Origin of the sequence: Variovorax sp. J22G73 (assembly GCF_030317035.1) — a bacterium.
Classification (GTDB): domain Bacteria; phylum Pseudomonadota; class Gammaproteobacteria; order Burkholderiales; family Burkholderiaceae_C; genus Variovorax.
In genome coordinates this window covers 454115-509460 of record NZ_JASZYK010000001.1, presented here as the reverse complement: position 1 = coordinate 509460, position 55346 = coordinate 454115, and the positions used below count along the sequence as shown (strand labels likewise).

The 55346-nt window shown below is 68.3% G+C and carries 52 protein-coding genes, 1 tRNA gene and 1 pseudogene (2 of these 54 running past the window's edge); 22 read left to right on the top strand and 32 right to left on the bottom strand.

The annotated features are described in order from the left end of the window. On the bottom strand, positions 1–173 hold the 5' portion of the coding sequence (locus QTI51_RS02280; RefSeq protein ID WP_116908347.1) for a nucleoside 2-deoxyribosyltransferase. Its footprint begins 388 nt before the window's first position; 173 of the gene's 561 nt are visible here — the first part of the coding sequence; it begins with the start codon at positions 171–173; the stop codon falls past the left edge of the window. Between the two features lie 334 nt (positions 174–507). Between QTI51_RS02280 and QTI51_RS02275 the strand changes: the two genes are divergently transcribed. Further along, positions 508–1266: an SDR family oxidoreductase gene (locus QTI51_RS02275; protein WP_116908348.1), complete on the top strand. Its 759-nt coding sequence runs from the start codon at positions 508–510 to the stop codon at positions 1264–1266. A 3-nt stretch (positions 1267–1269) separates the two neighbouring features. Here QTI51_RS02275 and cynS read toward each other — a convergent pair whose 3' ends face one another. Together cynS and QTI51_RS02265 are read right to left on the bottom strand one after the other, a co-directional pair. Then, positions 1270–1713, bottom strand: coding sequence for a cyanase (gene cynS, locus QTI51_RS02270; RefSeq protein ID WP_286513013.1), 444 nt, complete (start codon positions 1711–1713; stop codon positions 1270–1272). Between the two features lie 92 nt (positions 1714–1805). After that, a complete protein-coding gene (locus QTI51_RS02265) occupies positions 1806–2228 on the bottom strand; it encodes a nuclear transport factor 2 family protein (protein ID WP_116908350.1) in 423 nt (140 codons plus the stop codon). Between the two features lie 117 nt (positions 2229–2345). Between QTI51_RS02265 and QTI51_RS02260 the strand changes: the two genes are divergently transcribed. The 5 genes from QTI51_RS02260 (at position 2346) to QTI51_RS02240 (ending at position 7460) form a co-directional block, all read left to right on the top strand. Further along, positions 2346–2978 carry a TetR/AcrR family transcriptional regulator gene (locus QTI51_RS02260; RefSeq protein ID WP_116908351.1) on the top strand — a complete coding sequence of 211 codons (633 nt, stop codon included), beginning with the start codon at positions 2346–2348 and terminating at the stop codon, positions 2976–2978. 71 nt (positions 2979–3049) lie between these two features. Beyond that, positions 3050–3934: a LysR substrate-binding domain-containing protein gene (locus QTI51_RS02255; protein WP_116908352.1), complete on the top strand. Its 885-nt coding sequence runs from the start codon at positions 3050–3052 to the stop codon at positions 3932–3934. A 154-nt stretch (positions 3935–4088) separates the two neighbouring features. Continuing rightward, entirely contained in the window at positions 4089–5246 is a 1158-nt protein-coding gene (locus QTI51_RS02250) for an alpha-hydroxy acid oxidase (protein WP_286513016.1), read from the top strand. A gap of 155 nt (positions 5247–5401) precedes the next feature. Continuing rightward, a complete protein-coding gene (locus QTI51_RS02245; protein WP_116908354.1) occupies positions 5402–6754 on the top strand; it encodes an MFS family transporter in 1353 nt (450 codons plus the stop codon). A 97-nt stretch (positions 6755–6851) separates the two neighbouring features. After that, entirely contained in the window at positions 6852–7460 is a 609-nt protein-coding gene (locus QTI51_RS02240; RefSeq protein WP_132748743.1) for a hypothetical protein, read from the top strand. A gap of 27 nt (positions 7461–7487) precedes the next feature. On the opposite strand, the gene QTI51_RS02235 is transcribed toward QTI51_RS02240, so the two are convergent. The 4 genes from QTI51_RS02235 to QTI51_RS02220 form a co-directional block, all read right to left on the bottom strand. Next, positions 7488–7946: a helix-turn-helix domain-containing protein gene (locus tag QTI51_RS02235; protein WP_116908356.1), complete on the bottom strand. Its 459-nt coding sequence runs from the start codon at positions 7944–7946 to the stop codon at positions 7488–7490. Between the two features lie 177 nt (positions 7947–8123). Next, complete coding sequence (locus QTI51_RS02230) at positions 8124–9110, bottom strand: tripartite tricarboxylate transporter substrate-binding protein (RefSeq protein ID WP_116908357.1); 987 nt, start codon at positions 9108–9110, stop codon at positions 8124–8126. 63 nt (positions 9111–9173) lie between these two features. Further along, complete coding sequence (locus QTI51_RS02225; protein ID WP_286513737.1) at positions 9174–10487, bottom strand: alpha/beta hydrolase family protein; 1314 nt, start codon at positions 10485–10487, stop codon at positions 9174–9176. 41 nt (positions 10488–10528) lie between these two features. Continuing rightward, positions 10529–13264, bottom strand: coding sequence for a tannase/feruloyl esterase family alpha/beta hydrolase (locus tag QTI51_RS02220; protein WP_116908359.1), 2736 nt, complete (start codon positions 13262–13264; stop codon positions 10529–10531). A gap of 131 nt (positions 13265–13395) precedes the next feature. Here QTI51_RS02220 and QTI51_RS02215 point away from each other — a divergent pair, with 131 nt between their 5' ends. Together QTI51_RS02215 and QTI51_RS02210 are read left to right on the top strand one after the other, a co-directional pair. Next, the gene (locus QTI51_RS02215) at positions 13396–14325 is read left to right on the top strand and encodes a LysR substrate-binding domain-containing protein (protein ID WP_116908360.1); all 930 of its coding nucleotides are present in this window, start codon (positions 13396–13398) and stop codon (positions 14323–14325) included. Further along, positions 14322–15323: a tripartite tricarboxylate transporter substrate binding protein gene (locus QTI51_RS02210; RefSeq protein ID WP_116908361.1), complete on the top strand. Its 1002-nt coding sequence runs from the start codon at positions 14322–14324 to the stop codon at positions 15321–15323. Before QTI51_RS02215 ends, QTI51_RS02210 begins: the two co-directional genes overlap by 4 nt. A 25-nt stretch (positions 15324–15348) precedes the next feature. On the opposite strand, the gene QTI51_RS02205 is transcribed toward QTI51_RS02210, so the two are convergent. After that, a complete protein-coding gene (locus QTI51_RS02205) occupies positions 15349–15912 on the bottom strand; it encodes a putative glycolipid-binding domain-containing protein (protein WP_116908362.1) in 564 nt (187 codons plus the stop codon). Between the two features lie 96 nt (positions 15913–16008). Between QTI51_RS02205 and QTI51_RS02200 the strand changes: the two genes are divergently transcribed. The 5 genes from QTI51_RS02200 to QTI51_RS02180 all read left to right on the top strand — a co-directional run bounded on the left by QTI51_RS02200 (position 16009) and on the right by QTI51_RS02180 (position 20748). After that, positions 16009–16575, top strand: coding sequence for a C4-dicarboxylate ABC transporter substrate-binding protein (locus QTI51_RS02200; RefSeq protein WP_116908363.1), 567 nt, complete (start codon positions 16009–16011; stop codon positions 16573–16575). Continuing rightward, positions 16576–18069 (top strand): TRAP transporter large permease subunit, encoded by a 1494-nt coding sequence (locus tag QTI51_RS02195; protein ID WP_286513019.1) that lies wholly within the window; start codon positions 16576–16578, stop codon positions 18067–18069. It abuts the gene before it with no gap. A 31-nt stretch (positions 18070–18100) separates the two neighbouring features. Beyond that, positions 18101–18739: a YiiX family permuted papain-like enzyme gene (locus QTI51_RS02190; protein WP_116908365.1), complete on the top strand. Its 639-nt coding sequence runs from the start codon at positions 18101–18103 to the stop codon at positions 18737–18739. A gap of 65 nt (positions 18740–18804) precedes the next feature. Next, positions 18805–20043 carry a DNA polymerase Y family protein gene (locus tag QTI51_RS02185; RefSeq protein WP_116908366.1) on the top strand — a complete coding sequence of 413 codons (1239 nt, stop codon included), beginning with the start codon at positions 18805–18807 and terminating at the stop codon, positions 20041–20043. Positions 20044–20064: 21 nt separating this feature from the next. After that, positions 20065–20748 carry a TIGR02117 family protein gene (locus QTI51_RS02180; protein ID WP_116908367.1) on the top strand — a complete coding sequence of 228 codons (684 nt, stop codon included), beginning with the start codon at positions 20065–20067 and terminating at the stop codon, positions 20746–20748. Between the two features lie 199 nt (positions 20749–20947). On the opposite strand, the gene QTI51_RS02175 is transcribed toward QTI51_RS02180, so the two are convergent. After that, positions 20948–22030, bottom strand: a complete 1083-nt coding sequence (locus QTI51_RS02175) for a purine-nucleoside phosphorylase (RefSeq protein WP_116908368.1) — start codon at positions 22028–22030, stop codon at positions 20948–20950. Positions 22031–22183: 153 nt separating this feature from the next. Between QTI51_RS02175 and QTI51_RS02170 the strand changes: the two genes are divergently transcribed. Then, positions 22184–23431, top strand: a complete 1248-nt coding sequence (locus QTI51_RS02170; protein ID WP_116908369.1) for a DNA topoisomerase IB — start codon at positions 22184–22186, stop codon at positions 23429–23431. Here QTI51_RS02170 and QTI51_RS02165 read toward each other — a convergent pair. Both QTI51_RS02165 and QTI51_RS02160 read right to left on the bottom strand, forming a co-directional pair. Further along, positions 23374–24099 carry a hypothetical protein gene (locus QTI51_RS02165; protein WP_116908370.1) on the bottom strand — a complete coding sequence of 242 codons (726 nt, stop codon included), beginning with the start codon at positions 24097–24099 and terminating at the stop codon, positions 23374–23376. The genes QTI51_RS02170 and QTI51_RS02165 overlap by 58 nt on opposite strands. 159 nt (positions 24100–24258) lie before the next feature. Next, positions 24259–24447 (bottom strand): DUF3606 domain-containing protein, encoded by a 189-nt coding sequence (locus tag QTI51_RS02160; RefSeq protein WP_286513025.1) that lies wholly within the window; start codon positions 24445–24447, stop codon positions 24259–24261. 252 nt (positions 24448–24699) lie between these two features. Between QTI51_RS02160 and QTI51_RS02155 the strand changes: the two genes are divergently transcribed. Both QTI51_RS02155 and QTI51_RS02150 read left to right on the top strand, forming a co-directional pair. Continuing rightward, a complete protein-coding gene (locus QTI51_RS02155; RefSeq protein WP_116908372.1) occupies positions 24700–25863 on the top strand; it encodes an acyl-CoA dehydrogenase family protein in 1164 nt (387 codons plus the stop codon). Between the two features lie 92 nt (positions 25864–25955). Continuing rightward, the gene (locus QTI51_RS02150) at positions 25956–27323 is read left to right on the top strand and encodes an MmgE/PrpD family protein (protein WP_116908373.1); all 1368 of its coding nucleotides are present in this window, start codon (positions 25956–25958) and stop codon (positions 27321–27323) included. Between the two features lie 33 nt (positions 27324–27356). On the opposite strand, the gene QTI51_RS02145 is transcribed toward QTI51_RS02150, so the two are convergent. The 9 genes from QTI51_RS02145 to yaaA form a co-directional block, all read right to left on the bottom strand. Beyond that, complete coding sequence (locus tag QTI51_RS02145) at positions 27357–28064, bottom strand: arylmalonate decarboxylase (protein ID WP_116908374.1); 708 nt, start codon at positions 28062–28064, stop codon at positions 27357–27359. A gap of 66 nt (positions 28065–28130) precedes the next feature. Next, positions 28131–29153 carry a Bug family tripartite tricarboxylate transporter substrate binding protein gene (locus QTI51_RS02140; RefSeq protein WP_116908570.1) on the bottom strand — a complete coding sequence of 341 codons (1023 nt, stop codon included), beginning with the start codon at positions 29151–29153 and terminating at the stop codon, positions 28131–28133. 84 nt (positions 29154–29237) lie between these two features. Further along, positions 29238–30392, bottom strand: coding sequence for a mandelate racemase/muconate lactonizing enzyme family protein (locus QTI51_RS02135; RefSeq protein WP_116908375.1), 1155 nt, complete (start codon positions 30390–30392; stop codon positions 29238–29240). A gap of 127 nt (positions 30393–30519) precedes the next feature. After that, positions 30520–31407, bottom strand: a complete 888-nt coding sequence (locus QTI51_RS02130) for a LysR family transcriptional regulator (protein WP_116908376.1) — start codon at positions 31405–31407, stop codon at positions 30520–30522. Positions 31408–31420: 13 nt separating this feature from the next. Next, positions 31421–32311, bottom strand: coding sequence for a LysR family transcriptional regulator (locus QTI51_RS02125; RefSeq protein WP_116908377.1), 891 nt, complete (start codon positions 32309–32311; stop codon positions 31421–31423). Positions 32312–32450: 139 nt separating this feature from the next. Beyond that, a complete protein-coding gene (gene queF, locus QTI51_RS02120; protein ID WP_116908378.1) occupies positions 32451–33341 on the bottom strand; it encodes an NADPH-dependent 7-cyano-7-deazaguanine reductase QueF in 891 nt (296 codons plus the stop codon). Continuing rightward, on the bottom strand, positions 33338–34276 hold the full coding sequence (locus tag QTI51_RS02115; protein ID WP_116908379.1) for an alpha/beta fold hydrolase: 939 nt from the start codon (positions 34274–34276) through the stop codon (positions 33338–33340). Before QTI51_RS02115 ends, queF begins: the two co-directional genes overlap by 4 nt. Positions 34277–34317: 41 nt before the next feature. Further along, positions 34318–35160: a 2OG-Fe(II) oxygenase gene (locus tag QTI51_RS02110; RefSeq protein WP_116908380.1), complete on the bottom strand. Its 843-nt coding sequence runs from the start codon at positions 35158–35160 to the stop codon at positions 34318–34320. Beyond that, positions 35160–35942: a peroxide stress protein YaaA gene (yaaA, locus tag QTI51_RS02105; RefSeq protein WP_116908381.1), complete on the bottom strand. Its 783-nt coding sequence runs from the start codon at positions 35940–35942 to the stop codon at positions 35160–35162. Before yaaA ends, QTI51_RS02110 begins: the two co-directional genes overlap by 1 nt. Before the next feature lie 105 nt (positions 35943–36047). Between yaaA and QTI51_RS02100 the strand changes: the two genes are divergently transcribed. Together QTI51_RS02100 and galU are read left to right on the top strand one after the other, a co-directional pair. After that, positions 36048–38927, top strand: coding sequence for a valine--tRNA ligase (locus QTI51_RS02100; protein ID WP_116908382.1), 2880 nt, complete (start codon positions 36048–36050; stop codon positions 38925–38927). 114 nt (positions 38928–39041) lie between these two features. Further along, on the top strand, positions 39042–39932 hold the full coding sequence (gene galU / locus QTI51_RS02095; protein ID WP_116908383.1) for a UTP--glucose-1-phosphate uridylyltransferase GalU: 891 nt from the start codon (positions 39042–39044) through the stop codon (positions 39930–39932). An 83-nt stretch (positions 39933–40015) separates the two neighbouring features. Here the strand turns inward: galU and QTI51_RS02090 are convergent, their stop codons facing one another. The 3 genes from QTI51_RS02090 to cysM form a co-directional block, all read right to left on the bottom strand. Next, entirely contained in the window at positions 40016–40249 is a 234-nt protein-coding gene (locus QTI51_RS02090) for a sulfurtransferase TusA family protein (protein WP_116908384.1), read from the bottom strand. After that, positions 40239–40814 (bottom strand): NUDIX domain-containing protein, encoded by a 576-nt coding sequence (locus tag QTI51_RS02085; protein ID WP_116908385.1) that lies wholly within the window; start codon positions 40812–40814, stop codon positions 40239–40241. Before QTI51_RS02085 ends, QTI51_RS02090 begins: the two co-directional genes overlap by 11 nt. 92 nt (positions 40815–40906) lie before the next feature. Continuing rightward, positions 40907–41809, bottom strand: coding sequence for a cysteine synthase CysM (gene cysM / locus QTI51_RS02080; protein ID WP_116908386.1), 903 nt, complete (start codon positions 41807–41809; stop codon positions 40907–40909). A gap of 42 nt (positions 41810–41851) precedes the next feature. Here cysM and QTI51_RS02075 point away from each other — a divergent pair. Next, positions 41852–41936, top strand: a tRNA-Leu gene (locus tag QTI51_RS02075). 25 nt (positions 41937–41961) lie between these two features. Here the strand turns inward: QTI51_RS02075 and QTI51_RS02070 are convergent. Then, positions 41962–42888: pseudogene (locus QTI51_RS02070) on the bottom strand (SDR family oxidoreductase); the annotation flags it as partial. A gap of 79 nt (positions 42889–42967) precedes the next feature. On the opposite strand from QTI51_RS02070, the gene QTI51_RS02065 reads away from it, so the two are divergent. Together QTI51_RS02065 and QTI51_RS02060 are read left to right on the top strand one after the other, a co-directional pair. Continuing rightward, positions 42968–44032, top strand: coding sequence for a CDP-6-deoxy-delta-3,4-glucoseen reductase (locus QTI51_RS02065; protein WP_116908387.1), 1065 nt, complete (start codon positions 42968–42970; stop codon positions 44030–44032). A gap of 62 nt (positions 44033–44094) precedes the next feature. Beyond that, positions 44095–45072 (top strand): Bug family tripartite tricarboxylate transporter substrate binding protein, encoded by a 978-nt coding sequence (locus tag QTI51_RS02060; protein ID WP_116908388.1) that lies wholly within the window; start codon positions 44095–44097, stop codon positions 45070–45072. Between the two features lie 137 nt (positions 45073–45209). On the opposite strand, the gene QTI51_RS02055 is transcribed toward QTI51_RS02060, so the two are convergent. From QTI51_RS02055 to QTI51_RS02020, 8 genes are all read right to left on the bottom strand, one after another. Beyond that, a complete protein-coding gene (locus tag QTI51_RS02055; RefSeq protein ID WP_116908571.1) occupies positions 45210–45971 on the bottom strand; it encodes an ABC transporter ATP-binding protein in 762 nt (253 codons plus the stop codon). A gap of 16 nt (positions 45972–45987) precedes the next feature. Continuing rightward, complete coding sequence (locus QTI51_RS02050) at positions 45988–46767, bottom strand: ABC transporter ATP-binding protein (RefSeq protein WP_116908389.1); 780 nt, start codon at positions 46765–46767, stop codon at positions 45988–45990. A 17-nt stretch (positions 46768–46784) separates the two neighbouring features. Next, positions 46785–47993: a branched-chain amino acid ABC transporter permease gene (locus QTI51_RS02045; RefSeq protein ID WP_116908390.1), complete on the bottom strand. Its 1209-nt coding sequence runs from the start codon at positions 47991–47993 to the stop codon at positions 46785–46787. A 12-nt stretch (positions 47994–48005) separates the two neighbouring features. After that, complete coding sequence (locus QTI51_RS02040; RefSeq protein ID WP_116908391.1) at positions 48006–48935, bottom strand: branched-chain amino acid ABC transporter permease; 930 nt, start codon at positions 48933–48935, stop codon at positions 48006–48008. Between the two features lie 242 nt (positions 48936–49177). Beyond that, positions 49178–50470 carry a replication-associated recombination protein A gene (locus QTI51_RS02035; RefSeq protein ID WP_116908392.1) on the bottom strand — a complete coding sequence of 431 codons (1293 nt, stop codon included), beginning with the start codon at positions 50468–50470 and terminating at the stop codon, positions 49178–49180. Between the two features lie 30 nt (positions 50471–50500). Then, positions 50501–51133, bottom strand: a complete 633-nt coding sequence (gene lolA / locus QTI51_RS02030) for an outer membrane lipoprotein periplasmic chaperone LolA (protein WP_116908393.1) — start codon at positions 51131–51133, stop codon at positions 50501–50503. 219 nt (positions 51134–51352) lie between these two features. After that, on the bottom strand, positions 51353–53806 hold the full coding sequence (locus QTI51_RS02025; RefSeq protein WP_286513036.1) for a DNA translocase FtsK: 2454 nt from the start codon (positions 53804–53806) through the stop codon (positions 51353–51355). A 100-nt stretch (positions 53807–53906) separates the two neighbouring features. Further along, complete coding sequence (locus tag QTI51_RS02020; protein WP_116908394.1) at positions 53907–54581, bottom strand: Crp/Fnr family transcriptional regulator; 675 nt, start codon at positions 54579–54581, stop codon at positions 53907–53909. A 180-nt stretch (positions 54582–54761) separates the two neighbouring features. On the opposite strand from QTI51_RS02020, the gene trxB reads away from it, so the two are divergent. After that, positions 54762–55346, top strand: partial view of a thioredoxin-disulfide reductase gene (gene trxB, locus QTI51_RS02015; protein WP_116908395.1) — the 5' portion only. Its footprint extends 375 nt past the window's final position; the window shows 585 of its 960 coding nt (coding positions 1–585); it begins with the start codon at positions 54762–54764; the stop codon falls past the right edge of the window.

Genomic DNA, 55346 nt, shown 5'->3' with positions numbered 1-55346 from the left:
GGGGCTTCCGAGCTTTGCGGCTGGTTGCCGTCGGCGGGCAGCAGGGCCGCGAGGCCGAGCGCATCGCAGGCCGCCGCGAGCCGCACGAAGTGCTCCCTTGCATCGGGACGAAAGACGTCGGGGCCGGCCAGGTAGATGCGCGGGCGCTGGGGTGCGTGAAGGGTTTCGTCCATCCGCCAGAGCATCTTCGATTTCGGGTCTGCGCTCAACACGAACGCGTCGGCGCGAGGCGAGGAGCGTGCAATTTCTCCAGCGAATCGGGCAAGAAGTTCGCTCGAGGCGCGCGCAGCCCGTGCCGCCGCGCGGGTGCGCCGCCGCGAGGCCGAAAGCACTCAGGCGGCAGCGGCGGCCGCGCGCGGCGCTATTGCGTTTTGCAGGATCAGGCAAAAACCAAGTTCGATTCGGATACCGCCTTGCGCCCCTGCCGCGCGAAACTTCTTCCCCTGCCCGGTGCACCCGCTTCTGTGTGCGCCGCACGGCAAACGAACCGCAAGAGGAGTTTTCATCATGAGCGCAATCCAGGAAAAAGTCGTTCTCATCACCGGCGCGAGCAGCGGCATCGGCGAAGCGACCGCGCGGCTGCTTGCGCGGCGCGGTGCCAAGGTGGTGCTCGGTGCGCGGCGCACCGACCGCCTTGCGGCGCTCGTGGCCGAAATCGAGGCCACGGGCGGCACCGCGAGCTTCCAGCGGCTCGACGTCACGCACCGGCCCGACATGGAAGCCTTTGCCGAGTTCGCCCTCGAGACGCACGAGCAGATCGACGTGCTGGTCAACGCCGCGGGCGTGATGCCGATGTCGCCGCTGTGGAACCGCAAGATCGAGGAGTGGGAACTCATGATCGACGTGAACCTGCGCGGCGTGCTGCTCGGCATCGCGGCCGTGCTGCCGACCATGCAGCTGCAAGGCTGGGGCCACATCGTGAACGTGGCGCCCGTGGCCATGCAGGGCGTGTCGCCCAGCTCGGCCGTGTACCACGGCACGCAGTACGCGGTGAACGCCATTTCGGAAGGGCTGCGCCAGGAGCACGCGGGCCGCCTGCATGTGACGGTGGTGAGCCCCGACGTCAACGGCCCGGGCGATCCGCTGGCCGAGCGCATCGCGGCCAGCTACTGCCGCGAGCGCATGCGCACCCACCGGCGCATCGCGGTGCCGGTGGACGGCGTGGCCCGCTCGATTGCCGGGGCCATCGAGGGCTACGGCATCACTGCCGGCACGCTGCGCCCCGCGCCGCGGCACCGGCCGCATCCGGCGGAGTACGTCCAGTAGCGTTCAGTAGGTCTTGTAGGGCAGGAACTTGCCCGACAGCACCACGTTGACGCGGTCGCCCTTGGGGTCGGGCTGGCGCTGGATGTCCATGCTGAAGTCGATGGCGCTCATGATGCCGTCGCCGAACTCTTCATGGATCAGCTCCTTGATGGTGGTGCCGTACACGCTCACGATCTCGTACCAGCGGTAGATGAGCGGGTCGGTCGGCACCGGCGTGGGCAGCGAACCCTTGTACGGCACCACCTGGAGCCACTTCTGTTCCTCGGCGGTCAGGCCGAAGATCTTGCCGACCGTCCTGGCCTGCTTGTCGTCGAGCGTCATCTGGCCGAGGCAGGCCGCGGTCGTCCACTCCTTCGACTGGCCGACCTTGCGGGCCACGTCGGCCCACTGGATGCCCTTGCTCACCTTGACGGTGATGATCTTCTCGGTGACGTCGTTGCGGTTCATGCGGTCTCCTGTTTGAAATGGGGGCAGTCAAGCAACTGCTGTGCCGGGGGTCTTGCTCCCTCTTGCGCAAGCGGAAGAGGAAACAACGCGAGTCAGCGCTCCCAATGGAACTTGCGCTCCGACTCGGCGATTGCCTGGTCGTTGATGCTCGCGTAACGCCGTTGCATCAACCCGTTCTCCGCGAACTCCCAGTTCTCGTTGCCATGGCTGCGAAACCATTGCCCGGCCGCGTCGTGCCATTCGTACTCGAAGCGCACCGCGATGCGGTTGTCCATGAAGGCCCAGAGCTGCTTCTTCAGCCGGTAGTCGTGCTCGCGCTCCCACTTGCGCGTGAGGAACTCGACCACCTGCTCGCGCCCGTCGACGAAGTCGGCGCGGTTGCGCCACTCGGTGTCGGGCGTATAGGCCAGGCTCACGCGCACCGGGTCGCGCGTGTTCCAGGCGTCTTCGGCGGCCTGGACTTTCCTGGTGGCGGTCTCGAGGGTGAAGGGCGGCAGCGGCGGGCGGGATTCCATGGCGGTCTTTCGGTGAAGGGAAGGAGGTGAACCGGAGCGGGGTGAAGAAATCGACAAGCGAATGCGGCGCAATGTGCCACATGTAGACAGACCTGTCTACATGCCTACAATCGCGGCATGGACTTCTCCACCCTCGCCTCGCTCCCCGCGCGCGAACGCATCCTGCTGACGGCGCACGACCTGTTCTATGCCGACGGCATCCGCGCCACCGGCATCGACCGCGTCATTGCGGCCTCGGGCGTCACCAAGGTCACGTTCTACCGGCACTTTCCCTCGAAGGACGACCTGGTGTGCGCCTTTCTCGACCACCGCCACGGCCTGTGGATGGCGTGGTTCGTCGATGCGCTGGGCCGGCGCGGCGCGCAGGAGCGCATCGGCAACGGACAGCCACAGCACGCGCTGCCGGTGCTGGCCGACGCCATGGCCGAGTGGTTCGCCGACCCGGCATTCCGCGGCTGCGCGTTCATCAACTCGGTGGTCGAGGTCGGCAGCAGCGTGACGGGCGCGAGCGACATCGCGCGCGAGCACAAGCGCGAGATGGTCGAGGTCATCGCCGGCCTGCTGCCGGAGGCGCTCGCGGGCCCGCAGCGCACGGCCATCGCGCAGGCGGCCGCGCTGGGCATCGACGGAGCCATCGTCAAGGCGCAGATGGGCGGCGCGGCACAGGCGCGCGAGGCGGTGGACGACCTGCGCCGGCTGCTGCAGGCGCTGGGTGCGTCGCTGGTGCCCGCCGCGCCGGCCACGGCGTGAGGCTGCCTGAGCGGTAGCAGCCGGCGCCTTCGCTACCATCGAGCGCCGCCACTTTCCTCCCACCACGACCGATGGTTTCTCCGCGTCTCCCCTCGACCCAGGGCCTGCAGGCCTTCGAGGCCGTCGCGCGGCTGCGCAGCGTGAACCTGGCGGCCGAGGAACTCAGCGTGACGCCCAGCGCGGTGAGCCACCGCATTCGCCAGCTCGAGCTGCTGCTGGGCCTGAAGTTCTTCGCAGGCAGCGACTTCAGCCTGAGCGCCGACGGCATGGCCTACCTGGCGCGGGTGCGCGAGGCCATCGCGGCACTGCAGCAGGTGCCGGGGCGCGAGCCCGCTTCGCAGGTGCGGCGGCTGCGCGTGGCGGTCACGCCCACCTTCTCGCGCCAGATGCTGCTGCCGCGGCTGGCGCGCTTTCGCGATGCGTACCCGAACATCGAGCTGATGCTGCAGGTGACCGCGCCGGTGCGCAACACCACGGTGGAAGAGGCCGACATCGAGCTGCGCTTCGGCACCGGGCCGTTCCACGACCGCGAGTTCTTCCAGCTGCTGGCCGACGAGGTCTCGCCGGTGTGCAGCCCGGCCTACCTGAAGCGCCACGGCCCCTTCGACGGCTTCGCGACCGATGCCGAGGTGTCGCGCGCGCAGCTGCTGCGCACGCCGCTGGAGTCGTGGCGCACCTGGTTCAAGGCCTGCGGCATCGGCCTGCCCGAGCCGGCCACGGGCCACCAGTTCAACGACCTGGGGCTGGCGCTCGACGCAGCGGCCGAAGACTTCGGCGTGGTGCTGATGCACCTGCGCCTGGGCAGTGCCTGGCTGGACAACGGGCGGCTCGTGCGCCTGTCGGCGCGCAGCGTGCCCTCGCCCAACGCCTACTTCCTGTGCTGGCGGCCGGGCGCGATGGAGCGCTGGGAGTGCGCGACCTTCGTGGAGTGGCTGCGCGAGGCACTGCGCGACTGAACTTGCGCCCCCCGACGGACAGGCGACGCGCACCCGGGGAGCTGAATTTATTTCAGTTGCCCCGCAGGCTTTTTTCAGATGGCCCCCGAAGGGCCCTGCCGATAATGGCCGGTTCGCCCCCGCCTTTCCAACAAAGACCAGCCAGGAGACAGCCGTGTCCGACCTTTCCAAGATCACCAGCATCGAAGACCTGCGGGTGATTGCCAAGCGCCGCGTGCCCAAGATGTTCTACGACTACGCCGACTCCGGCGCGTGGACCGAAGGCACCTACCGCGCCAACGAAAGCGACTTCCAGAAGATCAAGCTGCGCCAGCGCGTGGCCGTGAACATGGAAGGCCGCTCGCTGCGTACCACCATGGCCGGCCAGGAAACCGCCATGCCCGTGGCCATCGCGCCCACCGGCCTCACCGGCATGCAGCACGCCGACGGCGAGATCCTGGGCGCGCGCGCGGCCAAGGCCTTCGGCATTCCGTTCACGCTGTCGACCATGAGCATCTGCGCGCTCGAAGACATCGCCGAGCACACCGGCCGCCACCCGTTCTGGTTCCAGCTCTACGTCATGAAGGACCGCGACTTCATCGAGCGCCTGATCGAGCGCGCCAAGGCCGCCAACGTGACCGCGCTGCAGCTCACGCTGGACCTGCAGATCCTGGGGCAGCGCCACAAGGACATCAAGAACGGCCTCACCGCGCCGCCCAAGCCGACGATCAAGAACCTGATCAACCTCGCGACCAAGCCGCGCTGGTGCATGGGCATGCTGGGCACCAAGCGCCGCACCTTCGGCAACATCGCGGGCCATGCCAAGGGCGTGAAAGACCTGTCGTCGCTGTCGTCGTGGACGGCCGAGCAGTTCGACCCCGCGCTGAGCTGGGCCGACGTGGAGTGGATCAAGAAGCTCTGGGGCGGCAAGCTGATCCTGAAGGGCGTGATGGACGTGGAAGACGCGCGCCTGGCTGCCTCCAGCGGCGCCGACGCGCTCATCGTGTCGAACCACGGCGGGCGCCAGCTCGACGGCGCACCCTCTTCCATCGCAGCGCTGCCGGCCATCGTCGACGCGGTGGGCACCGAGATCGAGGTGTGGATGGACGGCGGCATCCGCAGCGGGCAAGACGTGCTCAAGGCCCGCGCGCTGGGCGCGCGCGGCACGCTCATCGGCCGCAGCTTTCTTTACGGGCTGGGCGCCCACGGCGAGGAAGGCGTGACGCGCGCGCTCGAAATCATCCGCAAGGAACTGGACATCACCATGGCCTTCTGCGGGCGTACGAACATCGACGACGTGGATTCGAGCATCCTGCTGCCGGGCACGTTCTAGGGCGCCGCCGTGACAGGCGCCTGAAGGCACGTCCGGGGCCCCGAAGGCCACTTCGGGGGTAGGCCGATGCGGTGCCGGCTGACACGCCCCACCCCCATGGCGGCGCAGAATGTTTTGGCAACAACAACATTGCCCGCACGGCACAAGAAGGCACCATGAGCGCAGTCACGCCTACCCCGGGAGGCCCAGCGGCCTCCTCATCGCTTGCATCGTCTAGCACCTCCCCGCCCCACTACTCGGCCGAAGAAAAACGCCACCGCGTCTTCGCCATCATGGCGGCCTCGTCGGGCAACTTGGTCGAGTGGTTCGACTTCTACGTGTACGCGTTCTCGGCGCTGTACTTCGCGCCGGCCTTCTTCCCCAAGTCGGACCCCACCGCGCAGCTGCTGAACACCGCCGGCGTGTTCGCGGCCGGCTTCCTCATGCGGCCCATCGGCGGCTGGCTCTTCGGCCGCGTGGCCGACCGGCTCGGGCGCAAGACCTCGATGCTGATCTCCGTCACCATGATGTGCGGCGGCTCGCTGGTCATCGCGGCCCTGCCCACCTATGCGCAGATCGGCGCGTGGGCGCCCTTCCTGCTGCTGGTGTGCCGGCTGTTCCAGGGCCTGTCGGTGGGCGGCGAATACGGCACCACCGCCACCTACATGAGCGAGGTGGCGCTGAAGGGCCAGCGCGGCTTCTTCTCGTCGTTCCAGTACGTCACGCTCATCGGCGGGCAGCTGCTCGCGGTGCTGGTCATCGTGGTGCTCGAGCAGCTGCTGACCGAGGCCGAGCTGAAGTCCTTCGGCTGGCGCATTCCCTTCGTCATCGGCGCCATTGCCGCGGTGGTGGCGCTGCTGCTGCGCCGCACGCTGCACGAAACGCAGAGCGCGGAGGCCAAGGCCAACAAGGAGGCCGGCAGCATGGCCGCGCTGTTCAAGCACCACACGCCGGCCTTTCTCACGGTGCTGGGCTACACGGCGGGCGGCTCGCTCATCTTCTACACCTTCACCACCTACATGCAGAAGTACCTGGTGAACACGGTGCACCTGCCGATCAAGACCGCCAGCTACGTGATGACGGGCGCGCTGTTCGTCTACATGTGCATGCAGCCGGTGTTCGGCGCGCTGTCCGACCGCATCGGGCGGCGCAACAACATGCTGCTGTTCGGCGGCCTGGGCGCGCTGACCACGGTGCCCATCCTGACGGCGCTGCAGCACACCACGAGCCCGGTGCTGGCCTTCGTGCTGATCATCGTGGCGCTGGCCATCGTGAGCTTCTACACGTCGATCAGCGGCATCGTGAAGGCCGAGATGTTCCCGCCCGAGGTGCGCGCGCTGGGCGTGGGCCTGGCCTACGCGGTGGCCAATGCCATCTTCGGCGGCTCGGCGGAGTACGTGGCGCTGGGGCTCAAGTCGCTGGGCCACGAGTCGGCGTTCTTCTGGTACGTGAGCGCCATGATGGTGCTGGCCTTCGTGGTGAGCCTGCGCCTGCCGCGCCAGGCGAGCTACCTGCATCACGACCATTGAACCGGTTAAGCCCCTCTGTTCGGCCAATTCAATCGCCGCACCGGGGGACATACTTCGGGCCTCCGAGGGCTAGGCGCGCGAAGAGGCGTGAAGAGGCATGAAGTCAAAGTTGGAAACCGCGGCGGTGTATGGCACCGCCGTACTCATCGGCGGCGCGTTGATCGGCGTGTTCGCGGCCTACCCGCCGCTCACGCCCGGGGACTGGGCCGAGTGGGCGCAGGCCTTCGGCTCGGTCGCGGCCATCGGACTGGGTCTGTGGGCGGTGCAGCGCCAGCGCTGGCTCGAGGCCCGGCGTGACGCGGCCATGGCCGCCGCGGCGCGGCTCGCGCTGCACCAGGGCGCGCTGCAGCTGATCGGCGCGGTCTACGCGGTGGCCGAAAAGGTCAAGTCGCACCAGGACGAAACCGCGCTCGACCTGCTGCATCTGTCGCTCGAACTCGAAGGCGTGACCTCGGCCCTGGCGGCGGTGGACCCGCTGCGCTTCGACATGCCGCGCGCCATCGACGCGCTGCTGATGGCGCAAGCGGCTTCACGCAAATTGCTGGCGCACCTGCAGCGCGCGTACGACCTGTCGCTGGACGGGCGCGGCCACAAATGGGCGCCGGTGAAGGAATTCGCCGAGCAGGCGAGCGAAGCGGTCAAGCCGCCGATGGAAGCCTTCCGCAACGAACTGGCGCAGGCGCAGCAGGCTTCGGTGCCTGCCTGAATCTTTTCCGCGACTTGTCTGGTTTGTTTATTCGGCGCCGAGGCGTTCGGCGACTTCGTGCTTGCCGAGCCCCCGCACCGCGGCCAGGCTTTCCAGCTGCGCCGCCCGGGGCCTGGCCTTGCCCTGCTCCCAGTGATAGATCGTCTGGCCCGACACGCCCACCAGCTTTCCGTAGGACGCCGCTGAAATACCCAGCTTGGTGCGGTGCGAGGCCAGCCGCCCCGCGCTGAAGCGCCGCTTGGTGGCGCCGTCGCCTTCATGCGCTTCATCGCCCGCACCGCTCGCCTCGCTAGCGCGGGCACTGCGCGTGGCCCCCTTGGCCACGTTGCGCAGTTCCTTTTCCAACGCACTCACCTGCCGGCGCAACGCGGCAATGGCCGCGCGATGCTGTACAGATGCCTTCTTGAGAGTCTCGATTTCCACGCGCACTTCCTTGCGGGCGACACGTGAAATCTCGGATTTAAGGATCGATGCGATGTTTGGCATGCGGGCATTGTGCCCAGCAATTGTGAACACAAGAAAAGATTGTTGAATTCAAAGGAATTCAAACTTGAATCTTTTGATTACGTGAACGCGAATTGCGCGAGCATCTCTTTTGCCCAGGACGCAATTCGCTTCTGGCCCGCCAGGGTCAACCGATCAGGCAATCAACCTATCGAGCCATCAATCCGCATACACGCCGGCCGCCTTGATGATCGGCGTCCACTTCGCAATCTCGTCGATCACGAACTTCTTGTGCCCCGCGGGCTCGATGCGCCCGTCGGTCGCCACCACGGCGCCCAGCAGCTCTTCGCGGCGGATGAAGTCCGGGTCTTTCAGCGCCACCTTCAGCGCGTCGTTGAGCTTCTTCAGCACCGGCGCGGGCGTGCCCTTGGGCGCGTACAGGCCGTGCCAGATGGTGACCTGGAAGTTCTTCAGGCCGGCCTCGTCGAGCGTGGGCAGGTCTTTCAGCAGCGGCAGCGTCAGGCGGTGCGGCGTGGTCACCGCATAGGCCTTCACCTTGCCGCCCTGGATCTGCGGCGTGGTGTTGGTGGTCTGGTCGCACAGCAGGTCGATCTGCCCGCCGATCAGGTCGGTGATGGCGGGCGCCGTGCCCTTGTAGGGCACGGGCGTCATCTCGGTCTTGGTGGCGCTCTGGTACAGCAGGCCGCACAGGTGCGACGCCGAGCCCACGCCCGCGTTGCCGATGTTGATCTTGCCCTTGTTGGCCGCGATCCAGCTGCTCAGCTCCTTGTAGTTGGTGGCCGGAATGCTGGGCTTGGCGATGAGCGTCATCGGCACGTCGTTGACGATGCCCAGGTATTCGAAATCTGTCTCGACCTTGAACGGCACGTTGCGCACCAGGCTGGGCACGGTCGCCATGGCGATGTGGTTCAGCAGCAGGGTGTAGCCGTCGGGCGTGGCGCGCGCCACCTTGGCCGCGCCGATGGAGCTGCCCGCGCCGGGCACGTTGTCGATGATGACGGTGCCGCCGCCCAGCGGCTTGCGCAGCGCCTCGGCCAGGTCGCGCGCCACGCGGTCGGTGGGGCCGCCGGCCGCGAAGGGCACGATGATGGTGATCGACTTGCTGCCCGGAAAGTCCTGGGCCTGCGCGTGCATGGCGCCCAGCGAGGCAGCAGCGATGGCTGCGAGGGCGAACAGTTTTTTCATGAAGTCTCCGTAGGTCTTGAAAAGGAAAAAAGAGGAAGGTCAGCTAGGCGCGCGAGCACGCCCTCAAGGTGCGCGCGCCGGCACGCGGCTTTCCAGCGCGGGCGGTTGCCACGCGGGCTGGATGTGGCAGCCGTTCTTGCCGTCGGTGTCGTAGCGCGGCGCCAGCGCCTTGCAACGCTGCGCGAGGCCTTCGGGCGTGGGCTTGTCGCCCTTGTCGATCCAGTCGAGCAGCGCGGCGAAGAGCGCGGGGTATTCGGAGTCGCTCAGGTAGCTGTGCTCGCGCTCATTGCTGAAGCTCTGCACCAGCAGGTCGCCGGTGCCTGCCGCGTCGCGGATGCGGCGGTACGAATGCTCCAGCTCCACGAAGGCGGTCGGGTCGTCGATGGCGTGCAGGCCCACGGTGGGCAGCGCGGTGCGCCCGGTGGGCTGGCTGTCGGCCGCGAGCGCGCCCTTGGCCTGCGGGTCGGCCGCGTAGCGCAGCACGCCGGCGTTCAGCGCCACGTCGTCGGCCGAGCCGCTGTACACCACGCCGATGTTGCCGAAGGGGTTGCGCCCGCCGAGCCGCTTCTGCACCAGGTCCTGGAACAGCCAGGTGGCCCAGGTGAGGTGGCCGAGCAAAGAGCGCTCCTGGATCTTCACGACCGAAAGAATCGTCTTCAGGTGCGCGGCCTGCTCGGGCGTGCGCTGCACGGCGGGCAGGCCGACGCCGGTGCACTCCTTCACGCGCGCGGCAAGGTCGGCGCGCGTGAGCGTGGCGTCCAGCGGCAAGCCCATCCACAGCGGGTATTGCGGTTCGTCGGCACGCGGATGGTTGCGGCACACGTACTGGTACACCACGCGCAGGTCGAGCCGGAAGTCGTAGGCGCTGTTGCCGCCGCCGAGCACGCCGCTGGTGAGCATCAACCCGTCGTAGGGGCTCCTGGGCTTGTCCGCGCCGCCGGCCGGCGCATACAGCTCCGCCGCCTTGGCCGCCACGCCCGCGCCGTAGCTCTGCCCGTGCAGCAGCGTGCGCTGCGGCTGGCCGAAGTGGCGCACGAAGAGCTGGCGCAGCCGCTCGGTGTCTTCGGCCGCCATCGTCACGCCGTAGCCGCCGCGCCGGTAGGTGGAGGCGGCCCAGGCGTAGCCGGCCTTCACGGTGACGGCCCAGCGCTTGAGGTCTTCCTCGCTGCGCTCGAGCTTGGGCGGCCCTGTCTCGGGGCCGCCGTGCGCGTGCATGACGAGCACTCCGCGGTTCCAGTCCTTCGGAATCGCGATCCAGTAGAGCGCGCCGGTGCCGTCTTCACCGGTGTAGCAGCGTGCGGTGTCCGGCACGGGCGAGGGGCAGGCCGCCGGCTTCGGCGCGCCGGGCGCCGCGTGCGCGGACAGCAATGGCGCCATGCCCAGCGCGGCGAAGGCCGCGAGGCCGCAGAGTGTTTTTTTCAATGTCGTACTCCGAGTTCCAGCGCTGCGTTCGTTCCATCGGAGGAGACGAAGGCGAGAACGCCGCTGTTGAAGATGAAGCTGCCCGGGCGGCCGGCGTCGGCCTGCGCCACGCCCGGCACCGGCGTGTCGTAGCTCAGCGTCGCGGCCGCGCCGCCCAGATTGAAACCGTTGCCGCTCACGGTCGCATCGTGGTTCTCGCCCTTGACACTGGCCAGCGCGTAGCTGCCGTCCGCCACGCCCGGCACCAGGCCCTGCTGCAGGCCGAACACGCGCAGCCCTGCGTTGGTGGCCGACTCACGCACCAGGTGCACCGGCACGGCCACGCCGTTGACCATGCCGATCACCATCGAGCCGCTCAGCGTGCCGCCGGTGGTCACGGCGGTGCCCGTGGGCGAGGTGGTGAACACGTCGAACGATGCGCGCACGGTGTTGTAGGCGGCGTAGCCCTTCTCGGTCTGCGTGCAGTTCGCGTCGTACACCATGAAGCCGCCCGACACCGGGTCGCGGCAGTACTGGAAGGTGCCTGCGTTGCGCAGCCGCACCGCCAGCCTCTGCGCGCTGGTGCCGCCCGTGCCCTGCTGCACGCCCACGGCGTTGAAGATGTTGGCGATCGACTTGAAATCGCCCGACACCGGAGCCGCCGAGAAGGTGTTCTGGAACGCCACCAGGGGCGCGAAGCCGCCGCCGCTGGGTGCATTCACGCCGCCCGACAGCACGCCGCCGGCCCCGAAGCTGAACACCGCGCCGCTCTCGGCGCTCGTGTAGCTGCAGTTGCCCTCGGCAATCAGCGTGCCGGTGCGTTGCGTGCCGGCCGCGCGCTGCAGGCTCGCGTCGATGGTCACGGTGTAGGCCATGGTGGCCGGGTCGATCTGCACGCGCAGCTCTTCGCCGAAGCTGTCGCCACCCTTGTAGCTGGTGAGCGACGCGGGCAGGTTCGGGCAGGCCAGCGGGTTGCCGACCTCGGTCACGCAGCTGTAGTTGACGGCCGCGTCCAGGCTGCCGCTGCCGCGGTACTTGGGCCATGCCGGAAAGCGGCACAGCGGGCGCGTGCGGCCGTAGGTGCCGGCCACCGCGTCGACCGCGATGCCGGTGGCCGGCGCGAGCCCGCCTTCGACCCAGCCTTCGAGCGCGGCCAGCGAGTCCCAGTTGGGAATGAAGCTGCCGGTGCCGTGGCCCATGCCGGGCACGGTGTAGAAGCGCATGCCCTTGTCCACCGCGGGCTGGCCCAGCGTGGCGACCACCTGCTTGTAGTAGTCGATGGTCGAGTTGTTGCTGATCACCTCGTCGGCCAGGCCGTGCAGCATGATGAGCCGGCCGCCATGGTCGAAGAACGGCGCCAGGTCGGGGTTGGTGGCGTCGGTGAGGTTCGACACCGCGGTCACGCGCGCGGTGAAGGCGCCCGGGTCGAGCGGGTCGAAGGCGACCGGGTCGAACGCGGCGTCGCGGGTCACGAAGTACTTCACCCACTGCTCGCCGGTGACGTACACGTTGGCGTCCCGCGTGGTGGCCTTGGTGCCGAGGTCGCGCGTGGTGAACGGGCCGGCCACCAGCGTGCCTTCGAGGATGTTGTAGCCGCCCGCGCGCTTCACGCCGTTGGCCAGCGCGTAGTTCGTGAAGTCCAGCGGGTTCTCGATGGCGCGCACGGTGTCCAGCTGCTCCTTCGACAGGCAGGTGGGGCCCGTGTCCAGCCCGCCGGGGCAGGCCAGCGAGGCCAGGATCTTCGTGTTCAGCTGGCGGCAGCTTTCCACGTTGCTCACGATGCGGTCTGCCGCGCCGTCGAGCTTGTCGCAGGCGTCCATGGCGGTCTTCTGCACCAGCAGCGTCTTGGCCAGGCTCAACCAGCCCACGGCGCCGTTGCCGTACAGCGCGCGTCCCACCGCCACGTTCGACAGCCGCGTGCCGGTGTAGTTGAGCGCGGGCTCGTTGGCGATCACGCCGTCGTAGTCCAGCGGCCAGCGCTGGATGTAGCTGAGCGCGTCGCGCCCGCCGGTGGAGGTGCCCAGGAAGTAGGCGTGCTTCGGCTTGACCGCGTAGCGCGCGAACACCAGCGCCTGCGCCACGTCGCGCGTCTTCTTGAGCGACTGGCCGCCGTAGTTGGCCAGCTGCTCGTCGTTGGCCGCGAACCGGCCGTCGGTGATGCTGCCCGACTGGTGGCCCGAGTCGTCGCCGTAGGTGGCGTAGCCCAGCGCCAGCGGCGCGGGCTTGCCGGCGGGGCCGAAGCGGATGACCTCGGTGCCGTCGATGAGCACGCCGTCGAAGCCGCCGCCGCCGAAGTGAATGGTCTTCTGGTTCCACTGCTCGGGCAGGTTCACCGCGAAGTTGATGGACTGCGACGCGGGGTCCACCGGCTGGATGGTGCCGCGCACGCGGCAGTAGTCGCCCAGCGTGTTGCCCACGTCGCCCGCGGCCACGGGCGTGGCGCTGGTGACGGTGGCGCCCTGCGTGGGCAGGCTGATGGCCGAGGCGGGCAGGCTCTTGCCGGCGAGGTCGGCGCAGGACACGACGGGCAGCACCGGCAGCACAGGCGGGGGCGACACGTTGTCCGGCGGATCGTCGGCAGGCGGATTCACGTCGGGGGGCGTGTTGCCGCCCGTGGCTGGCGAGGTCGGCAGGAAGAAGCCGGCACCGCCTCCCCCTCCCCCACCGCCGCCGCCACAGGCGGCAAGGACCAGCGAGACGCCGATGGCGCCAAGAACGACACGAAACCTGGGTGCGGGGCGCTGTATGCGCATGAATTTGTCTCCGGCAGGCAGCCTCGGCGGGCTGCTTTTTTGAATGGGCGGCCGGACGATAGATTCACGAGTGACTTAGGGTCAAATAAAATAACAAGGCACTTCCGATACGAAAAAAATATGAGAGACACATGGACATCCGTGCACTGAGGTACTTCGCCGCCGTCGCCGAAACCGGCCACATGACGCGCGCGGCCGAGCAGCTGGGCATCCAGCAGCCGCCGCTGAGCCAGCAGGTCAAGGCGCTGGAACGCGAGCTGGGCGTGCTGTTGTTTCGCCGGCATCCGCGCGGCGTGGCGCTCACCGACGCGGGCCGCCTGTTCCAGGCCGAGGCGCTGCGCATGCTGCAGGACATGGACGCCATGAAGCAGCGCATGGCGCGCGTGGCCACCGGCCAGTCGGGCACGCTGGCCGTGGGCTTCACCAGCTCGGCCGCGGCGCACCGCTTCATGCCCCAGGCGCTGCGCGCCTTTCGCCGCGACTACCCGTCGGTGGAACTGCAGCTGCGCGAGGACAACGCCGCCGAGCTCACCGAGGCGCTGGCCGCCGGCCGCCTGCATTGCGGCCTGCTGCGCGTGCCGGTGGCGCGGCCCGAGGGGCTGGTGTTCGAGACGCTGCTGCGCGAGCCGGTGTGGGTGGCCATGCCCAGCGACCACCGTTTTGCGCCGGGCAATGGCGCGCGGGGCAAGGCGTCCCGCCCGCTCGCGCTGGCGAAGCTGTGCGAGGAAGGCATCATCCTCGTGCGCCGCCCCGGCGCGCCCGGCCTGTACGCCGACCTGCTCGCGCTGTGCCACGCCAAGGGCCTGCGCCCGCGCGTGGTGGCCGAAGTCGACCGCATGATGACCAACCTGAACCTTGTGGCCGCCGGCGTGGGCCTGTCGGTGGTGCCGGCCTCGATGACCGGCGTGCACGCGCATGCCATCGCCTATGCGCGGCTGGCCGACGGCGGACAGCTCGACGCGCCGCTCACGCTGGTGTCGCGCGCCGAGGAAGACAACCTGCCCGCGCAGCACTTCGCTGCACTGCTGCGCCGGCTTGCGATCGAGAATCCGGGGTCATGAGCCTGTTTCGGCGTCGCCGTTTCATTCAACTCGCCGCACCTGCAGCCACAGCAGCGGCGGCCTGCGCCGTGCCGCTGCTGTTGCGCGCCGCGCCCGCCCTGGGCGCGAACCGCTCGGTGCGGCTGATCGTGGTGTACCCGCCCGGCGGCGTGAGCGACGGCATGGCGCGCGTGCTGGCCGAGCCGCTGGCGCAGGCGCTGGGCGCGCCGGTGCTCATCGAGAACCGGCCCGGCGCCGGCGGCAGCCTGGGCATGGACGCCCTCTCGCGCGCCGCGCCCGACGGCCGCACGCTGGCGTTCTCGGCCATCAGCCCGCTCACGCTGCATCCGCTGCTGGCGCGCGTGCCCTACGACCCGCTGCGCGGCGTGCTGCCCGTGGCCAGCGTGATGCGCACGCCGGTGCTGGTGGTGGGCACGCCGGCGTTCACCGGGCGCGGCTTCGGCGAGCTCATCGCGCAGGCGCGCCAGCATCCGGGCGCGGTGCGCTGGGCCAGCTCGGGCGTGGCCACCATCGGCCACATGGTGCTGGCGCAGGTGCGCATGCAAAGCCGCACCGACATCACCCACATTCCGTACCAGGGCGGCGGGCCGCAGCTCAACGATGCGCTCAGCGGGCAGTTCGAGGTGCTGTCGACCAACGTGGCGGCGCAGCAGCTGCAGTACATCGAGGGCGGGCGCTTCCAGGCCCTGGCCGTGGGCTCGCCCGCGCGCATCGAGGCACTGCCGGCGGTGCCCACGCTGGCCGAGCTGGGCTTCGAGAAGGCCAACCGCGACTCGCTCTTCGGCATCTTCGCGCCGGCCCGCACGCCGGCGGCGGTGGTGCAGCGGCTGAATGCGGAGATCAACCGCGTGTTGCGAAGCGATGCAGTGCTGGAGCGGCTGCGCGGTGCGTACAACCTGCCGGCCGGCGGCAGCACGGACGACTTCGCGCACGAGATCGCCGTCGACCGGCGGCGCAACCGCGAGCTGGTGGCGGGGGACCGGTCGCAGTTCGATTGAGGGGCTGAACAACAGCGGCTGGCGGCTACGCCTCGGCCACCCACAGCCGCGGATAGTCTCGCACGAAGCCGTCTTCGCTCACGCCCAGCGTGGCCGCGTAGTCGAAGCGCTTCGCCTCGTAGGCGTACTCGCCCTCGCCCGTTCGCCGGTAGCGCTGCGACAGCTCGCTGAGCACGCCGCCGCCTTCGATGTCGACCCAGGCCGCCGGCGCGTCAGCAGCCTCGCCCTGTGCCAGGTTGAGGCGGCGCAGCTGCAGCAGGTTGGTGGCGGGCGTGAAGCCCAGGTCGAGGTCCACGCAGTGCGACAGGTCGGGCACGGCCTCGTCGTTGAGCTTCCAGTGGCCGCGCGCATCTCGGGCAATCGACAGGTCGATGGCCGCGTCGCCCAGCCAGCCGCGCACCGTGCCCCATTGCGTGTGCCAGTGCAGGTCGCAGCGCACGCGGTAATGCAGCTGGCCGATGCGCCCGCCCTCCAGGCGGAACACGGCCGCGCCGTCGAGCTGCCAGGCCGAGGCATTGCGTTCGAGACGGCAGGCGTCGTGACCCGGTGCGTCGAGCCTGCGCCAGAGGATGGAGGCGACGGTTTGCATGGCGCGGATGATGGCACCGGCACGCGGCGGTGCGCAAGCAATGACCCGCCGCCTTCGCAGGTGGGAGTCAGGTTCGCGGAACACGATCAGCGCCGAATGACGCCTCCCGAAGACAACCCCGCAACCGCGCAGCCGACCGAGCTTGCGCCGCCGGAGCCGGCACCACGCTGGCTCGGCTGGATCGACCGCGCGGCGATGCCGCTGGCCGTCGTCGTCGCGCTGCTGCTGTTCGCGCAGTGGCCGCTGCGCGACCTGGCCGATTCCGGCAGCGGGCCCACGCAGGCCAACGACCTGGCGCAGTGGCTGTTCGCGCTGTACGTGGCCGTGGCGGTGCGCCATGCCGGGCGCCGCGGCGAGCACCTGGTGGCGCGGCCGGACCTGGCCGAGGACACCGACGGGCGCCATGCGCGGCTGCGCCGCATCGGCGCGGCGTTGTGCGTGCTGCCGTGGGCGCTGTTCCTGGTCGAGACAGCCACCGTGCCGGTGGTGCGCGCGGTGATGGCGCTGGAGCTGTTTCCCGACACCTTCGACCCGGGCTATTTCATGATCAAGGTCGCGCTGCTCCTGCTGGCCGGCCTGCTGGCGGTGCAGGGCATGCTCGACCTGTGGCAGGAACTGCGCCCCGCCGCGCAACCCGAGCCGCCGGAACGCCCCGGGCCGTAGATGGCCTGGACCGGACTCGCCCTGCTCGCGCTGGCCCTGGCGCTGATGATGACCACCGGCTGGCCCACCTACGCCGTGCTGCTGGGCGTGTGCACGCTGGGCGCGCTGGCCGGGCTCGCGCTGGGCGCCTTCGATGTCGCGCTGCTGCAGAACCTGCCGTGGCGCATCGTCGGCCTGCTGGAGCACGACCTGCTGCAGGCGCTGGCGCTCTATGCGCTGGTGGGCGCGCTGCTCAACCGGCTGGCGCTGGCCGGGCACCTGTACCAGGGCCTGCGCAAGCTGCTGGCCCGGGTGGCGCCGCGGGCCGCGCCCGAGCTGGCCGGCATGGTGCTGGGGCTGATGCTGGCGCCCATGAACGGCTCGGTCGGCGCCAGCCTGCTGACGCTGGCGCGCACCGCCGGCACGGGCTGGGCACGCGAAGGCCTGCCCGCGGCGCAACGCACCGCGCTCGTGGCCGTGACCAGCACGCTGGGCGTGATCGTGCCGCCCTCGCTGGTGTTGCTGCTGCTGGGCGATGCCATGCTGCGCGCGCACACCGAGGGCGTGAACATGGCCCGCGCGCTCTCGCTCCCCTCCGCCGGCGCCGCCCAGCGCATCGTCGACACGCAAGACATCCTGCAGGCCGCGCTGGTGCCGGCCGCGGCGCTGCTGCTCGGCTGGCTCGCGGTGGCGTGGTGGGGCGCGCGGCGCAAGCCCCGGCCGCGCGTGCCGGCCGAGGCACGGGAGCCGCTGTCCCGCCAGGAGGGCTGGACGGTGCTGCTGGTGCCCCTGCTGATCGGCGCGTTGCTGGTGCTGGTCACGCTGGGCCGGGTGCGCGCGGTCGAGGGCGCGGCCACCGCCTGCGTGCTGCTGCTGGGCTGGGGCGCGGTGTCGCGCCAGCTCACGCGCCCCGTGCTGTGGCAGGTGCTGGACGACGCCATGGCGCTCACCGGCGCGCTCTACGCGCTGCTGGCGGCGGCCACCACCTTCTCGCTGCTGCTGCGCGGCTTCGGCACCGACGGGCTCGTGGCGCGGCTCATGCTGTCGCTGCAGGGCCATCCGATGCTCGGCCTGGCGGCGGTGCTGGCCGTGTTGCTGGCCTGCGCCTTCGTGCTCGATGCCTTCGAGCTGATCTTCCTGGTCGTGCCCATCGTGATGCCGCCGGTGCTCGCGCAGCTGGGCGACGCGGCCTGGATCGCCACGCTCACGCTGCTGGTGCTGCAGGCCGGCTTCCTGCTACCGCCCTTCGGCTACGCGCTGGTGCTGGCGCGCGGGCAGGTGGCACCGCGCCCGCCGCTGGCCGCCATCGCGCGGGCGCTCGCGCCCTACCTGGGGGTGCTCGCCGGCGTCACGGCGCTGGTGATGGCCGTGCCCGCGACCACGCACTGGCTGCGCGGCGCGCCCACCGCGCTGGCGCCCGACCAGCCGATGAGCGACGAAGCGGTGGACAAGCTGATGCGCGAGATGGCACCGCCGGACGCGGCCGACGGCAACGCGCCGCCCGACGAAAAATAGCCCCGGGGGCGTGCCGCACAATGCGCGCCACATGACCTTCAAGCTCCCCGCGGCGTGTGCGCTGCTCTTGCCTCCAACGTTCGCGCTGCTCCTGTGCGCCTTGCACCTCGACACCGCCCACGCCGCCGCCCTGCAGGACGGCGACATCGTCTTCCACACCTCGCGCTCCGCCCAGAGCGTGGCCGTGCAGCGCGCCACCGGCTCGCGCTACAGCCACATGGGCATCGTGCTGATGCGCGGCGGCAAGCCCTATGTGTTCGAGGCGGTGCAGACCGTGCGCTACACGCCGCTGGCGCAATGGACGGCGCGCGGCAACGGCGGGCACTACGTCGCGAAGCGGCTGCGCAATGCCGACACGCTGCTGACACCCGGCGCCGTCGCGCGCCTGCATGCGAAGACCAGCGACTTCGAAGGCCGCCCCTACGACCTCACCTTCGAGTGGTCGGACGGGCGCATCTACTGCTCCGAGCTGGTGTGGAAGCTCTACCAGCGCGCGCTGGGCGTGCGCATCGGCGAGCTGCAGAAGATCCGCGAGTTCAACCTGGCCGACCCGGCCGTGCGCGCCAAGATGCGCGAGCGCTACGGCGACAAGGTGCCCATGGACGAGCCCGTGATCTCGCCCGTCGCCATGTTCGACTCGCCGCTGCTGAAGACCGTGGAAACACGCTGAAACCAGCGCCCCCGCGCATTCCCCCGCGTGGGCAGAACGGCCCGCGCCGGGAGACAATTGTTTCCGTGAGTTCCCCGACGCCGTCACCCCCCATCCGCCGCATCGCGCACCTCGACATGGACGCCTTCTACGGCTCCGTCGAACTGCTGCGCTACCCGCAGCTCAAGGGCGAGCCGGTGGTCATCGGCGGCGGCCGCCGGCGGGTGGACGAGGCCATTCGCGACCTGCCCGAAGGCGGCACGCTGGCCGACATTCCCGTCGACGCCTTTCCCCGGCTGAAGGACTACACCGGCCGCGGCGTGATCACCACCGCCACCTACCCCGCGCGCCAGTTCGGCGTGGGCTCGGCCATGGGGCTCATGAAGGCGGCCAAGCTGTGTCCGCAGGCCATCATCCTGCCGGTGGACTTCGACGAATACCGGCGCTATTCGCGCGCCTTCAAGCAGGTGATCCTCGAGGTGGCGCCGCTCATGGAAGACCGCGGCGTGGACGAGGTCTACATCGACTTCACCCACGTGCCCGGCGGCCAGCGCGACGGCGGCCGCTCGCTGGCGCGGCTGCTGCAGAAGGCCATCCTCGACGCCACGGGCCTCACCTGCTCCATCGGCGTGGCGCCCAACAAGCTCATTGCCAAGATGGCGAGCGAGTTCGAGAAGCCCAACGGCATCTCGGTGGTGTACGAGCACGACCTGCAAAGCCGCATCTGGCCGCTGCCCTGCCGCAAGGTGAACGGCATCGGCCCCAAGGCCGACGAGAAGCTCAAGCGCTTCGGCATCGAAACCGTGGGCCAGTTGGCGGCGCACGAGCGCGACTGGCTCATCGCCAACTTCGGCAAGGCCACCGGCGCATGGATGCACGAGGTGGCCTGGGGCCGCGACGACCGGCCCGTGGTGACCGAGAGCGAGCCCGTGTCCATGAGCCGCGAGACCACCTTCGAGCGCGACCTGCACGCGGTGCGCGACCGCGCGGAGCTGGGCGCGATCTTCACGCAGCTGTGCGAGAAGGTGGCCGAAGACCTGCGGCGCAAGGGCTATGTGGGCAAGACCATCGGCATCAAGCTGCGTTACGACGACTTCAGGATCGCCACGCGCGACCAGACCATCGACCGCTTCACGGCCGACGCGAAGACGATCCGCCAGACCGGCGGCCAGTGCCTGAAGCGCGTGCCGCTGGAGCGCCCGCTGCGGTTGCTGGGCGTGCGCGTGGGCGCGCTGGCCAAGGCGGACAGCCCGGAGGCGCTGGCACCGGCGGGCGCGCCGCGTGCGGCGTCGCAGGTTCAGGCCACCACGGCTTCGCTGTTCTGATCCGGGCTGACCTGTCACTGCATGTTCAAACGCTGGCTGCGCCGCATCGTCTTCACTCTGCTGGGTTTGGTGGCGCTGCTCGGGCTCTACGTGGCCACGGCCTTCGCATTGGTGCTGTGGCCTGCGAATGCGAAGCCGAGCGCCGAAGCACCCGCCGAAATTCAGGCCTGGGTGCTCAGCAATGGCGTGCACACCGATTACGTGTTCCCCATCCGCTCGGCCACGGTCGACTGGTTGCAGGTGTTCCCGCTGAAGGACTTTCGCGCGCCACCGCCCGATGCCGAGTTCGTCGCCATCGGCTGGGGCGACCGCGAGTTCTACCTGAACACGCCCACCTGGGGCGACCTGACGGCGTCGCGCGCCTTCGGGGCGCTGTCGGGCGGCAACCGGGCGCTGATGCATGTGAGCTACCTGCAACGCGGCCAGTTGGCGCGTGGTGCATACGCCCTGCCGCTGACGCAGGCGCAGTACGCACAACTCGTCGGCTACGTGCGTGCCGCCCTGCCCCAGGGCCAGGCCACGCCCATCGCTGGGGCGCACTACGACAACCAGGACGCCTTCTACGAAGCCAACGGCGGCTACAACCTGTTCGAGACCTGCAACACGTGGACCGGGCGCGGGTTGCGGCAGTCGGGTGTCACGGTCGGCCGATGGACGCCGTTCGATTTCACGGTGACCTGGCACTTGCGCGCTGCTGCGCCTTGAGATTCGTTGGCGTTTTCGGGGTGCGCTTTCAGGGCGCGATCACGATGGCGCGGTTCACCCACAGCGTGCCCAGGTGAACAGGGCGTCGGGTGCTTCCCGCAGCGAAATCAAGGAGGAGGGGCGCAGCCCCGGGGGACATTCGCGGAGGGAAGTACCCGGCGGCCTGTTCACACGCCCTGAACAAACGCCCCAGACACGCTCAAGGCTTCGGCACGCCCGCCGACCAGACCGGCCAATTCGAAACGATGTGGTCCACCACCCGGCTGCCAACAAGCTCGATGTTCTCCACCGTCTCGGCAAACCCGCCCGCCGTCTCGCCCGGCGCAGGGTCCAGGTGCTGCAGCGTGGTTTCCTTCGGGCTGCCCTGGTCGAAGTTGACCGCGCCGCGCAGGCTCATCACGCGGTCGGTGCCGTGGGTGCGCTTGATGACCAGGGTGATGGCGGCGGCTTCCATCTCGGTGATGACGTAGTCGTCCGCGCCGTAGAGCTTGGCGATGTACTGCGCCTGCTTCGACATGCCCGGGCCGTGGAAGAAGGTGTCGCCGGTCATGTGCGTGCCGGTGCCCACGAAGGGGGCGCGGCGCGCGGCGGCGTCGGGGTAGCGCAGGCGGTACTTGCGGGCCGACTCGGAGTCCTTGAGCGGTGTGTTGCCCGAGAGCTTCATGGCCCAGCTGACGAGGTCGGGGTTGAGCCTGAACCGGCGGTATTCCTCGTAGCCCTTGCGCGGCATGAAGGTGGGCTCGCCGGGCTTATTCTCTTCAGGGGCCCAGCGGTGGCCGAGGTCGTAGTCGACCAGCCAAGTGGCCCAGCTCACCTCGCCGATGGTGCCGCGCGAAGGCGGGGTGCCGGCCACGCCGGAGATGACGTAGTAGGCCTGCGAGAAATCGAGCTGCGGGTTCAGCAGGATGGCCTGCATCGACGACGACGAGTTGACCTTGCCCATGCCCAGCACCGCGCCGCACACGCCGTCTGCGTTGCAGTACACGGGCTGCAGCGCGCCGGGCACGGCGATGGGCCTGGCGCCCTTCCAGTAGCGCTCGTACCAGTGCTGGAACTCGCCGGCACGGTCGCCGGTGTTCTGGCCGATTTCGAACATGGCGGCGACGAAGACCTTGACCTTCACCGGCGCGGCCGGCGCGGCCGATGCGGGCGATGCCGCAGGTGCCGAAGCCACCGGCGTGGACGTAGGGGTGGACGTGGACGCGCACGCGGTGAAGAGCAGCGCCGCGGCGGGCACGGCCAGCCAGCGGGCGTTGAAGGCGAAAAACGAGAAAGAAGTCATGGGGGCACTCGATGGCGAAGAAAAAAGAGACGCCGTCACCAGAGCAACAAGCGCGCCCAGCGCACGGCCTGCTCTTGCGGCGTCCTACAACCCTCGATTGTCGGCGCTGGCAAAAGCGGTGTGTCATTCGCTTCATCTCACGCACCCCACCCCATGCCGGCCGCCTCCACCCCACCGTCGAAGCCCACGCCCATCGCCAACGGACTGGTCTACGTGACCCCCGAGATGCCGGGCATCCAGCGCCTGAAGCACGGCGAGCGCTTTCGCTACCGGGACGCCAAGGGGCGCTGGCTGCGCGACGTCGACGAGATCTCGCGCATCCGCATGCTCGCTATTCCGCCGGCCTACACGCAGGTGTGGATCTGCCCGCTGCCCAACGGCCACCTGCAGGCCACGGGCATCGACGCGCGCGGGCGCAAGCAGTACCGCTACCACGCCGACTGGCGCTCGATGAAGGACGAGACCAAGTTCGACCGCCTCGAGGCCTTCGCCCTGGCGCTGCCCCGCATCCGCGCCCGCGTGGCACGCGACCTGAAGCTGCCGCGCGGCCAGAAGACGCCCGGGCGCGACCAGGTGCTGGCGGCGCTGGTGCGCCTGCTGGACACCACGCTCATGCGCGTGGGCAACGAGGAGTACGCGAGCAGCAATGGCTCCTACGGCCTCACCACGCTGCGCAACCGCCATGCGGCGGTGCAGGGCCAGGCGCTGCGGCTGCGCTTCAAGGGCAAGAGCGGCGTGATGCACGAAGCCAGGCTGGACGACCCGCGCGTCGCCAAGGTGGTGCGCCAGTGCCAGCAGCTGCCGGGGCAGGCCCTGTTCCAGTACGCGGACGAAGACGGCGAACCGCACAGCGTGTCGTCCACCGACGTGAACGACTACCTGGCCGAAGCTGCGCGCGGCGAGCGCTTTACCGCGAAAGACTTCCGCACCTGGCACGGCACGGTGCAGGCGCTGGAGCTCACGCGGCTGGCCTGCGAACCGGGACGCACCGCGGCCGACGGCAGCCGCTACACCGCCAAGGACATCCTGGCGGCCGTGGCCAAGCAGCTGGGCAACACGCCGGCGGTCTGCAAGAAGGCCTATGTGCACCCCGCCGTGCTGGCGCTGGGCAGCGCGCTGTCCGATGGCGACGAGGCCACGGGCGCATTGTTCGAGAAGATCGGCGGCAGCAGCCAGGCGCGGCCTTCGCGCGGGCTGCATGCGGCGGAGCGGCGCATGCTGGCCTTTCTGAAGGCGCACCGCCAGGGCCAGGGGCGCGCGCGGCGCGCCGTGACGAAGGTTGCGAAGGTGACGAAGGGCGGCACGAGCAAGCCAGGCCCCCGAGGCACGGGGGCCAGGAAAGCTCAGTTGCCGGTGGCGAGCACCAGGCGCACGCTGCCGCCGTCCAGGGTCACGGCGTAGCCGAGGTCTTCGGCCAGGTTCTGCATCGCCACGGCGTCGATGGCCAGTGCGCGCGGCGCGCGGTGCGCGTCGAGCACCGCGTGCGTGGTGCCGGGCTCGCGCGGCACGGCCTGCAGGCGCAGGGCGTTGGCGCCGTCGGCCTCGATGCGGATCGAACCGGCCTCGGCGGCGGAATCGTGCAGGTAGCCCAAGGCACCGAGGAACAGGTAGCGCAAGGCAGCGGCCGAAGGCCAGCGGTGCTCTTCCTGTTCTTCGCGCTCCTTGTGCTCCTTGTGCTGCTCGTCTTGCGGCTCCTGCGGGTCCAGCGCGGCGTCGGTGTCCAGCGACACGCCGTGCAGGTCGAAGGCAGAGCGCATCAGCATCACGCACTGCGCGACCAGCGCGCTGCGGGTGATGCCGTCGTCGGTGGTGGCCAGCTCCCAGTCGCGCAGCGAGCGGATGGCCTCGACCAGTTCACCCACCTGGTTGTCGATGAGGGCCACGCGCTCTTCGCAGGCGGCGGGGTCGATGGTGGCGGCGGCCACCTGGCGCTTGAGCATCAGCAGCGCCATGCGAATCACCGACACCGGTGCCGCCATGTCGTGCCGGAGGGCGGGCAGCGCCCGGGTGAGCAATTCGTGGCGCACGCCGGCGGCGATCCAGCTGCGCGCGCTGGGAGAAGACTTCATCGCGCGGCGGCCACGGGCGTCGGGTTGAAGGGCACGGTCACGGTCACGGGGTACTTCCTGAAACGAGAGGGGAAATACGAGTATGGTGCCGCCCCCCGGCAAAGGCTGTAGGAGCGAGCCTACGAAGCCCCTTCGGCCCGGGCCGCGAAAGCGGCGCCCTCAAGCGCGCTCGGGCTTGCCGAGGTAGACGCTGACGTCCTTCACCTCGACGCCGGCCGCGGCAATGGCCGAGCGCAGCTGCGCCTCGGTCACGCCCAGCGTCTGGGTCCAGTAGCGCACTTCGTGCAGTTCGTTCACGTTGATGCGGCGCGCATCCTGCGGCCCGCGTTTGCTCAGGTCATCGGCCATGGTGTTTTCCTTTTGTAGAAGGCACCACGATGCGGCGGTCCGCACCCGCGGGGTGGAGGACGCCGGCGCAGCCGCGTGCAGGAGAAGTCCGAGCGGTACCCCGCCCGCCGCGGGCGAGCTCCCGCGCCCTCCTGCGCCCTCCTGCGCCCTCCTGCGCCCTCCTTCGCCCTTTCGTGAGCATCTGCATTTTCCGAAGGGAGGGTTTCGCAATCAGAGAGCCACTGCCCCCGAGGGAGGGCTAGATTCGTCGCCATGAACAACGCCAACGACAAGAGCTACCCCGACATCCGCGATGCCGTGCGCGACCTGTGCGCGCAGTTTCCCGACGCCTACTTCCGCAAGGTCGACGAGGCGCGCGGCTACCCCGCCGAGTTCGTCGACGCGCTCACCAAGGCCGGCTGGATGGCCGCCTTGATTCCGCAAGAGTACGGCGGCTCGGGCCTGGGCCTGACCGAGGCCTCGGTGATCATGGAAGAAATCAACCGCTGCGGCGGCAACTCCGGCGCCTGCCACGGCCAGATGTACAACATGGGCACGCTGCTGCGCCACGGCAGCGAGGCGCAAAAGCGCGAGTACCTGCCCCGCATCGCCAGCGGCGAACTGCGCCTGCAATCGATGGGCGTCACCGAGCCCACCACCGGCACCGACACCACCAAGATCAAGACCACGGCCGTGAAGAAGGGCGACCGCTACGTCGTCAACGGGCAGAAAGTGTGGATCTCGCGCATCCAGCATTCGGACCTGATGATCCTGCTGGCGCGCACCACGCCGCTGGCGGACGTGAAGAAGAAGTCCGAAGGCATGTCGATCTTCATCGTCGACCTGCGCGAGGCCATCGGCAAGGGGCTCACGGTGCAGCCCATTCTCAACATGGTCAACCACGAGACCAACGAGCTGTTCTTCGAGAACCTCGAGATTCCTGCCGAGAACCTCATCGGCGAGGAAGGCCAGGGCTTCAGGTACATCCTCGACGGCCTGAACGCCGAGCGCACGCTGATCGCGGCCGAATGCATCGGCGACGGCTACTGGTTCATCGACCGCGTCACGGCCTACACCAAGGAGCGCGTGGTGTTTGGCCGGCCCATCGGCCAGAACCAGGGCGTGCAGTTTCCGATTGCCGAGGCGTTCATCGAGATCGAGGCGGCCAACCTCATGCGCTACGAGGCCTGCCGGCTGTTCGACGCGCGCCAGCCCTGCGGCGCGCAGGCCAACATGGCGAAGTACCTCGCGGCCAAGGCGAGCTGGGAGGCGGCCAATGCCTGCCTGCAGTTCCACGGCGGCTTCGGCTTTGCGTGCGAATACGACATCGAGCGCAAGTTCCGCGAGACGCGGCTGTACCAGGTGGCGCCGATTTCGACCAACCTCATCCTGAGCTACGTGGCCGAACACATGCTCGGCCTGCCCCGGTCGTTTTGATTCGCCCCCCAGGCTTCGCCAGCCCCCTGCCGGGGGCCACACCTGAGGGCCAGCCAAGCCGGTTCCTCGGTGTTCCACGAAAAGGACCCTTCATGACTTCTTCTGCCACCGACCATCCCAGCAAGACGCTTGCGACCTTCGCCGCCGAACTGCAATTCGCCGACATTCCCGCCCCGGTGCTGCGCCGCGCCGAAGACCTGATGCTCGACTGGCTGGGCTCGGTGCTCGCGGCGCGCACGGCGCGGCCCATCCGCAGCATCGAGCGCTTCGCGCAGGCGATGGGGCCGGCCGAGGGGCCGAGCGAAATACTCACCTCGCGCCGCACCAGTTCGCCGTTGTTCGCGGCCATGGTGAACGCCGCGGCCTCGCACTTCGTGGAGCAGGACGACGTGCACAACGGCTCGGTGTTCCACCCCGCCGCCGTGGTCATCGCGCCCGCGCTGGCCGTGGCGCAGAGCATCGGCGCCAGCGGCGCGCAACTGCTCGCGGCCGTGGTCGCGGGCTACGAGGTCGGCATTCGCGTGGGCGAGTTCCTGGGCCGCTCGCACTACAAGACCTTTCACACGACGGCAACGGCCGGCACGCTGGCCGCGGCCGCTGCGGTGGGCCGGCTGCTGGACCTCACGCCGCAGCAGATGCTGCATGCCTTCGGCTCGGCGGGCACGCAGTCGGCCGGCGTGTGGGAGTTCTTGCGCGACGCGGCCGACTCCAAGCAGCTGCACTGCGCGCACGCGGCCTCCAGCGGCCTGATGTCGGCCTACCTGGCGCAAGACGGATTCACCGGCGCGGCGAAGGTCCTCGAAGGCGCGCAGGGCCTGGGCGTGGGCATGTCGAGCGATGCCGACCCAGCGAAGCTCACCGACGGCCTGGGCACGCGCTGGACGCTGGCCGAAACATCGTTCAAGTACCACGCCTCGTGCCGCCACACCCACCCCGCCGCCGACGCGTTGCTGCAGGTGATGACGCAGCACAGGCTCGCACCCGCCGACGTGTCGCGCGTGACCACGCACGTGCACCAGGGCGCCATCGACGTGCTGGGCCGCGTGACGGTGCCGACCACCGTGCACCAGGGCAAGTTCTCGATGGGCACGGTGCTGGGGTTGATCGCGGTGCACGGCCGCGCGGGCCTGGGCGAGTTCGACCGCGACTTCGTGTCGCCCGAGGTCTCGGCCTTCCGCGAGAAGGTGAGCATGCAGCTCGACGACGAGGTCGACGCCGCCTACCCCGCGCGCTGGATCGGCAAGGTGAGCGTGCAGACCGCCGACGGCCGCACGCTGCACGGCCGCGTCGACGAACCCAAGGGCGACCCGGGCAACAGCCTGAGCCGCGCCGAGATCGAAGACAAGATGCAGCGCCTTGCGCACTACGGCGAGGGCGCCACGGCCGAAGAGGCGAAGGCGCTGTGCGAGCGGGTGTGGCAACTGGAAGCCGCGCCGCGCGTGGGGCGCTGGCTGGGCTGAGCCCTGGGCCTGGTCAGGCCAGATCAGGCGAAATCAGGCAAAGAGTCGCCCCTGCCCAGGCGAGCGCGCATCGAGCCCCGCGCTGCCCACCAGGTCCCAGAAGCCCGCGGGCGAGCTGGACACCACGGGCACGCCGAGCTGCGCTTCCACCTCGCGCACCGCGTCGAGCGTGACCAGTCCACCGCAGGAGATCAGGATGCCGTCGGCGCCGGGTTGCGCCTCGAACACCTTCACGCACAGGTCCACCAGCACCTGCGTGGGCACCTCGCCCACGGCCTGCACATCGGAAATCGACAGGCCTTCGAGCGCGAGCGGTTCGAAGTCGCTCTGCTCCAGGTACTTGCGCAGGTGCACGTTGACCTCGTCGATGTACGCCGTGGCCACTGCCACGCGCCGCACGTTCAGGTGCCGCAGCGCGCCGACGATGGCGTTGCTCATCGTGGTGCAGGGAAGCCCGGTGGCGCGCGCCATCTCGACTTCGAGTTGCCGGTTGAATGCCGCCCCCCGAAAGAAGCTCAGCGAGGTGCCCATGAGCGAGACCGCACTCACACCCTCTTGCTTGAGCGCGACCGCTTTCTCGACCACCGAGTCGATCACGTCGAGGTAACCGCGCGTGGAAATCTCTCCGAGACCCAGGCCTTTTGCCGTGAAGCGGATGCGGTCGCCGTACAGGAGCGGGCCGTCTACCGGCACTGCGCCGGCTGCGGGGGGAACGATGAGGCCTAGAAGCGGTGTGGTCATTTCATTGGCTCCAGATTGGGTTGCTTTGCACGCGTGCTCCTTTTCGGGGCGGGTGAACCGCGGACGTCAGTTCCCCTCGGCCACGATGTGTTGATCAGCAATGATCTTTTTCCACCGCGTGGTTTCAGCAGCCATGTCCTTGCCCAGCTGGGCCGGCGTCGCGTAGGCACGCAGCGTGCCCAGCGTGGCCGCGGCGGTGCCGGCATCCGGCGTGTCGAGCACGGACTTCACCGCGGCCGACAGCTTGTCGACCACGTCGTTGGGTGTGCCCGCAGGCGCAAGCACGAAGATGCGCGGCGCCACGTCGAAGCCAGGCAGCGCGTCGGCCAGCGGCGGCACGCCTTCCACGCCGTCGAGCTTGGCCGTGTTCATCAACGCCAGCGCGCGCAGCTTGCCCGCCTTGGCCTGCGCCATGCCGGCCGTGGCGCTCACCACGCCGATGGGAATCTGGCCCCCGATCACGTCGGGCACGATCTGCGCGGCGCCGCGGTACGGCACGTGCACCACCGTGCTGCCGGTGGCCTGCTTGAGCATTTCGAACCCCAGGTGCTGCACGGTGCCCACGCCCGAGGTGGCGTACGAGTAGCGCGACGGATTGGCCTTGATTTCCTTGACCAGCTCGGCCGGCGTCTTCGCCGGAAAGTCGTTGCCCGTGACGATCATCAGCGGCGACACGAAGGCGCCGGCCACCGGCTTGAAGCTGGTGAGCGGATCGATGCCGATCTTCGGTTGCAGCAGCTTGGCGATCAGCAAGGCGCTGTCGCCCATCATCAGCGTGTAGCCGTCGGCGGGGGCCTTGGCGACGAACTCGGCCGCGATAAGGCCGGTGGCGCCGGTGCGGTTCTCCACCAGCACCTGCTGGCCCAGGGCGGCCGACAGGCGCACGCCGAGCAGGCGCGCCACCGCGTCGACACCGCCGCCGGCCGAATAACCGACCACGAGGCGAATGGGTTTGTCGGGGTACTTCTGGGCCCACGCCGCCGGGGCGGCGAGCGTCGCGAGCGTGGCGGCGCCCGAGGCCAGGGCCAGTGCCATCGCCGTGCGCAGGCCCTGCCGGCGTGGCGGGCGGATTGCTTGTCTGTCTTTCATCATGTCTCCGTTGTGGTCGGGTTCGCCGGCCGTCTGCGCGGCCTGGTCGTGAAGAAAAGTCGTTCGAGAAAAAGAGCTTGCCGCTCAGGCCTTGCCCTTGCCGTGCGAGGTCGGCAGCTTCGCCAGCTCGCGCACGCGTTCGGCATTGGGCACGAAGCCCAGGCCCGGCGTCTCGGGCAGCGTGAGCCAGCCCTGGTCGGGCACCGGCAGGCCGTCGAAGATCTGCTTGAGCATCTGCACCGCCACGTAGTGGTACTCGACCAGCCCGCCGTTCGACACGCCCGCATGCAGGTGCATGTTGTGGAAGGGCCAGGCGCCGCCGTTGTCGATGGGCACGTTGAAGGCCTGCGCCATGCCTGCGATCTTCAGGCACTGCGAATAGCCACCCGAGATGGTCACGTTGGGCTGCAGCACGTCGGCCGCCTGGTTCACCAGCAGGTCGCGAAAGCGGAAGGCCAGGCCCTCGTTCTGGCCACAGGCCAGCGGGATGCGGGTGCGCGCGCGCAGCTGCGCCATCTGGCGCACGTCGTTCTGCGTGAGCGGCTCCTCGAAGAAGGTGATGCCGTAGGGCTCGATGCGCTGCGCCAGCTCGGTGGCGTGGAACAGGTCCAGCCCGCAGTTGGCGTCGACGTACAGCTTCACGTCGGGGCCCACGGCCTCGCGCACGGCGGCCACGCGGCGCACGTCTTCGGCTATGACCTCGTCGAGCGGGCGCGGCTCGTCGCGGCGCGCCAGCGCGTGGTTGCCCACCGTCATCTTCAGGCGCTGGAAACCTTGCGACACCCACAGCCTGGCGGCGGCGGCGAGCTGGTCGCGCTCGAAGAAGCCGAAGCCGAAGGTGGCGTACACCGGCACCTTGGCGCGCGCGCCGCCCAGCAGGCGCCACAGCGGCTGGCCGAGCGCCTTGGCCTTCAGGTCCCACAGGGCGATGTCGAGCGCGGCGATGGTGTGGCTCGCGTAGCCGGTCTGCCCGCGCGGCGACAGCAGCCAGTAGAGCTTGTCCCACAGGCGCTCGGTGGCCATCGGGTCTTCGCCGATGAGCGCGGGGCCGGCCACCTCGCGCACGGCGGCGGCAATGATTTCTTCCTCGGTGATGGCCGTCATGCCATGGCCCACGAGGCCGGTGTCGGTCTCGATCTCGGTCAGGCACAGCGAGAGCGAGGTCTGCTTGTTCAGGCCGACCACGTCGACGGTCACGGGAATGTTCAGCGGCGTGGCGCTGACGCGAACGATCTTCAAGGTTGTCTCCTTTGGTTTGCACGCATCTTTGCGCGCGGGCCGCGGGAGAACAATTCGTTTTTGGCGACTTCGAGCCTTCGCGCGGCGCGAAGGCTCAGGGTCTTAAAGGGCTCAGGGTCTCAGGAGCTCAATCAGGCCGGCCGAGGTGCTCCAGCACCGAGCGCGCGGCCACGGTCAGCTCCTGCTGTCGGCGCACGCACAGCAGGTGGCGGCGCATCGCCCAGGGGGCGTCCAGCTTCAGGCAGCGCAGCTTCATGTTCTGCAGCTGCGGCAGGATGGCCGCATAGGGCAGCACGCCGATGCCGATGCCCTGCTCCACCATGCGGCACACCATGTCGAAGCTGCCCACCTGCATGCGCACCTTCAGCGGCACCTGCGCTTCCAGCGCTGCGGCCAGCAGCACGCGGTGCAGCGCCGTGCCTTCGCGCACCACGATGTGGTCGTACACCAGCACCTCGGCCACGCCGATGCGCTTGCGCCGCGCCAGCGGATGGTCGCGCGCGATGACCACGGCCAGCTCGTCGGTGCGGTACGGCAGGCACTCCAGGCCGTCGGCCTGGGTGTGGCCCTCGATCACGCCGATGTCGGCCAGCCCCGCCTGCACGGCCTTCACCACCTCGGTGCTGGCGCGCTCCTGCAGGTCGATCTTCAGCACAGGGTGCAACCGCAAGAAGGAGCCGATCTGCGCGGGCAGGAACTGCGCGATGGCCGAGGCATTGGCCGTGATGCTCACCACGCCGGCCACGCCGTTCTGGAAGTCGTCCAGCTCGGCGCCCAGCCGGTCCATGGCCGAGAGCACCGAGCGCGCGTGCAGCAGCAGGCCGTGGCCCGCCGACGTGAGCGTGACGCCGCGCGCATGGCGCACCAGCAGCGGCAGCCGCGCGCGGGCCTCGAGGTCGGAAATGCGCTTGCTGGCGGCGGCCAGCGCGATGTGGCAGCGCTTGGCGCCTTCGCTGATGCTGCCGTGGTCGGCCACGGTGACGAACAGGCGCAGCGACTTCAGGTCGGCGGACATGGCTTGGGTGCCTTCAGGGTGCGACGAGGTGGTCGAACAGCTCGCGCGCGGAGGCCGGCAGCTGCTCGCGGTTGCGCGCGATGAGCTTGAGCTCGCGCTCGGCCCAGGCGTCGCTGAGCGCCACGGTGGCGATGCGCATGGCCATCGACAGCCGCTGCGCCGAAGACGCCGGCAGCACGCCGACGCCCACGCCCGCTTCGATCATCAGGCAGATGGCCTCGAAGCTGCTGACCTGGATGCGCGGGTTGAAGCCGCGGCCCGCCAGCTCGGCGCGGCGCTGCAGAAAGCGGTGGATGGCGCTGCCGTGGTGCAGGCCCACGTGCTGCTCGTCGAGCGTGTCGGCGAAGGCCACCGAAGCCGCGCCGGCCAGGTGATGCGCCACGGGCACCACCAGCACCAGCTGGTTGCTGCCGAAGGCGCGCGCGTCGAAGTCGCCGGTGTGCACGTCGCCGGCCAGGATGCCGATGTCGGCCTCGCCGTCGGCCACGGCGCGCACGATTTCCTCGCTCAGGTATTCGCGCAGGTCCACCTGCACCGCCGGGTGCTGCGTGAGAAAGCCCGCGAGCTTCTGGGGCAGGTATTCGGTGATGGAGGTGGTGTTGGCGAACACCCGCACGTGGCCCTTGATGCCCTTGCCGAAGTCCTGCATGTCGCAGCGCAGGTGCTCCATCTGCTGCATCACGCGCTTGGCGTGGTACAGCACGGCCTGCCCCGCGGCCGTGAGGCTCACGCCCTGCGCGCTGCGGTGCAGCAGCTTGCCGCCTACGGCTTCTTCCATCTGCTTGATGCGGGTGGAGGCGGCGGCCAGGGAAATGCAGGCCTTCTCGGCGCCGCGCGTGAGGCTGCGCGCCTCCGCCACGTAGACGAACAGTTTCAGGTCGAACAGGTCGAAGTGCAGGTTCACCGGAGGGGCCACAGGAAAGCGGGAGGAACGCGCATTGTCCGGCGCATCGAGCCACATATACAGCCGCATACACAGCCGCGCATGGCGCCGCGCACAGAGCCGCCCATCACCCGGCTGAAGGCGCTGCGCACGCCCCGGCCTACTGCCGCGCGGTGCGGATGTTCGCCGGCAACGCCTGCGGCCAGCTGGTGCGGAAGGGGTTGATGTCCAGCCCGCCGCGGCGCGTGTAGCGCGCGTACACCGCGAGCTTGACCGGCTTGCAGCGGCTCCAGATGTCCGTGAACATGCGCTCGGCACAGGGCTCGTGGAACTCGTTGTGGTTGCGAAAGCTCACGATGTACGCGAGCAGCCCGGCCTGGTCGATGGGCGGGCCGCTGTAGCGGATCTGCACGCTGCCCCAGTCGGGCTGGCCGGTGACCAGGCAGTTGCTCTTCAGCAGCCGGCTGGTCAAGGTTTCGTTCACGTGCACCTGCGTGGTGTCACTGCTGAGCAGCTCGGGCGCGGGCTGGTAGTGGGTGCACTCGATGTCCAGGCGGTCGAGGTCGAGCCCGTCGAGCTCGTGCACCGGCTCGCGGTCGAACAGGTCGGGCGCCAGCAGCGTCACGCCGATGCCGCCCGAGCGGTCGCTGCCGCGCCAGGCGGCCTCGGCCAGGTCGGTGCGCAGGTGCTCGCGCACTTCGTCGACGCTGGCGAAGGTGCTGTTGTTGAAGCTGTTGAGGTAGAGCTTGAAGCTCTTGCTCTCGATGATGTTGGGCGTCTCGCACGGAATGGTGAAGTGCGCGATGGCCAGCTGCGGCTTGCCGCGGGCGTTGAGCCAGCTGACCTCGAAGGCGGTCCACAGGTCGGCGCCGAAGAAGGGCAAGGCGTCGGGCTTGATGCCCATGGCCTCGCGCTGCGTGGCGCGCGCGATGGGGAACAGCAGCGTGGGGTCGTAGCGGTCGGCGTAGGCGGAGGCGCGGCCGAGCTGCGATTGCTCGGGGGTGTTGGTGTTGTGGAGCGTTTCGGGGTTGTGGGGGTTGTCGTGGCTCATGGGGCTGTGTCCTTGGCGAACGCGGTGTCCGCGGGGTGCGCCGTGTCCGCGGTGTCCGCGGCGTGGGCGAACGGGGCGATGTGGTTGGCGAGGATGGTGCACACCTCGGGCGGCAGGTCGTGGCCCATGCCGGGAACGGCGACGAACCTGGCGCCCGGAATGCGCTTCGCCGTGTCCTGGCCGCAGGCGATGGGCACCAGCGCATCGGCGTCGCCGTGCAGCACCAGCGTGGGCACGTGGATGCGCGGCAGCACCTGCGGGCGTTCGGCGTCGGCGCCAATGGCGAGCATCTGGCGCATCAGGCCGGCCGGATGGTACGAGCGGCGCAGGCCGAAGGTGAGGCGCTCGGCCAGCGCTTCGTCGGTCTGCGGATAGGCCGGGCTCTGGATGAGCCGCAGCAGCCGGATGCTGTGCGCCACCAGATCGCTCTCGCTGCGCCCGCGCGGCCGGCGCATGAGCATGGCGGCCACTTCGCGGCGCGGGCCGGGCAGGCCGCGCGCGCCGCTGGAACTCATGATGCTCACGAGGCTGGCCGTGCGCTGCGGCGCGGTGGCGGCCAGGCGCTGGGCGATCATGCCGCCCATCGACGCGCCCACGATGTGGGCCTTTTCGATGCCCAGCGCGTCGAGCACTCCGATCGAGTCGAGCGTCATGTCCTGCAGCGTGTAGGCCGAGTGCACCTTCAGCCCGAGCCGATGGCGAATCGTTTGCCACACCACGTTGCCGGTGCCCGCATGGTCGAAGCCCTGGCTCAGGCCGATGTCGCGGTTGTCGTGGCGCACCACGCGAAAGCCCGCGTCCACCAGCTGCTGCACGAAGGCGGTGGGCCAGGCCACCAGCTGCATGCCCAGGCCCATGATGAGCAGGATGACGGGGCGGCCCTCGCCCCCGGTGTCGTCGACTTCGATCTGCAGTCCGTTGGCGGTGACTTTCATCCGGTCCTTGGGTCCTTGGTGTGAGGGGGTCTACTGGCTGTCTACTTGAACTCGCGCTCGCGCAGCCACTTGGTGGCGACCCACTTCTCGCCCGCCAGCACCGGCGCGCCGCCGTGCAGCGTGCGGGTGACGGGGTCGGGCCGGTCGTAGCTGAAGAACACGCCGGTGCCGCGCACGGGCGCCACCTCGAGGCCCACGTCGGGGAAGGTGGTGGCACCGCCGCCCTCGGGCTCCTGCAGGTACATGACAAGCGTGGCCACGCGCTGGCCGCCGCGCTTCAGGATGGTGGGCGTGCCGCTCTCGCCGGGGTCGAAGTAGTCGTAGTGCGGGCGGTACTGCGCGCCGGGGGCGTAGCGCAATATCTGCAGGCCCTCGCCGAACTCGAGCGGCCAGCGCAGCAGCGTGGCGAGGCGCTGCTCCAGGCGAGCGACGGTCTCGTTCTCGCCGCGCTCGAAAAACATGCCGTCGCTGGTGCGGTCGACGTTGAGCACCTCGCCGCCGGTGCGGGTCTCCACGGTGAGCGAGCGCGCCAGGCGCACGCGCGCCGCGGCGATCAGGCTGTCGCACTCCTCGTCGGACAGCAGATTGCCGAACACCACCACGCGCGGGTGGCGCATGGTCTGCAGCACCTGCACGCGGCGGTCGCCGGCGTCGATGTACAGCGGCGCGCCGTCCAGGTCGGGCCCGGGCATTTCTGTGCGCGCGGGCGCCAGCGCCACCTCGACGTTGGGGAAACCGGCTTCGAGCTGTGCCAGCGCCACGTCGGCGGCAGCGTCGTGCCAGCCGGCCGCGCGCATCGAAGCGCGCAACGCTGGCACCGAGTGCCCGGCCGCGAGCTGGGCCACCAGCCATTCGCGCAGCTCCGGGCTGATCGGTTGGGACATCAGACTTTCCTCCTGAACACCAGCCTTTCGGCCGTGGATACCTCTGCGGCGAAACCATAACCTTCGAGGTCGAACTTTTCCAGTGCCTTGGGCGTGGCGGCCTTGTGCTGCACGGCCCAGCGGGCCAGCAGGCCGCGGGCGCGCTTGGCGAAGAAGCTCACGATCTTGTACTTGTCGCCCTTCCACTCCTCGAACACGCATTCGACCACGCGGGCCTTGAGCACCTTCCGGTCGACCGACTTGAAGTATTCCTGCGAAGCGACGTTCACCACCACCGGCGTGCGGTCGGCCGCCAGGCGCTCGTTCAGGTGCTCGGCGATGCGCGAGCCCCAGAAGGCGTACAGGTCCTTGCCGTGGCGGTTGGCCAGCTGGGTGCCCATTTCGAGGCGGTAGGGCTGCAGCAGGTCGAGCGGGCGCAGCAGGCCGTACAGGCCGCTCAGGATGCCGATGTGGTCCTGCGCCCAGGCCAGCTGCGCCGGGGTGAGCGTGCGGGCGTCGAGGCCTCCATACACATCGCCGTCGAAGGCGAAGGCCGCCTGGCGCGCGTTCTTCAGGGTGCTCTTGCTGGCCCAGGCCTCGTAGCGGGCCACGTTCAGCGCGGAGAGCTTGTCCGACAGGTGCATGAGCTCGGAGACCTGCTGGGGCGACTTCTCGCGCAGCAGCTTGATCAGCTCGACCGAGGGGCCGCGGGCGGATTCGAAATGGGGTTGGGTGGCGGGGATTTCGGAGGGGACCGGGGTGTCGTAGTCGAGCGACTTTGCAGGGGAGAGCAGGAAGAGCATCCCGGAATTATGAGTGGCTGCCGTGACGCGGAACGGCGCCGGTAAAATCCCCGGCAATCCCACCCTGTCACCAACGGCACCCGAGGGTGCCGTTTTGCATTCCCCATGAGCGAACCCATCACCCCCCCTGCCCAACCCGGCCTCGACAGCCTGTCGAAATCCTTCGAACCCGCCGCCATCGAGGCGCACTGGGGCCCGGAATGGGAAAAGCGCGGCTACGCCAAGGCGGGCTTCCGCGGCACGCAGCAACCCAAGGACGGCGCCGACGCATTCGCCATCCAGCTGCCGCCCCCCAACGTGACGGGCACGCTGCACATGGGCCATGCGTTCAACCAGACGATCATGGACAGCCTCACGCGCTACCACCGCATGAAGGGCGACAACACCGTGTGGGTGCCGGGCACCGATCACGCGGGCATCGCCACGCAGATCGTGGTGGAGCGCCAGCTGCAGGAGCAGAAGGTCAGCCGCCATGACCTGGGCCGCAAGAACTTCGTGGCGCGCGTGTGGGAATGGAAGGAAAAGTCGGGCAACACCATCACCGAGCAGATGCGCCGCATGGGCGACACGGTCGACTGGAGCCGCGAATACTTCACCATGGACGACGACCTCTCGAAGGTGGTGACCCACACCTTCGTGAAGCTGTACGAAGAAGGCCTGATCTACCGCGGCAAGCGCCTGGGCAACTGGGACCCGGTGCTCAAGACCTCGGTGAGCGACCTCGAGGTGGAAAGCGAAGAGGAAGACGGCTCGCTCTGGCACATCGCCTACCCGCTGGAAGACGGCAGCGGCACGCTGACCGTGGCCACCACCCGCCCCGAGACCATGCTGGGCGACACCGCCGTCATGGTGCACCCGGAAGACGACCGCTACAAGCACCTGATCGGCCAGCGCGTGAAGCTGCCGCTGGTGGACCGGCTGATTCCGATCATTGCCGACGACTACGTCGACAAGGCCTTCGGCACGGGCGTGGTCAAGGTCACGCCGGCGCACGACTACAACGACTACGCCGTCGGCCAGCGCCACAAGCTGGAGGTGATCGGCATCCTCACGCTGGACGCGACCATCAACGACAACGCGCCCGAGAAGTACCGCGGGCTGGACCGCTTCGTGGCGCGCAAGGCCATCGTGGCCGACCTGGACGCGCTGGGCCTGCTGGTCGAGGTGAAGAAGCACAAGCTGATGGTGCCGCGCTGCGCGCGCTCAGGCGCCATCGTGGAGCCGATGCTCACCGACCAATGGTACGTGGCCATGACGCGCCCCGGCGCCGACGGCCAGTCGATCGCGCAGAAAGCCATCGACGTGGTGAAGTCGGGCGAGGTGCGCTTCGTGCCCGAGAACTGGGTCAACACCTACAACCACTGGATGGAGAACATCCAGGACTGGACCATCTCGCGCCAACTCTGGTGGGGCCACCAGATTCCGGCCTGGTACGACGAGGACGGCAACGTGTACGTGGCCGAGAACGAGGCCGACGCGCAAGCCAAGGCGCCGGGCAAGACGCTGGTGCGCGACGAGGACGTGCTCGACACCTGGTACTCGTCGGCCCTGGTGCCCTTCTCTTCGCTGGGCTGGCCCGGGAAGACGCAGGACCTCGAGCTGTACCTGCCCTCCACCGTGCTGGTGACGGGCTACGACATCATCTTCTTCTGGGTCGCCCGGATGATCATGATGACCAAGCACTTCATCGGCAAGGTGCCGTTCAAGCACGTGTACATCCACGGCCTGGTGCGCGACGCGCAGGGCAAGAAGATGAGCAAGTCCGAAGGCAACGTGCTCGACCCGGTGGACCTGATCGACGGCATCCAGCTGCCCGAGCTGCTCGACAAGCGCACGCAGGGCCTGCGCAAGCCCGAGACCGCGCCCGCGGTGCGCAAGAACACGCAGAAGGAATTCCCGGAGGGCATTCCGGCCTTCGGCGCCGATGCGCTGCGCTTCACTTTCGCCTCGCTGGCATCCCTGGGCCGCAGCATCAACTTTGACTCGAAGCGCTGCGAGGGCTACCGCAACTTCTGCAACAAGCTCTGGAACGCCACGCGCTTCGTGCTGATGAACTGCGAAGGCCAGGACTGCGGCCTGCTGGAGCACACCAAGGAAGACTGCAAGGTCGGCGGCCCGGCCCACGGCTACCTGAAGTTCAGCCGCGCCGACTACTGGATCGTGTCGCAGCTGCAGCGCGTGGAAGCCGAGGTGGCCAAGGGCTTCGAGGAATATCGCCTGGACAACGTGGCCAACGCCATCTACCAGTTCGCCTGGGACGAGTTCTGCGACTGGTACCTGGAAATTGCCAAGGTGCAGATCCAGACCGGCGACGATTCGCAAAAGCGCGCCACGCGCCGCACGCTCATCCGCACGCTGGAAACGCTGCTGCGCCTGGCGCACCCGGTGATTCCGTTCATCACCGAAGAGCTGTGGCAGAAGGTGTCGACGGTCGCGGGCCGCGAGGGCGCGTCGATCATGGTGGCGGCGTATCCGAAGAGCCAGCCCGAGAAGATCGACGAAGCCGCCGAGGCGCACGTGGCACGGCTGAAGGGCCTGGTCGACGCCTGCCGCACGCTGCGCGGCGAGATGAACGTGTCGCCCGCCATGCGCCTGCCGCTGTACGCGGTGGCCGACGATGCCGAGGGCGCGGCCTTCCTGCGCGAATCGGCGCCGGTGCTGCAGGCGCTGGCCAAGCTCAAGGAAGTGAAGGTCTTCGACGACGAGGCCTCCTGGCAGGCCGCGGCCGAGGCGGCGCCCGTGGCGGTGGTGGGCGCGGTGCGCCTGTGCCTGCACATGGAGATCGACAAGGCTGCGGAGAAGCTGCGCATCGGCAAGGAAATTGCGCGCATCGAAGGCGAAATTGCCAAGGTGCACGGCAAGCTGGGCAACGAGGCCTTCGTGGCCAAGGCGCCGCCTGCGGTGATCGACCAGGAGCGCAAGCGCCTGGCCGACTTCAGCGCCACGCTGGAGCGCCTGCGCGACCAGCTTGTGCGCCTCGGCTGACAGACGTGTGAAATCGGGGGCGTTTAGGATGCTGGTTCAGCAATTGCTTGCTGTTCCAGCGCGCCCGGCGCACTTACTTACCTTCTTCCAACAAAACTGAAGCAGAACCTGCCCATGTCCACACCATCGACACGTATCCGCAAGGCTGTATTTCCCGTGGCGGGCTTTGGCACCCGCTTTCTGCCCGCCACCAAGGCACAGCCCAAGGAAATGCTGCCGGTGGTGGACAAGCCGCTGATCCAGTACGCCGTGGAAGAAGCGTATGCCGCGGGCATTCGCGACATGATCTTCGTCACGGGCCGCAACAAGCGCGCCATCGAAGACCATTACGACACCGCCTACGAGCTCGAAAGCCAGCTCGAGGCCAGCGGCAAGACCGCCCTGCTGAACATCGCGCGCTCGGTGATGCCCGACGACATGACCTGCTCGTACGTGCGCCAGCCGCGCATGCTGGGCCTGGGCCATGCCGTGCTGTGCGCCGAGCACCTGGTGGGCAACGAGCCCTTCGCCGTGCTGCTGGCGGACGACCTGATGGTCGGCCCCGTCGGCGGCCAGCCGGTGCTGGCGCAAATGACGGCCACCTTCGACCGCCTGGGCAGCTCGCTGCTGGCGGTGCAGGAAGTGCCGCTGGAACACGTGAAGCGCTACGGCATCGTGGCCGGCGACGCCATCGAGGACGGCCTGGTCAAGGTCAGCCACATGGTGGAAAAGCCCAAGCCCGAAGACGCACCGTCGCGCCTGGGCGTGGCCGGCCGCTACATCCTCACGCCGGGCGTGTTCGCCGAGATTCGCAACCAGCCCAAGGGCGCGGGCGGCGAGATCCAGCTGACCGACGGCATCGCTGCGCTGATGAAGAAGGAATCGGTCTACGCCTATTCGTACAAGGGCATCCGCTACGACTGCGGCAGCAAGGAAGGCTTCCTGCAGGCCTCCGTGGAGCTGGCGCTGGCGCACCCCGAGGTGGGCGCGGAGTTTCGCGAGTACCTCAAGAGCCTGAAGCTGTAAGCGTGCGCGTCAGCGCGCGGTTGCGCTGAACACGCTTGTGAAAAGGGCCGCTGCTGCGGCCCTTTTGCTTTTCTGCTGCCGGATCAGCGGCGCTTCAGGACGTGGATGAAGTCGCTCCCCACCGTCTGCTGCTCCACCAGTTCGTTGCCCGTCTGGCGCGCGAAGGCCTGGAAGTCGCGGATCGATCCGGGGTCGGTGGACACCACCTTGAGCAGCTGGCCGCTCGCCATGTCGTTGAGCGATTTCTTCGCCTTGAGGATGGGCAGCGGGCAGTTCAGGCCCCGCGTGTCGAGTTCGCGGTCGACTTCAGCTGGCATTGCCTGGCTCCGGCGGCAGGTTCAGGCCGCGGCGGCGCTCTTCGTTTTCCGCCGCGGTGAAGAACACCGGCTCGTGCCCGCGCGTGCGCAGCCAGTCGGCCAGCGCGTAGCCGGTGCCGGCGGGCCAGCACTTCAGGTCCGGCAGGTCGTACAGGCGGTAGTCGACCAGTTCGGGCGAGAGCTTGACCTCGCCGTCGGCCACGACGTGGTACGCGATGATGATCTGGTTCATGCGCTGGAAGTCGTAGGCCCCCACCAGCTTGGTGGCGCTGACGTCGAGGTTGGTTTCTTCCTTCACCTCGCGCGCGATGCCTTCCTCGGGCGTTTCGCCGGCTTCCATGAAGCCGGTGATCAGCGCGAACATCTTGCCCGGCCATGCCGCATTGCGCGCCAGCAGCACCTGGCCGCGGTACTCGACGATGGCGGCGAGCACGGGCGTGGGGTTGTTCCAGTGCGTGTGGCCGCAGTTGGGGCAGCGCAGCCGCTCCTTGGGGCCGCCGTCTTCCATCAGCGCGATCCACTCGAGCGGCGTGGCGCAGACCTGGCAGAACTTGGGATGGGGCATGGAAGTCTCTTTTCATTTTATGGCCGCGCCTGCTGGCGAGCGAGCGGGCGGATGGCGGGTTGACGGGTACTGCGGGGTGCTGGCGCTTTGGGTCAGGCGGGGAACACGCCGGTGGAGAGGTAGCGGTCGCCGCGGTCGCAGACCACGAACACGATGGTCGCGTTCTCGACCGTCTTCGACACCTCGAGCGCGGCCCACAGGGCACCGGCCGCCGAAATGCCTCCGAAGATGCCCTCTTCGCGCGCCAGGCGCCGGCACATTTCCTCGGCGTCGTCCTGGGTCACGCTGATTTCCTGGTCGACACGGCTCGGGTCGAAGATCTTGGGCATGTACTCGGCCGGCCACTTGCGGATGCCCGGAATGCGGGAGCCCTCGGCCGGCTGCGCGCCGATGATGCGCACCGCGGGGTTCTTCTCTTTCAGGAAGCGCGACACGCCGGTGATGGTGCCGGTGGTGCCCATCGCGCTCACGAAGTGCGTCACCTTGCCCTTGGTGTCGGCCCAGATCTCGGGGCCGGTGGTCTCGTAATGGATGCGCGGGTTGTCGGGGTTGGCGAACTGGTCGAGCACGCGGCCCTTGCCCTGGCCGACCATCTGCTCGGCCAGGTCGCGGGCATATTCCATGCCGCCGCTCTTGGGCGTGAGCACGAGCTCGGCGCCGAAGGCCTTCATGGTCTGGGCGCGCTCCACGGAGAGGTCCTCCGGCATGATGAGCACCATGCGGTAGCCCTTGATGGCCGCGGCCATGGCCAGGGCGATGCCGGTGTTGCCGGAGGTGGCTTCGATCAGCGTGTCGCCGGGCTTGATCTCGCCGCGCTCTTCGGCGCGCTTGATCATCGAGAGGGCCGGCCGGTCTTTGACCGAACCCGCGGGGTTGTTGCCTTCGAGCTTGCCGAGAATCACGTTGCCGCGCTTCGCGTTTTCTGCTGCATGGATGCGTTGCAGTGCGACCAGGGGGGTCTTGCCGATGGCATCTTCGATCGTCGGATAATTCATGGCAGCCACTGTGCCATAATTTTGGGCTTGCTTCAGAACCCTGCCCGGGTGGTGAAATTGGTAGACGCAGGGGACTCAAAATCCCCCACCGAAAGGTGTGCCGGTTCGATTCCGGCCCCGGGCACCACACTTTGGCGGTCTGACCCGCAGGCCGCTTCCTGCAAACCGGTGTGCACCGTTGGATAAGCCAACCGCACCCGCAATTCGCGCTTCAGCCGCGTGTTGTCCAGCAGGCGCGACTCCCCCATGAAACTCAGCAGCTGCACCGACAATTGCCGCTCGGCCTCGCCGCGCGCGACGCGCGGCGGGCGGGGCATGCCGTACAGGTCGGCCGCCAGGTCGATGTAGTCGCCCATGCGCAGCTCGGTGTCGTCCGACGCATGCACGATGCGCTGCGGCTTGCCGCGGAACAGCGCCGCCACGCACGCGCGCGCCAGGTCGTCGGCGTGGATGTGGTTGGTGTACACGTCGTCTTCGCGCCGCAGCACAGGTGTGCCGCGCTCCAGGCGGGCGCGGGGCGTGCCGTTCTCGCGGTCGGGCGCGTAGATGCCCGGAATGCGCAGGATGCTGGCGCGCACGCCGGCGCTGCGGCCCAGCCATCGCACGGCGCGCTCGGCGTCCACGCGGCGATGGGCGCGCGGGGTGTCGGGCCGCACGGCGCGGGTTTCGCTCACGTGGGCGCCTTCGCAGTTGCCATACACGCCGCTGGTCGAGCCATAGACGATGGTCGAAGGCACCGAGCGCAACCGCAGCGCGCGCGCCAGCGCCGTGGTGCGCTGGTCGCGCCACCAGGCGGCGCCGCCGTCGCGCGCGGGCGGGGCCAGGTGCAGCACACGGGTGGCGATGCCCGCGAGCCGGCGCAGGGTGGCCGCGTCGTCCAGGTTGCCAAGCAGCGGTCGGATGCCGGCCGCGCGCAGGCCGCCCACGCGGTCGGCCGAGGACGTGAGCGCGACGAGTTGCATGCGGCCTCTGAGCTCGCGCGCCACGCGTTGGCCGACATCGCCGCAACCGACGATCAGGAGGCGCTCGCGCCGGAACCGCGCCGGCAGGGCGCCGGAGGGGCTATTGATTGAAGGCAAAATCTTGGTTCCTGTCCGAATTCAGTTGCTCCCGAGCCTGCCCGCAAGCCGGGAGATATTTACCCCTCGAAGAATACCGATGACTGCTACCGCGCCGCACGAGGCGGGCTTTTCCATCACCGTCGAACCCAGCGGGCGCCACTTCGTGGTCCACGGCGACGAAACCATCCTGGCGGCCGGCATCCGCCAGGGCATCGGCCTCCCCTACGGCTGCAAGGACGGCGCCTGCGGCTCCTGCAAGTGCCGCAAGCTCTCCGGCGAGGTCACGCTTGGCCCGCACCAGAGCAAGGCCCTGAGCGCCGAGGAACAGCTCGCCGGCTTCGTGCTGACCTGCTGCGCCCACGCCACGAGCGACGTGGTGCTCGAGTCGCGCCAGGTCACCGAGGCCGGCGCCATGCCGATCCGCAAGATGCCGGTGCGCGTGCAGGGCCTCACGCGGCTGTCGCACGACGTGATGATGGTGCGCCTGCAGCTGCCGGCCGGCGAACCGCTGCAGTTCCATGCGGGCCAGTACGTGGAGTTCATCCTGCGCGACGGCGCCCGCCGCAGCTACTCGATGGCCAACGCGCCGCACACGCTGGGCGAGCCCGGCACGGGCATCGAGCTGCACCTGCGGCACCTGCCCGGCGGCAAGTTCACCGACCATGTGTTCGGCACGATGAAAGAGAAGGAAATCCTGCGCATCGAAGGCCCTTTCGGCAGCTTCTTCCTGCGCGAGGACTCCGACAAGCCGATGGTGCTGCTGGCCTCCGGCACGGGCTTCGCGCCGATCAAGGCGCTGCTGGAGCACATGAAGCACAAGGCCATCGAGCGGCCCGCCACGCTCTACTGGGGCGGCCGCCGCCCCGAAGACCTGTACATGGACGCATGGCTGCGCGAGCAGATGGCGCAGATGCCCCACCTGCGCTACGTGCCCGTCGTGTCCAACGCCACGCCCGACGACAACTGGACCGGGCGTACCGGATTCGTCCACCAGGCCGTGCTGCAAGACTTTGCCGACCTCTCGGGCCACCAGGTGTACGCCTGCGGCGCGCCCATCGTGGTCGACTCGGCCAAGCGCGACTACGTGGCGCTGGCCGGCCTGCCCGAAGAAGAGTTCTTCGCCGACGCGTTCACCACGGAGGCCGACAAGGCCCTGCCCTGACGCTCCTGATTCCCTTGATTCCCCTGGTTCCCCTGATTTCCCTGAGAAAAACCCGCAAAACAATGAAGACGAGACACTTCCTCCTCACGCTGCTCGCCAGCGCCACCGCCCTGATGGGCACCGGCCAGGCCATGGCCCAGCAACAGCGCCCCATTCGCCTCGTGGTTCCGTACGCGGCCGGCGGCCCCATCGACAACACGGCGCGCATCCTGGCCGAACGCGTGAAGGACACGCTGGGCCCGGTCATCATCGACAACAAGCCCGGCGCGGGCGGCAACATCGGTGCCGACATCGTGGCCAAGGCGCCGGCCGACGGCCTCACCATCGGCATTGCGGCCACCGCCACCAACGCGGTGAACCCCTGGCTCTACAACAAGATTCCGTTCAACGCCGCGACCGACTTCGCGCCCATCACGCAGATGGTCCGCGTGCCCAACGTGCTGGTGATGAACGCCGACACCGCCAAGCGCCTGAACATCAACACCGTGGCCGACCTGATCCGCTACGCCAAGGCCAACCCCGCCAAGCTCAACTACGGCAGCGGCGGCAACGGCAGCGCCGGGCACCTGGCGGGCGAGCTGTTCAAGAAGGAAGCGGGCATCTTCGCGCTGCACATCCCGTACAACGGCGGCAGCCCGGCGCAGCTGGCGCTGATCTCGGGGCAGGTCGACTTCAACTTCGACAACCTCGCCACCGCCGCGCCCAACATCCGCTCGGGCAAGCTCAAGGCCATTGCCGTGACCACGCTGCAGCGCAGCAACTCGCTGCCCGAGGTGCCGCCCATCGCGGACACGCTCAAGGGCTTTTCCATCGACACGTGGTGGGGGCTGGTCGCGCCGGCCGGCACGCCGCACGACGTGGTCGTGAAACTGAACCAGGCCTTCGTCGCGGCGCTGAACGCGCCGGAAACCAAGACCCGCTTCGCCGGCCTGCTGGCCGAGCCGGTGGCCAGCTCGCCGGAGCAGTTCGGCGCGTTCATGAAGAGCGAGCTCTCGAAGTACGAAGCGGTCGTGAAGGCGACCGGCGCAAAGGTCGACTGACCTCCAGCTCGTCGCGCACCTGGCCGCCCGTTCGGGCGGCAATACCAGCGGCCCGGCGATGCCGGTTCCGCGGTATGTCTGGGTGAGACTTCGGCGGGATATGCGCCGAGGTCAATCGCCGGGATTAATCGCCGAACTTATTCGCCGAGGTACGCGGCCCGCACACGCGGGTCGCTCAACAGCGCCTTGGCTTCACCATTCATCGTGATGAGCCCCGACTCCATCACATAGCCCCGGTCGGCCAGCTGCAGCGCGCGGTTGGCGTTCTGCTCCACCAGCAGGATGGTCACGCCCTGCGAGGCCACGGTCTGCACCACCTCGAAGATCTTGTCGCACATGATGGGCGACAGGCCCATGGTGGGCTCGTCCAGCAGCAGCACCTTGGGGCGCGCCATCAGCGCGCGGCCCATGGCCAGCATCTGCTGCTCGCCGCCCGACATCGTGCCTGCCAGCTGGTCCTTGCGCTCGCGCAGGCGCGGGAAGGTCACGAACACACGCTCCATGTCGCTGGCGATCTCGGCCTTGTCCTTGCGGATGTAGGCGCCGATCTGCAGGTTCTCGGTGATGGTCATGCGCGTAAACACGCCGCGGCCTTCCGGCACCATCACCAGCCCTTCGCCCACCAGGTCCCAGGCGCCGCGGCCCTTGATGCTGCGGCCCAGGAACTCGATGTGGCCCGCGCCCGCGGGCAGCGTGCCGGTGATCGCCTTCATGGTGGTGGTCTTGCCGGCGCCGTTGGAGCCGATGAGCGAGACCAGCTCGCCCTCGCGCACCTCGAAGTCCACGCCCTTCACGGCCTGGATGCCGCCGTAGCCCACCTTCAGGCCGCTGACCTTCAACAGCGTCTTGCCGGCCGCCTTGGCTTGCGCGGCATTCGACACGGTTTCTTGTTCGCTCATGGTTGCTGCGCTCATTTCAGTGGCCTCCGGTGCCGAGGTAGGCCTCGATCACCTTCTCGTTCTTCTGCACGTCCACCGGTGTTCCCTCGGCAATCTGCTTGCCGTAGTCCAGCACGGTGACGCGGTCGCACAGGCCCATGATGAGCTTGACGTCGTGTTCGATGATCAGGATGGTGCGGTTGTCCCGCCGGATGCGGTCGATGAGTTCGCGCAGCGCCACCTTCTCGGTGGAGTTCATGCCGGCGGCCGGTTCGTCCAGCGCGATGAGCTGCGGGTCGGTGGCCAGGGCACGCGCGATTTCGAGGCGGCGCTGGTCGCCGTAGCTCAGCGTGCGTGCCTTGTAGTCGGCGAACTTGCCGATGCCCACGTAGTCGAGCAGTTCGTGCGCGCGATCGGCAATGGCTTTTTCTTCGGCCTTGAAGCTGCGGGTGCGCAGCATGGCGCCGAACACGCCCGAATTCGTGCGGATGTGGCGCCCGACCATCACGTTCTCCAGCGCCGTCATTTCGGCGAACAGGCGAATGTTCTGGAAGGTGCGCGCGATGCCGGCCTTGGCCACTTCGTGCACGGCCGTCGGCTGGTAAGGCTTGCCCGCGAGTTCGAAGCTGCCGCTGTCGGGCGTGTACAGCCCGGTGATCACGTTGAAGAACGTGGTCTTGCCCGCGCCGTTGGGGCCGATCAGGCCGTAGACCTGGCCGCGCTTGATGGTGATGCCCACGTCCGAGAGCGCCTGCAAGCCGCCGAAGCGCTTGGAGATGCCGCGAACGTCGAGGATGGTGTCGGTGTTTGTCGTCATGTCTGTGTCTCCTCGGCTCACGGATTGATCGACATGGGACGCTCGGCACCGCCGGGCAACTGGTCGGCGGGCGTATCGATGCCCGGCGCATGCGTCTGCAACGAACCCGGGGCCACGGCCGCGTGGGCCGGGTCGACGGGCACGCCGCCCTTCTTGGTCAGCGTCTTGCCGTGCTCGGGCGAGGGCCACAGGCCGCGCGGGCGCACCAGCATGATGACGATCATGGCCAGCGCGATGAACAGCTGGCGCAGGATGGAAGCGTCGAGGCGGCCGCCGGTGAGCGACTGCAGCGGACCGGCCACGTAGCGCAGCACCTCGGGCAGCGCCGCCAGCAGCACGGCACCGAGGATGACGCCAGGCAGGTGGCCGATGCCGCCGAGCACGACCATCGCGACGATCATCACCGACTCCATCAGGCTGAAGGACTCGGGCGACACGAAGCCCTGGAAGGCCGCGAACATCGCGCCCGACACGCCACCGAAGCTCGCGCCCATGCCGAAAGCCAGCAGCTTCATGTTGCGGGTGTTGATGCCCATGGCCTTGGCGGCGATCTCGTCTTCGCGGATGGCCATCCAGGCGCGGCCGATGCGCGAGACCTGCAGGCGGTGCGAGATGATCACCGTGGCGATCACCAGCGCCAGGAACAGGTAGTAGTACAGCGACACCGAGGAGATGGTGAAGCCGTCGAACTTCCATGCCTTGCCCAGGTCGAGGCCCCAGAACTTGATGGAATCGATGGCCGTGATGCCCTTCGGACCGTTGGTGATGTTCACCGGCTGGTCGAGGTTGTTCAGGAACACGCGGATGATTTCACCGAAGCCCAGCGTCACGATGGCGAGGTAGTCGCCGCGCAGCTTCAGCGTGGGCGCGCCCAGCAGCACGCCAAGGCAACCCGCGACAACGAGAGCGAGAGGAATCACGATCAGCAGCGAGGTGTGCATGCCGTTCGGGAACATGGCCTTGAACCACGGGAAGGTCTCGGTCAGGTGCGAGGAGCCCATCAGCGCGAAGAGGTACGCCCCCACCGCGAAGAAGGCCACGTAGCCCAGGTCGAGCAGGCCGGCATAGCCGACCACGATGTTCAGGCCCAGTGCCAGCAGCACGTAGAGCAGTGCGATGTCGGCGATGCGCACCCATGCGTTGCCCTGCATCTGCAGCAGCAGGGGCAGCGCGAGCACGGCGATGATGCCGACGATGTAGAGCGCGAGGTTCTTGCTGTTCTTCATGGTTGCTGCTCCTTACGCACGGTCCGCCACGCGTTCGCCGAGCAGGCCCGACGGTCGCAGGGTGAGCATGACGATCAGCACGATGAACGCGAAGATGTCGCTGTAGTTGCTGCCCAGCACACCGCCCGTAAGGGTGCCGATGTAGCCCGAGCCGATGGCTTCGATGAGCCCCAGCAGGATGCCGCCGACCACCGCGCCCGCCAGGTTGCCGATGCCGCCGAACACCGCCGCGGTGAAGGCCTTCAGGCCGGGCAGGAAGCCCATCGCGTGTTGCGCGATGCCGTAGTTGGACGCGTACATCACGCCGGCAATGGCCGCGAGCACGGCGCCGATGATGAAGGTGGCCGAGATGACCATGTCGGGCCGAATGCCCATGAGGGCGGCCACGCGCGGGTTCTCCGCGGTGGCGCGCATCGCGCGGCCGAGCTTGGTGTAGTTGACCAGCCACATCAGCACCACCAGCGAGAACGCGGTAACGCTCAGGATCATGACCTGCGTGGGAGAGATCACTGCGCCGGCCACGTGGATGGGGTCGGTGGGCAGCAGGTTGGGGTAGGCCTTGTTGGTCGGCTTCCAGATGATCATGGCCAGCGTCTGCAGCAGGATCGACATGCCGATGGCGGTGATCAGCGGAGCGAGCTTGGGGCTGTTGCGCAGCGGCCGGTAGGCCACCTTCTCGATCACGAAATTGAGGGTTGCCGCGACGATGCAGGCAATGACCAGGGAAATGAGGAGGATCAACCAGCCGGGCGTTCCGGGCATCGATTCCTGCATCAGCCCGATGATGGTCCAGCTCGTCAGAGCCCCCACCATCAATACCTCTCCGTGCGCAAAGTTGATCAGATTGATGATGCCGTACACCATGGTGTAGCCCAAGGCTATCAAGGCGTACATGCTGCCGAGTACCAGACCGTTGATGATCTGCTGCAGCAAAATGTCCATATCGCGTTTCCCTATGTGTTGCACCGTTTGCGGGGTGCCATTCACCCACCGAGGCACCGGTTTGGCGCCCTTGGCATGACAAGCAAAAAACCAGCCAACATGTGTCGCCGGCGGATTTGTGGGCGGGATTGTAAGCACGCACCAGCGCCGAATTGGTGCGTGTTGACCGGGGTTTACCCGCTCACCTCATGCTGTATGCGCGTGGGGTCATGCACGCTTTGCGGGCATGTTGCAAGACCGTATCAGTCGTTGCCTTCAGCGTTCAGGCGGCGCAGTTCGCGCAGCTTTTCGCCGATGCGGATTTCGAGTCCGCGGTCCACCGGTTCGTAGAAAACCTGGCCTTCCAGCCCGTCGGGAAGGTAACGTTCGCCGGCGGCAAAACCGCCCTCTTCGTCATGCGCGTAGCGGTAGCCCTTGCCGTAGTCGAGCTCCTTCATGAGCTTGGTCGGCGCATTGCGCAGATGCATGGGCACGGGGCGCGTGCTGTCTTTCTTGATCAGGGCACGCACCGCGTTGTAGGCCTTGTAGACCGCGTTCGACTTGGGCGCGATCGCCAGGTACACCACGCACTCGGCCAGCGCCAACTCCCCTTCCGGGGTACCCAGCCGTTCGTAGACCTCGGCCGCGTCCAGCGCCAGGCGCAGCGCGCGCGGGTCGGCCAGGCCGATGTCCTCGCTGGCCATGCGCACCAGGCGGCGCGCCATGTAGCGCGGGTCGGCACCGCCATCGAGCATGCGCACGAACCAGTAGAGGGCCGCGTCGGGGTCGCTGCCGCGCACCGACTTGTGCAGCGCGCTGATGGTGTCGTAGAACTGCTCGCCGCCCTTGTCGTAGCGGCGCATGCGCTCGCCGAGCACACGCAGCAGCCACTCGTCGGTGATGTCGGCCAGCTTCTCGGCGCGCGCGGCGACGGCGAGCGTCTCCAGCGTGTTGAGCAGGCGGCGCGCATCGCCGTCGGCGTAGGCGACCAGGCGGTTGACCGCGACGGCCTCGATGCCCGGCACGGCCTGGATGGCCTGGGCGCGCGCCACGATCTGCTTGAGGTCTTCCTCGTTGAGCGACTGCAGCACGTACACGGCGGCCCGCGAGAGCAACGCGGAGTTGACTTCGAACGAAGGGTTCTCGGTGGTCGCGCCGATGAAGGTGAAGAGCCCCGACTCCACATGCGGCAGGAAGGCGTCCTGCTGGCTCTTGTTGAAGCGGTGCACCTCGTCGACGAAGACGATGGTGCGCCGCTGCTCGAGCCCGTCACGTGCCGAAGTGGCTCGGTCGACCGCTTCGCGGATGTCCTTCACGCCCCCGAGCACCGCGCTGATGCTGAGGAACTGCGCATCGAACGAATCGGCCATGAGCCGCGCGATGGTCGTCTTGCCGGTGCCCGGCGGCCCCCACAGGATGCAGGAATGCGGCTGGCCCGATTCGAAGGCGATGCGCAGCGGCATGCCCGGGCCGAGCAGGTGCTGCTGGCCGATCACTTCGCTGAGCGTCTTGGGACGCAGGCGTTCGGCAAGGGGTTGGTGGGCGGTGGTGGCCAAGCGGGTGGGCGGTGGGTGTGCTTGCTTCGCTTACTGCTTGACGACGTCGGCGCCGGCCGGTGCCTTGAAGTCGAACACGCTCGCGGGCAACGACGGGTTCACTTCCACCTTGCTGAACTTGAGCACCGAACGCTGGCCGAAGCTGTCGAGAATCTCGAGCGCCGCCAGTGCGTCGCCCTGGAAGCCGACCTGCACGCTCTGCAGCTGGCCGTCCTTGTTCTTCGGCGTGGCCTTGACCCACTGCAGGCCGTCGCGCTCGGGCGCAGCATCTAGGGTGAAGTCGGCCTGCAGGGCGCGCAGGTCGGGGGCAGCGGCAATCAGTGCCGCGGGCGTGGAGCCCAGGGCCTGCGCCTGCGCGCGCTGCGTGACCTGGTTCAGGTCGGCGTCGTACAGCCACAGCGTCTTGCCGTCGGCCACGATGCTCTGTGCGAAAGGCTTCTGGTAGTCGAACTTGAACTTGCCCGGGCGCTGGAATTCGAAGGTGCCGGTCGAAGTCTTCGTGCGGCCCGGCTGCCCCTCGCGCGGCGGGGCCGTCACGATCTGGGTGAAGTCGGCGCGGCCGGACTTCACGGTCTTGACGAAGGTTTCGAGGCTTTCAAGCCCGCCGGCCCACGCGTTGGCGGAACACAGGAGGCCGATCAATAGCCAATGACGCAATTTCAATTTGGATTCCTCGCGATTCTTTGCAACGCTGCAATAGCTTTGCCGCTTTAACGTGGCAATTGGCTTCGACCTTAACCGCCGCGAATTGCGGCGGGTGTAGGTCTGGATGAAGATTTGCAATGCTGCATGACGCTTTTGCAAATTGCCTGTCGGCAGGTAACCGGATTACGGATATCGCCGGGGCCACCACAGGGCAAACTTCTGGCGAACCTGGGCGAATTATTCCGCTGCGCGCGCCGGCACCAGGATTTCGCGCTGCCCGCTGCCGCTCATGGCACTGACCAGGCCGGCCTTTTCCATGTCCTCGACCAGGCGCGCAGCGCGGTTGTAGCCGATCTTCAGGTGACGCTGCACCAGCGAGATGCTGGCCTTGCGGTTCTTCAGCACGACCTCGACCGCCTGGTCGTACATCGGGTCCTTCTCGGCGTCGCCGCCGCCCAGCAGGTCGCCGTCACCGTCGCCATCGACCGTGCCGCCTTCGAGCACGCCCTCGATGTAGTCGGGCTCGCCCTGGCTCTTCAGGTAGGCCACCACGCGGTGCACCTCCTCGTCGCTCACGAAGGCGCCATGCACGCGAATTGGAAGGCCGGTGCCGCTGGGCATGTAGAGCATGTCGCCCATGCCCAGCAGCGCTTCGGCGCCCATCTGGTCGAGGATGGTGCGGCTGTCGATCTTGCTGGACACCTGGAACGCGATGCGCGTCGGAATGTTCGCCTTGATCAGGCCGGTGATCACGTCGACGCTGGGCCGCTGCGTGGCAAGAATCAGGTGGATGCCGGCCGCGCGCGCCTTCTGCGCGAGGCGCGCGATGAGCTCTTCGATCTTCTTGCCGACGACCATCATCAGGTCGGCCAGCTCGTCGATGACCACCACGATGTGCGGCTCGCGCTTCAGCGGCTCGGGGTCGTCCGGCGTGAGGCTGAAGGGGTTGTAGATGAACTCCTCGCGCGCCTTGGCCTCGTCGATCTTGGTGTTGTAGCCGGCCAGGTTGCGCACGCCGAGCTTGCTCATGAGCTTGTAGCGGCGCTCCATCTCGGCCACGCACCAGTTCAGGCCGTGCGCGGCCTGGCGCATGTCGGTGACCACGGGCGCCAGCAGGTGCGGAATGCCTTCGTAGACCGACATTTCGAGCATCTTCGGGTCGATCATCAGCAGGCGAACATCGCGTGCCTCGGCCTTGTAGAGCAGCGACAGGATCATCGCGTTGATGCCCACCGACTTGCCCGAGCCGGTGGTACCGGCGACGAGAACGTGTGGCATCTTCGCGAGGTCGGCCACCACGGGGTTGCCGATGATGTCCTTGCCGAGGCCCATGGTGAGCATCGACTTGCCTTCGTTGTAGATCTGCGAGCCCAGGATCTCGCTGAGCTTGATCGACTGGCGCTTGGCGTTCGGAAGCTCGAGCGCCATGTAGTTCTTGCCCGGAATGGTCTCGACCACGCGGATCGACACCAGCGAGAGCGAACGCGCCAGGTCCTTGGCGAGGCCCAGGATCTGCGAGCCCTTGACGCCGGTGGCGGGCTCGATTTCGTAACGCGTAATGACGGGGCCGGGCGACGCGAGCACCACGCGCACCTCGACGCCGAAGTCCTTGAGCTTCTTCTCGATCATGCGCGAGGTCATCTCGAGCGTGTCGGAAGACACCGTTTCCTGGCGCACCTGCGCGGCGTCGAGCAGGTCGACCTGCGGCAGCTTGCTGTCGGGCAGTTCCTTGAAAAGCGGCTTCTGGCGCTCCTTGACGACGCGGTCGCTGCGGGGCACCTCGGTCATCGCGGGTTCGATCTGCACCGGCGGCGACACCGGGCGGCGCTTGGGCGCCGGATCGATGCGGATGTCGTCCTCGTCGTCGCTGTCGAAGCTCGGCTCCTGCGGGCCCGGCTCGCCGAACGCGGCCTCCTTGGCGGGGCGTGCTTTCTTGGGCCGCGGCGCCGGAACGGGCTCTTCGTCACCGGCGCGCTCGCGGGCGGCCTGCTTGCCCATGGCGATGTCGGCGGCCATCTCGCGTTTTTCGCGGCGCGACTCGAACAGCGAGTAGGCGCGTGCACCGATGCGCTCGGCAATCAGGCTCCACGAAAAGCGGAACACCAGCGCCGAGCCGATCACGCCGCCGGCAATGGCCATCAGTGCAGAACCGGTGAAGCCCATCCAGCGCACGCTGGCCGGGCCGACGAGGTAGCCCAGCGCGCCACCGCCGGAGCCCGGAAGGTGCGCCTCGAGGCGGTACAGGCGCGACCATTCCAGCACGGTGCTTGCGCACAGCAGCAGAACCAAGCCGAACCAGAATGCGAGGCGGCTGCGATTGAAGCGCCCGCGTGGGGGTTGCTCGACCGCGGGTGCGGGCTCGCCGCCACGCAGCCAGCCGGCCAGCGACGAAAGCCAGGCGCGCAGCCCGGCCGCCAGGCACCACCACACGGAATAACCAGCAAGAAAGTAGCTGCCATCGGCCAGCCAGGCGCCGATGCGGCCGCCCCAGTTCTTGATGTCGCCTCCGGTGCCCGATGTGGACCAGGCCGCGTCGGAGGGCGTGAAGCTCAGCATGGCGAGCAACCAGAACAACAGCGCTGCGAATCCTGCGATCAGCGTGATTTCATGGGCGAAACGCATGGCGCGCGCGCGCACGGGTTGGCCCTCGGCAGCAGAAGAAGATTGAAGCGTATTGAGCGAATAGGTCATGAAAAACACGGCAACCGGCCCAGGAAAAACGGGGGCCGGCGGCACGAACACTACAACAAAAGGCCGGGGCCGCCTGCGGCGGGAGCTCCGGCCCGCGGGCTCAGGCCAGGGACAGGAGCCGTTCCTTGACGATCATCGACCCGTCTTCCAGGGTCTGCACGAAGCCGCGCTCCTCGAGGTCCTTCATGACGCGGCTCACCATTTCGCGCGAAGCGCCCACCATCTTGGCCAGGTCCTGGCGGGAAATCTTGTCGCGCACCTTCAGGTTGCCAGCGCCGTCTTCGATGGCGAATTCGAGCAGCGAGCGGGCCACGCGACCATACACGTCCATCAGCGCCAGCGACTCGATCTTGCGGTCGGCATGGCGCAGGCGCTGAACCAGGCCGCGCATGATGTTGTAGGCCATGGAGGAGTTCTCGGGCAGGCAACGCGCGAAGGCGTCGCGGCCCAGCATGAGCACATCGCACTGGATTTCGGTGCGCACGGTGGCCGAATGCGGCTCGTCGTCGATCAGACTCATTTCGCCCAGGTAGTCACCGGGATGCAGCGTGGCCAGGATGACCTCGCGTCCGCGGCTGTCGGCGCTGGTGACGCGTGCGCGTCCGGTCAGGATGATGTAGAGCGCGTCGGATTTCTTGCCCTGCTCCACAACGACTTCCCCCCGCTTGAAGCGCTTCTTGATGATCGCATCCGCGATGCTGGCGGACTGCGTGGCCGTCAGCGACGCGAACAGCGGAACGCGCCGAAGCAATTCGAGGTTGGACAGCATCGACATTTATCAATCCCTGAGACAGCGCGCGGAGCAGCCCGAAAGACGAGTCCATGGATTACTACAATCGCGCGCATTGAAAACACCGTTTACCCGGTGTTGAACCGGGCAGTGATACTCCATATATATCGCTACCACCCTGAAAATGTACACGCTGACGCAGCGTCCATCCTAGGTTTTCTACTCATGTCCGCACCCCAACACGCCAAGGTTTTGATTCTCGGCTCCGGCCCCGCCGGCTATACCGCCGCGGTCTATGCAGCCCGTGCAAACCTCAAGCCCCTGCTCATCACCGGCATCGCCCAAGGCGGCCAGTTGATGACCACCACCGAGGTCGACAACTGGCCCGCCGACGTCCACGGCGTGCAGGGCCCCGACCTGATGCAACGCTTTCTGGAACACGCCGAGCGCTTCAATACGCAGATCGTGTTCGACCACATCAACAAGGTCGACCTGGGCAAGCGCCCCTTCACCCTCACCGGCGACAGCGGCACCTACACCTGCGACTCGCTGATCATCGCGACGGGCGCATCGGCCAAGTACCTGGGCCTCGACTCGGAAGAGAAGTTCATGGGCCGCGGCGTTTCCGCCTGCGCCACCTGCGACGGCTTCTTCTACCGTGAGCAGGAAGTCTGCGTGATCGGCGGCGGCAACACAGCCGTCGAAGAAGCGCTGTACCTCGCCAACATCGCCAACAAGGTCACGCTGGTGCACCGCCGCGACAAGTTCCGCGCCGAGCCCATCCTGATCGACAAGGTGATGGAGAAAGTG

Bases quoted from the DNA above. Each gene is read 5' to 3' on its own strand.
- QTI51_RS02160 (WP_286513025.1), bottom strand. From the start codon at position 24,447: ATGGCCGATGACCTGAGCAAACGCGGGCCGCAGGATGCGCGCCGCATC.
- QTI51_RS02190 (WP_116908365.1), top strand. From the start codon at position 18,101: ATGACCTTCAAGCTCCCCGCGGCGTGTGCGCTGCTCTTGCCTCCAACG.
- QTI51_RS02180 (WP_116908367.1), top strand. From the start codon at position 20,065: ATGTTCAAACGCTGGCTGCGCCGCATCGTCTTCACTCTGCTGGGTTTG.
- QTI51_RS02220 (WP_116908359.1), bottom strand. From the start codon at position 13,264: ATGCGCATACAGCGCCCCGCACCCAGGTTTCGTGTCGTTCTTGGCGCC.
- QTI51_RS02020 (WP_116908394.1), bottom strand. From the start codon at position 54,581: ATGTCGATGCTGTCCAACCTCGAATTGCTTCGGCGCGTTCCGCTGTTC.
- cysM (WP_116908386.1), bottom strand. From the start codon at position 41,809: ATGAATTATCCGACGATCGAAGATGCCATCGGCAAGACCCCCCTGGTC.
- QTI51_RS02210 (WP_116908361.1), top strand. From the start codon at position 14,322: ATGAGCCTGTTTCGGCGTCGCCGTTTCATTCAACTCGCCGCACCTGCA.
- QTI51_RS02195 (WP_286513019.1), top strand. From the start codon at position 16,576: ATGGCCTGGACCGGACTCGCCCTGCTCGCGCTGGCCCTGGCGCTGATG.
- QTI51_RS02140 (WP_116908570.1), bottom strand. From the start codon at position 29,153: ATGAAAGACAGACAAGCAATCCGCCCGCCACGCCGGCAGGGCCTGCGC.
- cynS (WP_286513013.1), bottom strand. From the start codon at position 1,713: ATGAACCGCAACGACGTCACCGAGAAGATCATCACCGTCAAGGTGAGC.
- QTI51_RS02240 (WP_132748743.1), top strand. From the start codon at position 6,852: ATGAAGTCAAAGTTGGAAACCGCGGCGGTGTATGGCACCGCCGTACTC.
- QTI51_RS02205 (WP_116908362.1), bottom strand. From the start codon at position 15,912: ATGCAAACCGTCGCCTCCATCCTCTGGCGCAGGCTCGACGCACCGGGT.
- QTI51_RS02055 (WP_116908571.1), bottom strand. From the start codon at position 45,971: ATGAGCGAACAAGAAACCGTGTCGAATGCCGCGCAAGCCAAGGCGGCC.
- QTI51_RS02170 (WP_116908369.1), top strand. From the start codon at position 22,184: ATGCCGGCCGCCTCCACCCCACCGTCGAAGCCCACGCCCATCGCCAAC.
- QTI51_RS02040 (WP_116908391.1), bottom strand. From the start codon at position 48,935: ATGGACATTTTGCTGCAGCAGATCATCAACGGTCTGGTACTCGGCAGC.
- QTI51_RS02150 (WP_116908373.1), top strand. From the start codon at position 25,956: ATGACTTCTTCTGCCACCGACCATCCCAGCAAGACGCTTGCGACCTTC.
- QTI51_RS02050 (WP_116908389.1), bottom strand. From the start codon at position 46,767: ATGACGACAAACACCGACACCATCCTCGACGTTCGCGGCATCTCCAAG.
- QTI51_RS02110 (WP_116908380.1), bottom strand. From the start codon at position 35,160: ATGTCCCAACCGATCAGCCCGGAGCTGCGCGAATGGCTGGTGGCCCAG.
- QTI51_RS02165 (WP_116908370.1), bottom strand. From the start codon at position 24,099: ATGAAGTCTTCTCCCAGCGCGCGCAGCTGGATCGCCGCCGGCGTGCGC.
- QTI51_RS02145 (WP_116908374.1), bottom strand. From the start codon at position 28,064: ATGACCACACCGCTTCTAGGCCTCATCGTTCCCCCCGCAGCCGGCGCA.
- QTI51_RS02275 (WP_116908348.1), top strand. From the start codon at position 508: ATGAGCGCAATCCAGGAAAAAGTCGTTCTCATCACCGGCGCGAGCAGC.
- QTI51_RS02090 (WP_116908384.1), bottom strand. From the start codon at position 40,249: ATGCCAGCTGAAGTCGACCGCGAACTCGACACGCGGGGCCTGAACTGC.
- QTI51_RS02045 (WP_116908390.1), bottom strand. From the start codon at position 47,993: ATGAAGAACAGCAAGAACCTCGCGCTCTACATCGTCGGCATCATCGCC.
- yaaA (WP_116908381.1), bottom strand. From the start codon at position 35,942: ATGCTCTTCCTGCTCTCCCCTGCAAAGTCGCTCGACTACGACACCCCG.
- QTI51_RS02215 (WP_116908360.1), top strand. From the start codon at position 13,396: ATGGACATCCGTGCACTGAGGTACTTCGCCGCCGTCGCCGAAACCGGC.
- QTI51_RS02175 (WP_116908368.1), bottom strand. From the start codon at position 22,030: ATGACTTCTTTCTCGTTTTTCGCCTTCAACGCCCGCTGGCTGGCCGTG.
- QTI51_RS02155 (WP_116908372.1), top strand. From the start codon at position 24,700: ATGAACAACGCCAACGACAAGAGCTACCCCGACATCCGCGATGCCGTG.
- QTI51_RS02115 (WP_116908379.1), bottom strand. From the start codon at position 34,276: ATGAAAGTCACCGCCAACGGACTGCAGATCGAAGTCGACGACACCGGG.
- QTI51_RS02130 (WP_116908376.1), bottom strand. From the start codon at position 31,407: ATGTCCGCCGACCTGAAGTCGCTGCGCCTGTTCGTCACCGTGGCCGAC.
- QTI51_RS02260 (WP_116908351.1), top strand. From the start codon at position 2,346: ATGGACTTCTCCACCCTCGCCTCGCTCCCCGCGCGCGAACGCATCCTG.
- QTI51_RS02230 (WP_116908357.1), bottom strand. From the start codon at position 9,110: ATGAAAAAACTGTTCGCCCTCGCAGCCATCGCTGCTGCCTCGCTGGGC.
- QTI51_RS02225 (WP_286513737.1), bottom strand. From the start codon at position 10,487: ATGGCGCCATTGCTGTCCGCGCACGCGGCGCCCGGCGCGCCGAAGCCG.
- QTI51_RS02235 (WP_116908356.1), bottom strand. From the start codon at position 7,946: ATGCCAAACATCGCATCGATCCTTAAATCCGAGATTTCACGTGTCGCC.
- QTI51_RS02025 (WP_286513036.1), bottom strand. From the start codon at position 53,806: ATGACCTATTCGCTCAATACGCTTCAATCTTCTTCTGCTGCCGAGGGC.
- QTI51_RS02085 (WP_116908385.1), bottom strand. From the start codon at position 40,814: ATGCCCCATCCCAAGTTCTGCCAGGTCTGCGCCACGCCGCTCGAGTGG.
- QTI51_RS02255 (WP_116908352.1), top strand. From the start codon at position 3,050: ATGGTTTCTCCGCGTCTCCCCTCGACCCAGGGCCTGCAGGCCTTCGAG.
- QTI51_RS02245 (WP_116908354.1), top strand. From the start codon at position 5,402: ATGAGCGCAGTCACGCCTACCCCGGGAGGCCCAGCGGCCTCCTCATCG.
- galU (WP_116908383.1), top strand. From the start codon at position 39,042: ATGTCCACACCATCGACACGTATCCGCAAGGCTGTATTTCCCGTGGCG.
- QTI51_RS02060 (WP_116908388.1), top strand. From the start codon at position 44,095: ATGAAGACGAGACACTTCCTCCTCACGCTGCTCGCCAGCGCCACCGCC.
- QTI51_RS02265 (WP_116908350.1), bottom strand. From the start codon at position 2,228: ATGGAATCCCGCCCGCCGCTGCCGCCCTTCACCCTCGAGACCGCCACC.
- QTI51_RS02065 (WP_116908387.1), top strand. From the start codon at position 42,968: ATGACTGCTACCGCGCCGCACGAGGCGGGCTTTTCCATCACCGTCGAA.
- queF (WP_116908378.1), bottom strand. From the start codon at position 33,341: ATGAGCCACGACAACCCCCACAACCCCGAAACGCTCCACAACACCAAC.
- QTI51_RS02100 (WP_116908382.1), top strand. From the start codon at position 36,048: ATGAGCGAACCCATCACCCCCCCTGCCCAACCCGGCCTCGACAGCCTG.
- QTI51_RS02200 (WP_116908363.1), top strand. From the start codon at position 16,009: ATGACGCCTCCCGAAGACAACCCCGCAACCGCGCAGCCGACCGAGCTT.